The following is a 56574-nucleotide window of genomic DNA, read 5'->3' as shown; positions in this document are numbered from 1 at the left end:
AGACGCGATCGTCGCCAACACCCGCCAGTTCGTGAACCGGCTGCCGGCCAACAACGTGCTGCTGACCGGCGCGCGTGGCACCGGCAAGTCGTCGCTGATCAAGGCTTGCCTGAATGCGTTCGTGAACGACGGGCTGCGCCTGGTGGAAGTAGACAAGGATGATCTGGGCGATCTCGGAGACATCGTCGAGCAGCTTGCGCAGCGCCCCGAGCGCTTCGCGATTTTCTGCGACGACTTGTCGTTCGAGGACGGCGAATCCGGCTACAAGTCGCTCAAGTCGGCGTTGGACGGCTCGGTGGCCGCGCAGTCAGACAACGTGCTGATCTACGCGACGTCGAACCGTCGGCATCTGCTACCCGAGTACATGAAGGACAACGAGACCTACCAGCACACTTCCGATGGCGAAATCCATCCGGGTGAGGTGGTGGAGGAGAAGATCTCGCTGTCCGAGCGCTTTGGCTTGTGGCTGTCGTTCTACCCGCCGAAGCAGGACGAGTACCTGGCCATCGTTGGTCACTGGCTCGGACACTTTGGCTGCACGCCCGCCGATATCGAGGCCGCGCGCGGCGATGCGCTGGTCTGGGCCCTCGAGCGCGGTTCGCGCTCCGGGCGCGTGGCGTGGCAGTTCGCGCGCGACTGGGGCGGCAAGCATGGCAAGCCGTTCGTGGCCGACCCCGCGACTGATTCAGGCAGCAAGGCATGAGCGGTCAGGCGGACACGGTGAAGACCGCCGACGGGCAGACGCGCAAGGTCACGGAAGTGGCGGTTGGCGTGATGATCCAGGCGGACGGCAAGTTTCTGCTGGCGCAGCGTCCGGCGGGCAAGCCGTACGAGGGCTACTGGGAATTTCCGGGCGGCAAGCTCGAGCCCGGCGAATCGGTTGAGGCGGCACTGGCGCGCGAACTGCACGAAGAACTCGGCCTCGACATCGTGAGAAGCGAACACTGGCACACGCTGGAGCATGATTACCCTCATGCCTATGTGCGCCTGTATTTCCGCAAGATCACGGAATGGCGTGGCGATCCGGTCGGGCGGGAGGGCCAGGCATTCTCCTGGCAGACAGCGCCCGTGTCGGTGGGGCCGCTCCTGCCGGCGACGATCCCAGTCGTCGACTGGCTGGCGGAAGAATCCCGCGCAAGCTGAAATCGATGCCCGGCTCTTGCCGGGCAATTTTTTTCGACCACTCACAGGAGGCTCAATGCAACGTGTCGATCGTATCGATGACGCTGTTTCTCTGCCCGAACTGACGCTGCGGGGCATCATCCTCGGCGCCCTGATCACGGTGGTGTTCACCGCCTCCAATATCTACCTCGGCCTCAAGGTCGGCCTGACGTTTTCCTCGGCGATCCCTGCTGCCGTGATCTCGATGGCCGTGCTGCGACTGTTTCCGGGCGCGAACATCCTCGAGAACAACATGGTGCAGACGCAGGCGTCCGCTGCTGGCACGCTGTCGTCGATCATCTTCATCCTGCCGGGTCTGGTCATGCTGGGACACTGGCAGGGGTTCCCGTTCTGGCAGACGCTGGCGATCTGCGCAGCGGGTGGCATGCTCGGGGTGATCTTTAGCATCCCGCTGCGCCACGCGATGGTGGTGCACAGCGATCTGCCGTATCCGGAAGGGGTGGCCGCCGCCGAGATCCTGCGAGTGGGGAGCGCGAGCCAGGATAAGGGCAACGGAAAACAGGAGACCGGGCTTGGTGACCTCGTTGCAGGTGGCGTTGCTGCGGGCCTGTTCAGCATTGCCGCAGGTGGCTTCCGGGTTCTGGCAGAAGGGGCCAATGCCTGGCTGGCCGTTGGCGCATCCGTGGTGCGCCTCTCGATGGGTTTCTCACTCGCGCTGGTGGGCGCCGGCTATCTGGTCGGCATCGTCGGCGGGTTGGCTATGTTGCTGGGCCTGTTCCTGACCTGGGGCATCGCGGTGCCGTGGCTGACTGCTATCACACCGATGCCGGCGGGGGCCACGCTGTCCAGCTTCGGTACCGCAGTGTGGAGCACGCAAGCGCGCTTCATCGGCGCGGGCACGATCGGTATCGCGGCGATCTGGACGCTCGGCACGCTGTTCAAGCCGATGGTGGAAGGCGTACGTGCATCGATGGGTGCCCTCCGTGCCGGCGCGCCGGGAGAGGGTGGCGCGGTGCCGCGCACGCAACGCGACTTGCCGATGGCCTGGATCGGCGTCCTCACGCTGGTCCTGCTGGTGGTGCTGGCAGTGACGTTTGGATACTTCCTGGCCCCGGCACCGCTCGATACCGGTGCCACCTGGCGTCTGGTTGGCTGTGCCGTGCTGTTCGCCTTCGTGTTCGGCTTCCTGGTGGCTGCCGCATGTGGCTATATGGCTGGTCTGGTGGGGTCGTCAGCCAGCCCGATCTCGGGCATCGGCATCATCGCTGTGATCCTGGTGTCGCTGCTGATTCTTGGCATCGGCACGCTGGACGGCCTGCTCGACACGTCCGAGGGCGGCAAATACGCGATTGCGCTGGCGATCTTCACGACCTCGGCCGTCGTGGCGGTGGCCTCGATCTCGAATGACAACCTGCAGGATCTCAAGACTGGCTGGCTGGTTGGCGCCACGCCGTGGCGCCAACAGGTGGCGCTGCTGATCGGCTGCGCGGTGGGTGCTGCCGTGATTCCGCCGGTGCTCGAACTGCTCTATCACGCGTACGGCTTTGCCGGCGCCTTGCCTCGGGCCGACATGGACCCGAATTCGGCGCTGGCTGCGCCGCAGGCCACGTTGATGACCGCGATCGCTACGGGCATCTTCACGCACAAGCTCAACTGGACAATGATCCTGATTGGCGTGGCGCTGGGTGTTGTGCTGATCGCGATTGACGAAGTGCTGCGCCATCGCGGTGGCGTGGCGCGGCTGCCCGTACTGGCAGTGGGCATCGGCATCTACCTGCCGCCGACGATCAGTTCAGCGCTGGTGGTGGGCGCGGTGTTGTCGTGGTGGTTGCTGCGCACGGAGCGCAAGCGCGCCGAGGCGCGTGGCGACGATGTGCCCACGGTGCTGGCCCATGCTGAGCGGCGCGGGACGCTGCTTGCTTCGGGCCTGATCGTGGGTGAAAGCCTGGTCGGCGTTGCGCTGGCCGCGGTGATCGGCCTCTCGGGCAAGGAGGCGCCGCTGGCACTGGTGGGCGAGGGGTTTGGCACTACGGCGCAGTGGCTGGGACTGGCCGTGTTCGTGCTGGTCTGCGTGGGATTCTGCCGTCGGGTGCTGGCTGCACGTTAGCCCGGCCGGCCGTAGCGCTCGGCAATATCGCGGCTATCGCAGGTTCCCCTCTTTCGCCTGGCGTGAGAGGGGAGCAGCGATCCGATCAGTCTTCGGCGTCTTCCGGCAGGTCCGGCGACGGTGTCTCGCCCGGCTTGCCACCGAACACATACTTCTCGGACGCCCAGGCGCCCAGGTCGATCTGCTTGCAGCGTTCCGAGCAGAACGGACGGAACTTGTTATCCGGCACCCAGGCAACTTCCTTGCCGCAGGTGGGGCATTTGACGACGGCTGGCATCGGAGACTTCAGAAATTACAGAGCTTCAGCAGGAAGGGGATATCGGCATCCACCGATCGGGGCCGCATGTCGCCATCCTGCTGCGTGAACCGTACCCAGAGCATGTACTTGTTGGCGCTCATCTCGGGGATGAAGGCCAGCAGCGATTCGTCCAGGTACACCTGCATGAGCTGGTAGCTGCGGCCAGACAGCATCTGCTGATAGCTGCCACCGGTCGCAATGACTTTGCCGCTCTGGCCGGACTCGCGCAGCAGGCGCAGCACGATGCCAGCGCCCATGCGCAGCGAGGCTAGTGGGCGTGCCCATTTGAGGATGTCGGCGCGGCGATCATCGGCGTCGCGATGCTGCCAGGCGTAGTACGCCGGCAGATCGAACTCGCAAGTGCCACCGGGGATGATCGCGCGGCTGCGGATGCTGGTCAGCCATTCATTGTCGGCCAGCAACTGGCCGGCCTTGCCGACGGTCTGGCTGAGCGCTGCAATGCCTTGCTCGATTTCGGTGATCACCGCGACCAGCGCATCCTGATCAATCTGCGGATTGGAGCGCAGCGGCGCCAGGGCCTGGCGCTGGCGCTCGAGTTCCTTGATCAGGTCGGTCTTGAGGTCGGCACGTCCCGCCACGTCGATGATCTCGAAAATCGTGGTGATGGCGACGTGATGCTGAAGCGGATGTTCCTGCCCGAGGAAATAATCCAGCCGATCGAACAGGTCCTCCAGGCGCAGGAGTGTCCTGATGCGTTCGTTGAAAGGATATTCGTACAGGATCAAGTCGGTGTCCGTGCTGCGCGCCGGTTGGCGGTTGTTTCAGTCGGGAAGGCGCTCTGGCGCTGTCCGTGCCGCTTTCGCCCATGCAAAGACAACTCGCGCCTGGGTGGAGTTCCTGGCCGGAACTCGTCACACCGCGCATATTTGCCGGCATGTTTCAGCGCATTCTATGCGAGTCAGGGCCCGAGGACAAATCGAATCTGCCCCTATCGGGCATGGGGGATGTCACGGATGCGCCGCGTTTTCGGATGTGTTTCCAGATGTATCCGAAAGCGAGCGATATAGCGCATCGAGCTTCGCGACTTGCGCGTTCAGCGCTTCGGGTGGCCCGTCGTTGTCGATCAGGTCGTCGGCCACGGCCATGCGTTCGGCGCGTGTGGCCTGTCGTCGCATGATCGCCAGTACCTGATCGCGCGTGAATCCATTGCGGGCCATCACACGGGCGATCTGGGTTTCCTCCTGGCAGTCGACCACAAGCACGCGGCCGACTCGCGCGCGCCAGGTACTCGATTCGACGAGCAGCGGTACCACGTAGATCAGATACGGGTTGTGGCCCGCTTCGCGGATGGCGGTGGCCCGCGCTTCGGTGACCTGGCGAATCAGCGGATGGGTGATGCCCTCGAGGCGGGTCTTGGCCGATGGGTCGGAGAAGACAAGTGCCCGCATCGCGTCGCGATCCATCGCACCATCCTGGCGCAGGCATCCGGGGCCGAATGCCGCGACGAGCGGTGCGATGGCTGGGCCGCCCGGCGCGGTGATCTCGTGGGCGATGAGGTCGGTATCGATCAACGCGGCGCCGCGCGCGGCGAACATGTCCGCAACGCGGGTCTTGCCGGAGCCGATGCCGCCGGTCAGTCCGATTTCCAGCATGGAGCAGGGTGTCAGTCAGTCGTGAATGTCGCCAACGATACCAGCTTTGCGTGCAGCCGCCGGTTGTCGGCTAGTGTCCGGCCACCAGCGTCAGCGGTAATACGTCTGCGCCAAAGAACAGCACGATCAGCCCGGCACCGACGATGTACGGGCCAAACGGGAAGGTCGTGTCACTACTCTTGCGGCGGAAGACCAGCATCGCGCCGCCAAGCACGGCACCGACCACCGACGACATCAGGATCAGCGCGGGCAGTGCCTGCCAGCCGAACCATGCGCCAAGCGCCGCCATCAACTTGAAATCGCCGTGGCCCATGCCCTCGCGGCCCCGCACGAGCTTGTAGAGCCAGTAGACGCTCCACAGCAGCAGGTAGCCCGCCGCAGCGCCGATGACGGCATCCGCCAGCGGCGCGAACAAGCCCTGCAGGTTCAGCAGCAGGCCCAGCCATAGCAGCGGCAGCGTGATCTGGTCTGGCAGAAGCTGGGTGTCGGCATCGATCATGAACAACGCGACCAGCGACCAGGTCATCACGATCGCGGCCAGCGCCTGCGCCGTCGGACCGAAGTGCCACATCGCCAGGGCGCTGAGCGCCGCCGTGATCAGCTCGACGAGCGGATAGCGGATGCCGATCGGCGTCTTGCAGGCCTTGCAGCGGCCACGCAGGAACAGGTAGCTGATGACGGGGATGTTCTCCCAGGGGGCGATCTGGTGGCCGCACTTCGGGCACGCGGATCGCGGCACCATCAGGTTATAGCGCTCGGGGTGCGGCAACGGTTCGCCACGGATTTCCGCGATGTAGTTGGCCTCGTCGTACTCCATCATCTTCGGCAGACGATGGATCACCACGTTGAGGAAACTGCCGACCATCAGGCCAACCACCCCTGCCGCGACAATAAGGAAAGCTGGCGGCAACGCCGCCAGCGATGACAGGACAGCTTGCATGCGTTACATCACCCGGCGTTACACCACTTGGCCCAGCTTGAAGATCGGCAGATACATGGCGACGACCATGCCGCCGATCAGCACGCCAAGCACCACGATGATCAGCGGCTCGATCAGGCTCGAGATGGCGGCCACGGCGTCGTCGACCTCGCGCTCGTAGAATTCGGCAACCTTGAGCAACATGCTGTCCAGCGCGCCCGATTCCTCACCGATCTGGGTCATCTGCAGCACCATGTTGTCGAACACGTGGGTGGCCTGCATGGCGTTGGTCAGGCTGGTACCGATACGCACAGACTGCTCGATTTCGCGCGTGGCGTCGTAGTAGATCCAGTTGCCGGCGGCGCCTGCCACCGATTCCATCGATTCCACCAGCGGCGTGCCTGCCGCAAACATCGTGGCCAGCGTGCGCGTCCAGCGCGCGACCACCGCCTTGCGGAACAGGCTGCCGAAAATCGGCAGCTTGAGCAGAACCTTGTCGTGCCAGCGCTGCACCTTCTCCGATTTCTTGCGGGCGCGGAAATAGCCGATGATCGAGAAGACTGGCGCGCCGATGACGAGATACCAGTACTGCACGAAAAAGTCGGAGATGTTGATCACGACCATCGTGGGCGCTGGCAGCGAGGCGCCAAAGCTCGAGAACACGCCCTTGAAGGCCGGGATCACGAACAGCATCAGGATCACCGTCACGGCAAAGGCCACGGTCAGCACGGCGATCGGGTAGATCATCGCGGACTTGATCTGGCCCTTCAGCGCGATGCTTTTCTCCATATAGAGAGACAGCCGCTCGAGCAGCGCATCGAGAATACCGCCTTGTTCGCCAGCGTCAATCAGGTTGCAGTAGAGCGTATCGAAGTACTGCGGATGCCGGCGGAACGCCGTGGCCATGCTGCTACCCGATTCAATGTCCGAGCGGATGACAGTGAGCAGCTGGGTGAAGTTCGGGTTGGCGTGGCCGCGCGCGATGATGTCGATCGACTGCAGCAGCGGCACACCCGCCTTGAGCATGGTCGAGAGCTGGCGCGTGAAGTAGGCGATGTCCTTCTCGGTAATCTTCTTGCCGCGCGCGCCCTTGCGCTTCTTCATCTTGACGACGGTCAGCCCCTGCTTGCGCAGCGAGGCGGTGACCTCGGACTGGCTCTCGGCGCGTTGTTCGCCCTTGAACGACTTGCCTTTTCGGTCCTTGGCTTCCCACTCGAAGATGTACTGCGTGGGTGCCTTCCGCCCTGATTTTGCCCGAGACGGCGCTGCCGTCCGAGCGCCCGCCGCTGGTGCGCGCGTCGCCATGATTTGACCCCTGAGACTTGTTCTTTGTTTTACGTGTTCGTGGTCGCCAGCACTTCTTCGAGTGACGTGACGCCCTGTTTGACCTTGAGCAGGCCAGCTTCCCGCAACGATAGCACGCCTTCCTTGCGCGCCTGTTCAGCAATCTGCAATGCCGTGCCGTGCGACAGGATGATCTGTTGAATGGTTTCGGTAATCGGCATGACCTGGTAGATACCGCATCGCCCCTTGTAGCCACTACCGCTGCATCGGTCGCAGCCCACCGGGTGATAGGGCTTCCATGTGCCGTCGAGGTCTGACTCCTGGAAGCCTGCATCGATCAGCACCTGCGGTGCCAGGTCGCCCTCGCGCTTGCAGGTGCAAAGCCGGCGCGCCAGGCGCTGCGCGGTGATCAGCAGGACCGACGAGGCGATGTTGAACGGTGCCACGCCCATATTCATCAGGCGTGTCAGCGTGGTCGGCGCGTCGTTCGTGTGCAGCGTGGACAGCACCAGGTGACCGGTCTGCGCGGCCTTGATGGAGATGTCGGCCGTCTCGAGGTCACGAATTTCGCCGACCATGATCACGTCGGGATCCTGGCGCAGGAACGATTTCAGCGCGGCGGCGAAGGTCAGGCCGGCCTTGTCGTTCACGTTGACCTGGTTGATGCCGGGCAACTGGATTTCGGCCGGATCCTCGGCGGTCGAGATATTGATGTCGCCCTGGTTCAGCATGTTCAGGAACGTATAGAGCGACACAGTCTTGCCGCTGCCGGTCGGGCCAGTCACCAGCACCATCCCGTACGGCCGCTTGATCACTTCCTGCAGCAGTGCCTTCTGCTGCGGCTCATAGCCGAGTTGGTCGATGTCGAGCTTGTCGCTCGACGAATCGAGAATCCGCATCACGATCTTTTCGCCGAACAACGTGGGCAGCGTGGAGACGCGGAAGTCGATCGCCTTGTCGACGGTCTCCTTGCCGTCCTTGTCTTTCGGCATGGAGATCAGTAGCTTCATCCGGCCGTCCTGCGGCACACGCTTTTCCGAGATGTCCAGGCGCGATAGCACCTTGATACGCGTGGCGATCTTGTCGCGGATATCGAGCGGTGGCCGCGCGACTTCCTGCAGCACGCCGTCCACGCGGAAGCGAATGCGGTAGAAGAACTCGAATGGTTCGAAGTGAAGGTCCGACGCGCCGCGATGGAAGGCTTCCGTCAGCAGCTTCTGCAGGAAGCGCACTACCGGCGCGTCGTCGATGTCGTTGGCGCCGGGGACCTTGCGCGCGCTCGCGGCGGCCACCGGGTCATACTCGATCATCTTCTGCGCCGTGGGCGTCGGCAGGGCGTTCTTGAGCGTGCCAAGTGCCTCGCCGGCAGATCGGACATGCTTCATCAGCTTGTCGTGTTCGACGACGACTGTTTCCACTGGCAGGCTGAACTTCTGGCGGATCACGTCGACGCCGGCCTGGTTGGCCGGATCGGACATCGCCACGATCAGGCGGTTTTCCCGACGGCCCAGCGGCAGGAGCCGGTGCGCATGGAACTCGCGGTTGCCCGAGAGTGCCGACGGCACGCGGCTGAGGTTGTATTCGGAGAGGTCGAGCAGCGGGAGCTGGTACTTGTCGGCGGCGAACACGGCGACGTCATGGGCGGACATCGTGCCGCTGCCAATGATCTCGTCGATCAGCTGCGTCTTCTTTTCCCGGGCCGATTGCTCCAACTGGGCAAGCAGAGCCGGCGCGATCCGCCGGCTCTGGGCAAGCGCGAGGCCTAGTGTCATGGCGAAATACTGTGCAAGGTGCGCGCGTTCGGGCTGGTGAACGGCGGCGCGGTTGACTGCGGCGGGATCGGCGGGGGCATGTGTCCCGGACCGGGGCAGTTTGCCGCTGGGGTCACTTTTTGTAAAGCTCGGTTGCGCGCGCGTTGGCGTTTGTACGACAGCGGCGCAACCCTACTTGCGCAGGGCGGGGGAATCGACGCGAAAAAGGGTGCAGTGGAGGGTGCTGTGGCCGGGGTAGACCACAAAGCAAAAAGCCGGATCCACATGCGAGGATCCGGCTTTTTTGAAATCTGGTCGGGGTGAGAGGATTCGAACCTCCGGCCTCTACGTCCCGAACGTAGCGCTCTACCAGGCTAAGCTACACCCCGATTTCTGGTTTGCCGCAGCAACTTGCGTTGTCAGCAGCAAAGAACAAAAGTTTAGCAGCGTTTCTTTCGGATGGGAAGAGGGGGCGAGAAGATTTGCGCCGCCCTCAGCTTTGCCGTTGCAGCGAGAACGCGCACAGGTCGATCAGCGTCTGCTTGAGCGGCGAGTCCGGGAACTGCATGGCGGCCTTTTCCGCGGCCTCTGCTTCACGCTGGGCGGCTGCGAACGTCACATCGAGCGCGCCGCTGGCGTGGATTGCCGAGAACACGGCATCGAAATGCTCGGTGCCGCCTTGCACGATGGCGTCGCGCGCCAGTTCGCGCTGCTGGGCTGTGCCATGTTCGAGCAGGTGCAGCAGCGGCAGCGTCGGCTTGCCTTCGCGCAGGTCGTCGCCCGCGTTCTTGCCCATCTGCTCGGCGCTGGCCGTGTAGTCGAGCATGTCGTCGATCAGCTGGAACGCGGTGCCAATCCGGCGGCCGTACTCCGCTGCCGCTTCTTCCATCTCCGCGTCAGCGCCGGCGAGCACCGCGCCCAGTTGGGCCGATGCCTCGAACAGCTTGGCGGTCTTGTAGCGGATGACCTGCAGGTAGCGCTCCACCGTGACTTCGGGGTCGTGCATGTTCAGCAGTTGCAGCACTTCGCCTTCGGCGATCACGTTGGTGGCGTTGGAGAGGATCTCCATGATGCGCATGCTGCCGGCTTCCACCATCATCTGGAAGGCGCGCGAATAGAGGAAGTCGCCCACCAGGACGCTGGCGGCGTTGCCGAACACCGCATTGGCGGTATCGCGGCCCCGGCGCAGTTCCGACTCGTCGACCACGTCGTCATGCAGGAGCGTGGCGGTGTGGATGAACTCGACCACCGCGGCCAGTTCGTGGTGGCGATGGCCTTCGTAGTCGAACGCGCGTGCGGAAAGCAGCAGGATGACGGGGCGCAGACGTTTGCCGCCCGCCCCGATGATGTACTCGCCGATCTGTTCGATCAGCGGCACCTCCGACGACAGGCGCCGGCGGATGACTGCGTCAACGGCGCGCATGTCGGCAGCGACCGGGGCAAGCAGGGCAGTAGCGGAAGACTGGGACAAGATGAATCACCGTTGCGCAAAACCCGAGGATTATATGCGATGCGGGTGTGCGTTTGGCTGTTGTGGGTAGCAAGCTGGAAGGGATTGTCAGGACGGGATGTTGCCGTGGCGCAATTTTCTGCGTGGTCACGCTTCTATAATCCGGCCATGAACAAGTCACGCGAATCCCGTCGTCCCGTCCGTCGCACCGCCTGGTGGGTGGCTTTTGCGGCATTGGCCGGGTACCTGCTGGCCGACCTGACCTGATCGTCCGGACGCTGGAAGTGCCGCGATCGTCTCAGGTGACGCGCTGGCAGGCTATCTCATTGTTTTCTTTGCAGTTTTCTCGCGGCTGATTTATAATCACCGGTTCTTTCGGTCGCGTTTGTCACGCGCACCGTCTGCGGCGCACGAAACGGCGCCGGTTCCGGGGCTCCCGGAGCAGCATTCAACGTTTCAACTCAACATCGAGAGGTTCGACAATGTACGCGGTCGTAAAAACCGGCGGCAAGCAATACAAGGTTGCTGCTGGCGAAAAACTGAAAGTAGAACAGATACCGGCTGACATTGGCGCAGAAATCACGCTGGACCAGGTGCTCGCAGTGGGCGCTGGCGACCAAATCAAATTTGGTACGCCGCTGGTGAGCGGGGCTTCCGTCAAGGCTACCGTTATCGCCCAGGGTCGTCACGACAAGGTGAAGATCTTCAAGATGCGCCGTCGCAAGCACTACCAGAAGCGTCAGGGCCATCGTCAGAATTACACCGAACTGCGCATCGAAGCCATCGTTGCCTGAGCATCAGCTCGGACACAGGCTTAATCGCAATAGGTCAACAGGAGTAAAGACATGGCACAGAAAAAAGGCGGCGGTTCTACGCGGAACGGCCGTGATTCGGAATCGAAGCGTCTGGGCGTGAAGGTGTTCGGTGGCCAGGCCATCAACGCCGGCGGCATCATCGTTCGTCAACGCGGCACGCGCGTGCACGCTGGCGAGAACGTGGGTATCGGCAAGGACCACACCCTGTTCGCGCTGGTGGACGGCCACGTGCAGTTCGCCGTCAAGGGCGCTGCCAAGAAGCAGCAAGTCAGCGTCGTTCCGGCGGCCTGATACAGCCTTTGCAGCACGAAGGCCCCGCAGTGACTGCGGGGCTTTTTTGTTTTCTGCCAAGATAAAATGGCGCTGACCCGTCGAGGGCCGGCGGCGACAAGCCCGAACCACCACGGAAAACCAACATGAAGTTCATTGACGAAGCCCGTATCGAAGCGATCGCCGGCAATGGCGGCAACGGAAGCGCTTCGTTTCGGCGCGAGAAATTTGTGCCCTTCGGTGGCCCCGATGGCGGTGACGGCGGCCGTGGCGGCAGCGTGTTCGCACAGGCCGACCGCAACATCAATACGCTGATCGACTTTCGCTACGCCAAGAAGCACGTGGCGCGGAACGGCGAAAACGGCCGGGGCTCGGATTGCTACGGCGCGGCGGGTGAAGATGTCACGTTGCGGATGCCGGTGGGCACGCTGATCTCCGACATGGACACCGGCGAAGTCATTGCCGACCTGACCGAGCACGGCCAGCTGGTCTGTCTGGCCGAAGGCGGCATGGGCGGCTGGGGCAACCTCCACTTCAAGTCGAGTACCAACCGCGCGCCGCGCCAGCAGGTCGACGGCAAGCCGGGCGAGCGCCGCATGCTCAAGCTCGAACTGAAGGTGCTGGCGGACGTCGGTCTGCTCGGCATGCCCAACGCGGGCAAGTCGACGTTTATCTCGCACGTGTCGAATGCACGTCCGAAGGTGGCCGACTATCCGTTCACGACGCTCCATCCGAACCTCGGCGTGGTCCGTGTGGACCATGAGCAGTCGTTCGTCGTGGCGGACATTCCGGGCCTGATCGAAGGCGCCGCCGAAGGCGCCGGTCTCGGACATCAGTTCCTGCGCCACCTGCAACGTACCGGGCTGCTGCTGCATATCGTCGACATCGCACCGTTCGACGAGAATGTCGATCCCGTTGCCGAGGCCAAGGCCATCGTCAACGAACTGAAGAAATACGACGAGACGCTGTACGACAAGCCGCGCTGGCTGGTGCTGAACAAGCTCGACGTGGTTCCGGAAGAGGAACGTGCCGCGCGCGTGAAGGATTTCGTCAAGCGCTACAAGTGGAAGGGGCCGGTGTTCCATATCTCGGCCCTGACCGGCGAGGGCTGCCGCGAGCTGGTCTACGCGATCAAGGACCATTTCGCCGCGCTCAAGGCAGAGGAAGCTGCCGCGCTGGCCGAGCCCGATATCCGCCTCGACGACCGCCTGCATAACGTCGATCGAGACGACAGCAAAGCGTAACGCACTACAACAAGGCACCACGGAGACAGGACCCGCCATGCAATCGGTCATCGCCCAGGCAAAACGCATTGTCGTCAAAGTAGGTTCGAGTCTGGTTACCAACGACGGCAAGGGGCTCGACCACGATGCCATCGCGCGCTGGGCAGCTCAGATCGCCAAGCTGCGTGGCACGGGCAAGGAAGTCGTGCTGGTTAGCTCAGGCGCGATTGCCGAAGGGATGCAGCGACTGGGCTGGGCGCGCCGGCCGAAGGAAATCCACGAACTGCAGGCCGCTGCCGCGGTGGGCCAGATGGGCTTGGCGCAGGTCTACGAAAGCCAGTTCGGCCGATATGGCATCCGCACCGCGCAGGTGCTGCTGACGCACGCTGACCTGGCCGATCGCGAGCGCTATCTGAATGCCCGTTCCACGCTGCTGACGCTGCTGTCCCTCGGCGTGGTGCCGATCATCAACGAGAACGACACGGTCGTCACCGACGAAATCAAGTTCGGCGACAACGATACGCTCGGCGCGCTGGTGACGAATTTGATCGAAGGCGACGCATTGGTGATCTTGACCGACCAGCGTGGGCTCTACACCGCTGATCCGCGCAAGGACCCGAATGCCGAGTTCGTCCATGAAGCGCTGGCTGGCACGCCCGAACTCGAGGCCATGGCCGGTGGCGCGGGCTCGTCTATTGGCCGAGGCGGCATGCTGACCAAGATCCTGGCGGCCAAGCGGGCGGCGAAGTCTGGTGCTCATACGACGATCGCCTCGGGTCGCGAGGCCGATGTGCTGGGCAGGCTGGCTGCCGGCGAGGCCATCGGCACGCAACTGCTGGCGCCGACCGGTCGTCTGACGGCGCGCAAGCAGTGGATGGCGGATCACCTGCAGTTGCGCGGCCGCGTGATCATCGACGCGGGCGCTGTAGAGAAGCTCACCAGCGGTGGCAAGTCGCTGCTGCCGATTGGCGTAGTGGAAGTGCAGGGCGAGTTCGCCCGTGGCGAGGTCATTGCGTGCGCCAGCCCGGAGGGGAAGGAAGTGGCGCGCGGCATCACCAACTATTCGAGCGCCGAAGCCCGTCTGATCGCACGCAAGCCGTCATCGGAGATCGAGTCGGTGCTGGGCCATCTGAACGAGCCCGAGTTGATCCATCGCGACAACCTTGTGCTGGTCTGAGCGTGAAACAGTTACCCACGAACCCATGAAAAACGGCGGGGCCCGCAAAGGCCCCGCCGTTTTTTTATGCTCGGACTACCGTTCAGCGGCTGGGCGCGTACGCCTTCAGGTCGCGGATCAGCTTGTCCGCCTTGCCCGCCACGGTGCGACCTTCGCAGAAGTAGTCCGTCGCCAGCGTGGCAGAGTAGGCATTGCGCACACCCGTTTCCATGCGGCGCCACATGTCGCGGTCCTCTCCCCGGTTGGGCACCCACTCGGTGGCGCCCTTGGGCAAGGTGGCGTAGAGCCTGCGCTCGAACGCATCGCAACGGATGCCTTCGTAGGTCACGTTGCGCCCGCCACCACTGCTCGTGATAACAACCGTGAATCGGACCACGTTGTCGTCGCCCACGGAGATCGACTTGGGGTCTACCGCGAAGCGGAATGAACTGCCGCCGTTCACCGAGAACGGGATCAGATCTTCGTCACGCGGCAGAGCGGGCAGCGTGGTCGCCCCTTCCTTGAATGGCTTGTCCGCGAACGGGTTGAGCCAGGAACTGGCCGGTTGGCCGTCGCCAGTCGGGGTGTCGGCCGCCTGTTCCTCGTCCTTGGGCAGGCCCTTGTCGGTGGTCTTGCAGGCCGACAGCGCCAGGCAGACTGCTGTCAGCAACAGGCCGGCGCGAATGTGCCGGCCGCTGAAACTAATCATCGGAACTCCGTTGAGTGGATGCCGGACTGGCCGGCGAAACGGGCGCGGTCGCGAGATCGCTATGTGCCGCTTCCTGCACGGTCGCCTGAATGGTAACCGATGCCGTGACCGAGACGCTCACCTCGGTTACGGTGGTCTCCTCAAGCGGCACGGGCCTCGGTGGCCGTCCCTGGTCGCCATGCCGGCCAGGGCCTCCGTGGTGGCCATGGTTACCATGGTTGCCGTAGGGGCTCAGCGGCACGCGTCCACGGTTCAGGAAGCGCGATAGCTCGGTCAGCGCCATCTGGTAGACGTCGCGCTTGAACTCGATGACGGCATCCAGCGGCACCCAATAATGGCTCCAACGCCAGGCGTCGAACTCAGGATGATCGGTCGCGCGCAGGTGGATGTCGCAATCGCGGCAGACCATGCGCAGCAGGAACCAGATCTGTTTCTGGCCCCTGTAGTGGCCGCGGATCTCGCGGCGGATGAACTTGTCCGGCACCTCATAACGCAACCAGTCACGCGTGCGACCGACGATCCTGACATGCTCCGGAAGCAGGCCGACCTCTTCGTGCAGTTCGCGGAACATGGCCTGTTCCGGCGTTTCGCCGTACTTGATGCCACCTTGCGGAAACTGCCAGGAGTGTTCGCCGATTCGCTTGCCCCAGAATACCTCGTTGCGTGCGTTGATGAGGATGATGCCGACGTTCGGGCGAAAGCCTTCACGATCGAGCATGACTGCACCTCGAATCCTTTAGAATTACGACGATTATAAAGGATGCGCGCGGGTCGGCCTGATGGCGGGAGTGCTGGTTTTCCCCGACCGGAAGGGCAGTTTCCGGCGCGTCCGGCCCAATGGATGCCGCATCGCGGCGCGGTCGGGATGCCTGATGGCGCCCGGCCTTACGAGAAAGCAACGGATGAAAGCCTCGCAATTCTTCATTTCCACCCTCAAGGAAGCCCCCGCCGACGCGGAAATCGTGTCGCATAAACTGATGATGCGGGCCGGCATGATCAAGAAGCTCGGCGCCGGCATCTATAACTACATGCCGGTGGGCCTGCGTGTGATCCGCAAGGTCGAGAACATTGTTCGCGAGGAAATGAACCGTGCTGGCGCCGTGGAGCTGTCGATGCCGGTGATCCAGCCTGCCGAACTCTGGCAGGAGACTGGCCGCTGGGACAAGATGGGGCCCGAGCTGTTGCGTCTGAAGGATCGGCACGAGCGCGATTTCGCGGTGCAGCCCACTTCCGAGGAAGTGGTCACGGACATCGCCCGGACCGAAATCCGCAGCTACAAGCAACTACCGGTCAACTTCTACCAGATCCAGACCAAGTTCCGCGACGAGCGCCGTCCGCGCTTCGGCATCATGCGTGGCCGCGAGTTCACGATGAAGGACGCCTATTCGTTCGACCGTGACATCGACGGCCTGAAGGCGTCGTACCAGAACATGTACGACGCGTATGTGCGCATCTTCCAGCGCTTTGGCCTGGAATTCCGCGCCGTGGCGGCCGACAACGGCGCCATCGGCGGTTCGGGCTCGCACGAGTTCCACGTGATCGCCGATACCGGCGAGGACGCCATCGTTTACTGTCCGACGTCCGACTACGCCGCCAATATGGAAGCGGCCGAGGCGCTGCCGCTGCTGGCAACGCGTGCCGCGCCGGCCGAGGAATTGAAGAAAACTTCGACGCCCGAGAAGGCCAAGTGCGAGCACGTCGCCGAATTCCTGGGCATCCCGCTGGAACGCACGGTCAAGTCGATCGTGCTGGCCACCGACAGCGACGCCGGGGCCCAGATCTGGCTGCTGCTGATCCGTGGCGATCACGAACTGAACGAGGTGAAGGCGTCGAAGGTGCCGGGCCTGGCTGACTTCCGCTTTGCGACTGAGACCGAAATCGTCGATACCTTCGGCTCGCCCCCGGGCTACCTCGGTCCGATCGGTCCGAAGAAGCCGGTCAAGGTGGTGGCGGATCGTACCGTCGCCAACATGAGCGACTTCTGCTGTGGTGCCAACGATCGCGACTACCACTACACCGGTGTGAACTGGGGCCGCGACCTGCCGGAACCGGCTGTGGCGGACCTTCGCAACGTGGTGGCCGGCGACGCCTCGCCGGACGGCAAGGGCACGCTTGACATCTGCCGTGGCATCGAAGTGGGCCACGTGTTCATGCTCGGCACGCGCTATTCGGAGTCGATGAACGCCACGTTCCTGGACGAGAACGGCAAGACGCAGCCGATGCAGATGGGTTGCTACGGCATCGGCGTGACGCGGATTCTGGGCGCCGCCATCGAGCAGAACTATGACGAGCGAGGCATCATCTGGCCGGCGGCGATCGCCCCGTTCGCGGTGGTGGTGTGCCCGGTTGGCTACGATCGCAACGAGGCCGTCAAGGCCGAGGCCGATCGCATCCACGCCGAGCTGCTGGCTGCGGGCGTCGACGTGATTCTGGACGACCGTGGCGAGCGCCCGGGCGTGATGTTTGCCGACTGGGAACTGATTGGCGTGCCGCACCGTGTGGTGGTGGGTGACCGTGGCCTCAAGGAAGGCAAAGTCGAGTACCAGGGCCGCCGTGACGCCCAGGCCACCCCGGTGGCGGTGGCGGATGTGGTTGCGCACGTGCGCGGCCAGCTGGCTGCCTGATCCGCATCCTCGATCATGCGCATCCCCGACCTGCCGACGCGCAACCGCTGGTCCGCCTGGGCTGGCGGTTTGCTGTGCGCGACGCTGATTGCGAACGCCCATGCCGGCGCGCAGAAGGAGGAGGCGCTTGCCGACTCCGTGCGCGGGGCATTGGCGGCCGCGATCGCCGACAACAGGCCGGTGCGTCCGGCCTTCGCGTCCGGGTCGGAGCGCCTTGGCTACCTGAAATGGCTCGGCGAGATGTCGCGCCGGCTGGAAGCCCGGATTCCCGAGCCGCAGGTACGCGTCGAGCTGATCGAAACCGTCTACTACGAATCCAAGCGCGCCGGCCTGGAGCCGTCGCTAGTGCTTGGGCTCGTGCAGGTGGAAAGCAACTTCCGCAAATATGCGATCAGTTCGGCCGATGCGCGCGGACTGATGCAGGTGATGCCGTTCTGGGTGCGCAGCATCGGTGATGGCGACACGCGCAAGCTGTTCCATCTGCAGAGCAACCTGCGCTATGGCTGCACGATCCTGCGTCATTATCTCGATCGCGAGAACGGTGACCTGTTCCTGGCGCTGGGTCGCTACAACGGCAGCCGCGGGCGCCCCGAGTATCCAAACGCGGTGCTGGCGGCATGGAAGCGCTGGCAGTATTCCGAGGCGACCGTGACCATCGCGGGGGATCCGGATCCCGCCGCGGTCACCCCGGCACCCGTGCGACGCGCGGTGCCGCCGGAGTCGCCCGCCCGCAATCCGTTCTCGCCGCAACGTCTTGCCAATCCGTCATGAAGTCATGAAGCGCGATTCCCGCGCGGGGTACTGTGCGTCTTCGCCCGAGTTGGAGCACTGGCTGACACGCCATATCGCGCAAGGCTTCGATGCCGAGTCGCTGGTGCTGTCGATGCTGCGCTCCGGCTACGACGCCGCGTTCGCACGCCATGCTGTCAGCGCTGCAATAGGGCATCCTCCGGCCGTTGCCAGTGCGGCAGCGCCCGCGCCCGTAGCGAAGGCCGCTGCAACGCCAACGGTCACCGGTGGCAATGCCTTCCGCCACAAGGATCGCGAGATGCCGATCCTGTTCAGGCTGGACTCGCCGCGCATCCTGTTGCTGCAGAACCTGCTCGATGACGCCGAATGCGATGCCGTCGTGGCGCTGGCGCGCGACCGCCTGCAGCGCTCTCCCGTGGTCAATCCGGACACTGGCGACGAGAACCTGATCGATGCGCGTACCAGCATGGGCGCGATGTTCCAGGTTGGCGAACATGCGCTGCTGCAACGCATCGAGGCGCGTATCGCGGCCGTGACCGGCTGGCCCGTCGAGCACGGCGAAGGCTTTCAGGTCCTCAACTACAAGCCCGGCGGCGAGTATCAGCCGCATTTCGATTTCTTCAATCCCAAGCGTCCCGGCGAAGCGCGCCAGTTGCGCGTGGGCGGGCAGCGCGTTGCCACGATGGTGATCTACCTGAACAGTCCGGCCTCTGGTGGTGCCACGGCATTCCCGCGCATCGGCCTCGAGGTGGCGCCGGTGAAGGGCAATGCGGTCCTGTTCAGCTACGGCCTGCCCGATGGCGCGCTCGACGAGCGCACCTTGCACGCGGGATTGCCGGTGGAGGCGGGCGAAAAATGGATCGCTACTAAATGGCTGCGCGAGCATCCATACCGCAGCAGGGGCTGAACTTGCATTCGTGCGGTAGCTGAATTACCCGCCTTTGCGTGCTCATGATTTTCCTATAATTCGTAGAATTGCCAGATATATCTGATCGATGATTATTGATCTGGCTTCATGTTTTAAATAAATCACTCTCATAAAATCGCAAGACCCGCTTTGGGTGACAACCATGTGGTAACTATTTTGGATTTATTTCGATAAATCAAAAAATGGTTCGCCTAATGGCGTGATCGCCTATGGTATGGGTTTGTCAATCATATTGTTGCGAAAGGTCGATTTATGAGGGTGATATTACCATTGGTCGCATTGATGCTGTCATCGGCGGTTAATGCCGTGGTTATTGATGAAGATACTTTCAAGCGAAATGGCGGCGATATGAGAAATGTCGGCGCATCCATTCGAACCGCTAACGAAAAACTACAGAAGCACAGTACTGCAAAGCCCTGGCTGTCCGTTGGGCAACTCAATGGATGCACGGCAACCTGGCTCGGCAACAAGAATGGTTGGGCCCATATCCTGACAGCCGCACATTGTGTTCCCTATTCGGCAACGGAAACGCCAGTACGATTAACGTTCAGCGCCTGGGATGGCAGCGTTATGGCCTCCGGACTGGGGATCGTCTATGTGCCCAAGGAGCGTGTCAATGTTCCTGCCAACATGGGCGGGGCTTCGACGGATGTCGCCATCGTAAGGCTGCCGCTGGTCAATCCGCTGAAAGACAAGGCGGGGATTCCGGTAGAAAGGCCGATTCTAAACGACAGGGAGGACGAGAAAGGCAAGGCTGTCATGTTTGTCGGCTATGGAGTCTGGGGTGTAGGGCTGAACCAAGGCTATGGGCCGGAAAGCGGCACCAGGAGACTGTACGGCCGCAGCAAGATCACTTCGATCTTCGAGAGTGACTACGGCATCGGCGCAAGCTATAAACCGCTTGGTCCTTCAGCCAACTGGGCCCGTGTCGCGGCTGGTGATAGCGGTTCGGCATGGTGGCAGATCAAGGATACGAAGCCCGTGATCGTTGCCACCACTAATGGCGGTCACGCGAGAGCCTCGACAGGCGCCCGCATCTCAAAATATGCCAACTGGATTCGCTCGATTTACCCGGACGCCCGCTTTCTCTCGGAGAGCCGTCCGCAGGGCTGCATCATCAGCCTGAGGAACGGTGCAAAGTACTGCCTCGAGGCTGGGCAAAAATCGGACTACAGTCTGCCCGCCTGGATTTACGCGCACGATGTCTATGTGCAGGCGGATAGTGGAGTGTCGGTCGTGCTGTCTGACTGGGATAACCTTTCCTATCACCGGCTGGCGGAGTTTGTCGGTACGGTGGAAAACGACAAACTGCGTGGCGTCAAGGCCAACAACGGAGAGACGCTGGATTTCTCAAAGCCACGATCGATGGAAGTCAAGCACAGCACCCGCCCTCTGGGCTGCATCGTCAGTCTGGTCTCGGTCGACAAATACTGTCTTCCGGCAGGCGAGCGCTCCGCGTATTCGCTGCCCGCCTGGATCTATGCGCACGATGTTGTTGTCCAGGCGGACGCTGGCATCGGCGTCATGCTGTCTGACTGGGATAACCTGTCCTATAACCGATTGGCAGTTTTCAGTGACGTCGTTGAGAATGAAAATATGAAGAGGGTGCAAGCTTACGACGGACAGACACTGGACTTTTCAAAGCCGCGTTCAATGCGGGTGGTCCAGCAATAATAATTAGGCTGACGGCTGCCCCGTATAGCCGGTTCGTCAACTGTCATGGTGACGAGGTCGGTCAGTACCGGTCCTTTCTTGGCAAAGTGTGCCGGTACTGTATTGATGAGTCTGCCTAGACTGGGTGTACTCGGCAATTCCTGATGTACATCCATGACTTTTCCAGCCTTTCTTCCCAATGTGGCTGCCGGCTCCGGCGTGCTGCTGGCCTTCTGCGCATTTGCGCTGGTCTCGTCCATCACCCCCGGCCCCAACAATACGATGGTGCTCGCGTCCGGCGTCAACTTTGGCATTGCGCGCACCGTGCCGCACCTGCTCGGCATCAGCATCGGCTTCTCGGTCATGGTGGCGCTGGTCGGCCTGGGGCTGGGTTCGATTTTCACGGCCTGGCCGTGGATGTGGGACCTGCTGCGCGTGGTGGCCACGGCCTATCTGGTGTGGCTGGCGTGGAAGCTGGCGACGGCTGGCGGCGTGCAGGACCGTGAGGTGGCTCGGCCGATGAGCTTCCTGCGCGCGGCCGCATTCCAGTGGGTGAATCCGAAGGCGTGGGTGATGGCAGTGGGGGCGTGCAGCACCTATGTGCTCGACGCCAACATCTGGGTCAATGCCATGGCAATGGCTTGCCTGTTTGCGGTGATCAACCTGCCCAGCGTGGCCACGTGGGCGGTGTTCGGTGCCGCGCTGCGCAGCCTGCTGGCACGGCCGCGCGTGTTGCGCGTGTTCAATGTGACGATGGCCCTGATGCTGCTGGCCTCGCTGCTGCCAATTCTCGGCGCCCACCCACACGGGTAGTCACCAACAAAACGATTCTATTCTGGCGTCGTAGCGCGGCCCTGGTCAGTCCACTTGTACTGTCTGCGTCTGCGGCCGCGCCCTTGCAGGGCGCGCATATGCTCGCAGGCTCATGCCGTTCCGCAGGCGGCTCGAACACGAGCCGAAACCCCTGCTTCACCCTAGACAGAACCGCTTCACTTTACTTTGTCGGCGGCTAGCAATCGCCGAGGCACGCCCTAAGAATCAAACCAACGCGCGGATCGCGCCCAGGTTACGCCAGTAGCCCTTCACGTCCATGCCGCAACCAAAGACGTAGCGGTCGGGTACCTGGAAGCCACAGAAGTCCGGGTGCATCGGCTTGATCTTGGTCAGCGTCTTTTCGCACAGTACGGCAGCGTGGCATTCCTTGGCGCCCATGTCCATGATGCGCTGGCGGATGGCAGCCATCGTCTCGCCTTCGTCGAGGATGTCGTCGAGCACCAGCACCACGCGGCCTTTGACCGATTCGCGCGGCGCCACGCGCCATTGCATCTCGCCGCCAACCGTCTTGTTGTTGTAGCGCGAGAGGTGGATGTAGTCGAACTCCAGCGGGAACTGCAGCTTGGGCAGCAACATGCCGGTGAAGACGACGGCGCCGCCCATCACGGACAGCACCAGCGGAAACGCGTCGCCCATCTTTTCCGTGATGTCGTGGGCCATGCGGTCCAGCGAGTTCTGGACTTCCTCGGCGCTGACGATTTCCTCGGAGTCGAGCCAGAGTTCGCGGGCCTGTTCAGCGGTCATCATGATCGTTGTCCTGTTCTTGTCTTGCTTGTCTTGCCTGTCTTGCGGGGGGCAGGTGGATGGTGTCTTGCCGCAGGTCAGCGGTTGAACAGGCCCTTCATGCCACCCTTCATCGCGCCCATCTGGCGCATCATCTTCATCATGCCGCCGCCCTTGAGCTTCTTCATCATGCCCTGCATCTGGTCGAACTGATTGAGCAGGCGGTTCACTTCCTGCACCGGCACGCCGGCGCCAGCGGCGATGCGGCGCTTGCGGCTAGCCTTGATCAGATCGGGTTTGGCGCGCTCGGCCGGCGTCATGCTGTTGATGATGCCCTCCATGCGGCGCACCTGCTTTTCTGCCTGGTCCATGTTCGCGCCTTGCGCCTGCGCGGCGAACTGGGCCGGCAGCTTGTCGACCAGGCTGCCCAGGCCGCCCATCTTCTTCATCTGGCCGATCTGCGCCTTGAAGTCCTCGAGGTCGAAGCCCCCGGTCTTCTTGATCTTCTTGGCCAGCTTCTCGGCGGCTTCCATGTCCACGCCGCGCTGGGCTTCCTCTACCAGTGCGAGGATGTCGCCCATGCCCAGAATCCGCTGAGCCATGCGGTCGGCATAGAACGGCTCCAGGCCATCGAGCTTTTCGCCCACGCCGACGAACTTGATCGGACGCCCGGTGATGTGACGCACGGACAACGCCGCGCCACCGCGCGCGTCACCGTCAAGCTTGGTCAGAACCACGCCCGTCAGCGGCAGCGCGTCATTGAACGCCTTGGCCGTGTTGACCGCATCCTGGCCGAGCATCGCATCGACCACGAACAGGGTTTCGGCGGGCTTCAGTTCGGCGTGCAGCGCGGCGATCTCTTGCATCATCGCCTCGTCGATACCCAGTCGGCCAGCCGTATCGACGATCAGCACATCGTGATAGTGCTTGCGCGCCCAGTCGAGCGCGGCACGCGCGATCTCCACCGGCTTCTGGTCGGGCTGGGACGGGAAAAAGTCGACGCCAACCTGCTCGGACACAGTCTTGAGCTGGGCGATAGCGGCGGGGCGGTACACGTCACAAGAGACCGTCAGGACCTTCTTTTTCTTGTTTTCCTTCAGCCACTTGGCCAGCTTGCCCGAAGTGGTGGTCTTGCCGGCGCCTTGCAGGCCGGCCATCAGGATGACCGCCGGCGGCTGGACGTTCAGGTTCAGTTCGTTGGACTTCTGGTCGGCAACGGCTTCATCGCCGCCGATGACCGCCGTCAGCTCGCGCTGCACCACGCCCACCAGGGCCTGGCCCGGTGTCAGGCTGGTGACGACGTCCTCGCCAAGGGCCTTTTCCTTGACGCGGGCAATGAATTCGCGCACGACCGGCAGTGCCACGTCGGCTTCGAGCATGGCAAGGCGCACTTCGCGCAGCATCTCGGCGGTATTGGCCTCGGTCAGTCGGGCCTCGCCGCGCATGGTCTTGACGACCCGCGCCAGGCGTTGAGTGAGGTTATCCAGCATGGCAGGAAGAGGGAGGAAAGTCGGCTTGAGTGCGGGGCGCAGGTGGTGCCGTGGCAGCATTGTGGCGGGAATCCACCAGCGAATCCACCGGCATTGGCACTAAGGTAAACTGCGCAAATGGCCATTGTACTGTATGCCTTGACGGCACTTCTCTACTGCGGCCTGGCCTTTCATGGCTGGGCGACCCGCAACCCGCGACTGGCGGCTGCCGGCGGGGCCACACCTGGCCATCCGGGGCGTCCCGGCGCGGCGGCCACCGCAGTGCTGATGCCGCCCGCTGCCGGCGGGCGCGCCGAGGGCCAGCCGGCCTGGTGGCACGGGCTGGTGATGGTGGCCCTGGTCAGTCACGGTGTGCTGCTCCATGAAACGATTTTTCCGGCGGATCGCATGGTGTTCGGGTTCGCCTTCGCGCTGTCGTCGATGCTCTGGCTTGGTGTGGGCATCTACTGGATCGAGAGCTTCTTCTTCTCGCTGGCCGGCCTGGGCCTGGTCGTTTTCCCGGTGGCAATGCTGGCCAGCCTGATGCCGCTGGCGTTCCCGGGCACGCTGATCCTGGGGTACGCGGCGCGTCCGCTGTTCAAGCTCCATTTCGTGATCGCCAACGTGGCGTATGGCCTGTTCACGCTGGCGGCGTTCCATGCGTTCCTGATGCTGATGGCTGAGCGACGCTTGCACGGCTTCAATCGCCCGGCCGGGACGGAGTCGGCATCGAGCCAGTGGCTCGGACGCTGGCTGGACCTGCTGCCGCCGCTCCTGACGCTGGAAAAGCTGCTGTTCAGGCTGATCGCCGCGGGCTTCGTGCTGCTGACGCTAACGATCGCGTCCGGTTTCCTGTTCTCCGAGCAACTGTTCGCGCGCGCGTTCCGGATCGATCACAAGACCGTCTTCGCGGTCATCTCCTGGCTGATGTTTGGCGGCATCCTGGTTGGACGCCATTTCCGGGGCTGGCGCGGCCGCACCGCGCTACGCTGGGTGATCGCGTCGTTCGGGATCCTGCTTCTCGCCTATGTGGGCAGCCGCTTCGTCATGGAAGTGGTGCTGCACCGTATCACCTGATCCCTTCGCCCCGACATGGCAAGAATCTTCCTACTGCTGGCCATCGTGCTGGGCATCTTGTGGTGGCTGCGCGATCGCGCCGGCACGCGGCAGACCGCCGAGAAACAGGAGCCGCCGCCGCGCCGCACGGGCGCTGGCGACGAAAACATCGAACCGATGGTCCAGTGCGCGCACTGCGGCGTGCATCTGCCGCGCGGCGATGCCATCGCATGGCACGGCCTGCATTACTGCCGCCGTAGCCATTTGCCAGACATGCCCGGCGAGGGCGATCACGGCACGCGTTCATGACGGCGCCGGCGTCGGCCTGGTCCCATCTGAACGGCTGGCGCGTGCTGGTCAAGCTCTGGCGTCAGTCGGAGCCACCTGAATTCCACTGGCGGCTGCAGCGGTACTTCTGCTGGACGCGGCTTGCCGTCGCTGTGTTGCTGGTCGGCTATGCCTGGCTGCCGCTCGAACGCGCCGCCGCCGGCGCCGACGTCTTCAACGTGGCGACGAACGCGCGCTTGGCCTCGGCCATGCCGGTCGTGCTGCCTTATCTGGCCATCGCCCTCGTCACGCTGTTCGGTACGTTGTGGCGCAACCACTTTCACGTGCGCGTGCGCGTGCAGGTGCTGGTCGATCTGGTCTTGCTGGCCTCCATCTACGCGGCGCTCGGTCACTTCGGCAGCCAGGGCGAAGGGCTGGCGATGATTTTCCTGCTGCCCGTGATCGAGGCGGGCGCGCTGACCAGCCTGACGTTTGCGCTGTTTGCCGCTTCGGTGTCGGCGCTGCTCGTGATGGGCCCGCCGCTCCTGCAAACATTGATCACGCGCCAGGTCGATGTGAACCTGCTCGGTTCCGGCCTGTTCGGGCTTGTGTTCATGATCGCGGCGCTCGTGATGTACATGCTTGCCAATCGCCAGATCGCCCAGGAGCAACTGGCGCTGGCGCGCGAACAGGAACTGCGCCTGCAGCAACTCGTGAACCGGCTGATGGTCAATGACATGCAGGACGGCGTGATGCTGGTCCGTGCCAATGGCGTCGTTGTGGCGGCAAATCCCGCCGCGCTCGTGCTGCTTGGCGTGCAGCAAAACGAGCGGATTCGCGAAGGGCAGGTTCGTGTTGGCGAGCGCGAGAACGTGTTGTTCGACCTGCGTCGAATGCCGCGTCTGCAACCGCTGCTGGAGATGCTGCGCGACTGGATCCGCATGAAGGACGACGTCCCGCGCATCTTGCAATTGCTGCCGCTGCCATCGCGCCCGTCCTCCTCGGCGCGCAACTCGATGCACACACGGCTGCGCCTTCGCTTCGTGCTGCCCGGCCTGGCGGGGCTGCGTTCGACGCTGGCGGGTGCACTGACCTCGCCATCGGGCCTCGACACAACCAGCTGGAACGATATGTCGCCCGAGGGCGCCGCGCGCCTGCGGCTGGCCATCGCCCAGAACGAGGCCATGGCCTGGAGCCCGGCGGACGAGGCGCTGCTGCGTAGCGAGATGCGTGACACGGTGCTGGTGCACATCGAAAGCTGGGAGCGTATTGCCGAGCAGGTCCAGCAGGAAAAACTTGCCGCGATGGGTCGACTGGTCGCCAGCGTCGCGCACCAGATCCGCAATCCGCTCGCGGCGATCAGCCAGGCCAACGAACTGCTGGCCGACTCAGGCGGTGGCGAGGGCAACATCGATGCCCGCCTGCTGCGCATCATCAGCGATAACGTGCGACGGCTCGATCAGGTGATTTCCGATGTGCTGCAACTGTCGCGCCGCCCGCGCACCGGGCATAGCGCTGTCGATTTGGCCAAGGCGCTGCCCGAAGTCGTGGACCGGTGGCGGCTGGAAATGCGTTCGCGAGCCGGCGCCCGCGCCGAGGTGAACGCCAATGCGATCCGCATCACCGTCGATCTGAAGGGGCCGGTGATCTTCGACATGTCGCAATTGCAGCAGGTGCTCGGCAACCTGCTCGACAACGCATGGCGCTATTGCAGCCGGCTGCCGGGCGCGATCCGCCTGCTGGCGCATACGCTCGACCAGCACCATGCCGAACTGATTGTCTGGAACGATGGCGCGGAAGTCACGCGCGAGCAGCAGCGCAGCCTGTTCGAGCCGTTCTTCACCAGTAATCCGCAAGGTACCGGGCTGGGGCTGTTCATGGCGCGCGAGCTGTGCGGCGCGAACGACGCCCAGGTGCGCTACGGCGCGATCGTGCTAGAGGATCTGCTCGACCGCACCGGCATGCTCGTCGGGGCTCGCGATACACTTCCCGGCAAGGCATTCGTGTTGACGCTGCGCAACGAAGTGCCCGACGTCGCGAATGCCCAGCCATTTCAACCATCGGCCAAGCTCTGATATCCATGCCTCCCAGATTGTCCGCACCCGATCCGATTCTCGTCATCGACGACGAGGCCGACCTGCGCGAGCTGCTGGATATCTCGCTGCGACGCATGGGGCATGACGTGGTGATGGCCGGTTCGCTGGCCGAGGCCCGCCTGCGTCTGGCCGAGCGGCGCTACAGCCTGGTGCTGACCGACATGCGGCTCGGCGATGGCCTCGGCATCGAGATCGTGCGCCAGTTGTCGGCGTCGCCCGAGCGCACCCCGGTGGCCGTGATCACGGCGTATGGCAGCGCGGACAACGCGGTGGATGCGCTCAAGGCCGGCGCGTTCGACTACATCGCCAAGCCGGTATCTCTCGAGCAACTCCGCACGCTGATTCTCAACGCACTGGGCCGTCACCAGCGCGGTGCGAACGGTAACGACACATCCGATCAGGCCGATGCGGGGGACGCGTCCGACGCGACCGATGGGGCCAGTCTGGGCGATCGCGCGGCCGGGCTGCTACCGGGGGTCTCGCCGGCAATTCACGAGGTACGGCGCTCGCTGCCGCGCCTGGCGCGCAGCATGGCACCGGTGGTGATCAGCGGCGAATCCGGCAGCGGCAAGGAACGGGCGGCGCGAGCGATTCACGCGATCAGCGCGCGCTCGGCGCATCCATTTGTGGCCGTGAACTGCGGCGCGATCCCTGAGACGCTGATGGAGGCCGAGTTCTTCGGTCACGTCAAAGGCGCCTTTACTGGGGCCGACGCCGAGCGCGGCGGGTTCTTCCAGGCCGCCAATGGCGGCACGCTGCTGCTCGATGAGGTCGCGGACTTGCCGCTGGCGATGCAGGTGAAGCTGCTGCGCGCGTTGCAGGAACGCCGCGTGCGCAAGATCGGCGCTAGCAAGGAAGACAGCGTGGATGTGCGCGTCATGTGCGCCAGCCACAAGGATCTGGCGGCGATGGTCGCCGCCGGAGCATTCCGGCAGGACTTGTACTACCGCCTCAACGTGCTTGAACTCCGGATGCCCACGATGCGCGAGCGCGCCGAGGACATCCCGGTGCTTGCCCGCGCGATTCTCGAGCATCTGGCCGTGCGCTACGGCGATGCGCATCCCAAGCGGCTGTCGCGCGCGGCGCTGGAATGGCTCTGCGCGTACGAATTTCCGGGGAACGTGCGCGAGCTCGAGAACCTGCTCGAGCGTGCCTACGCGTTCGCTGAGAGCGAGGAGATCGAGGTGGCCGACCTGGGGCCGCTCGACACCGGCATCGAGCGTGCCGCGCTGATGCAGACGGCCATGGCGGCGCCGCCGTTGACTGCCGTGCCGCCGGCAGCCATGTATCACCGGTGGGGTAACGCCGGAGCCTGGGGCGTGCCCGCTCCGGCGACACCCGTGGCGGTGATGCCAGAACCGGCGCCCGTGCCGGCCCCGATTCCCGTGGCAGGGCCGGTCGCCGTGCCTGCCCCCGATGCTGGCGCGCCGGCTGCCACCACGTTCCCAATTAATCTTCCCGCGCACCTGGAGGCGATGGAGCGCGAGCTGATCCTGCGCGCCTTGCGGCAGACCGGCTTCAACCGGACCGCCGCGGCGCCGCTGCTGGGTTTGAACTTCCGCCAGTTGCGGTATCGGATCGAACAGCTCGGTATCTGCGAGGAGGATGGGCGCAGCGGCCGGGACGATAGCGAATCGCTGGCCGAAGGGGAGGGGCGCGATGTCTGACGCCGCAGGCCGGGTCCGCGACTGGCGGCCCAACGCCGACGGCTGGGTCCCCGCAGCCCGCCACGTGCCGTCCCCGAACTTCGACGCCCGCCCCGAAGGCATGGCGGTCGATGTGGTGGTACTGCACAACATCAGCCTGCCGCCGGGGCAGTTCGGCTCCGACGATATCGAGGCGTTCTTCCAGAATCGGCTCGATGCCACGCGCCATCCGTTTTTCGAGACGATTCGCGATGTCCGGGTATCGGCCCACTTCCTGATCCGTCGCGATGGCGAGCCGGTTCAGTTTGTCGCCTGCACACAACGTGCGTGGCACGCCGGCCAGTCCGACTATTGCGGACGCCAACGCTGCAACGACTTCTCGATCGGCATCGAGATCGAGGGCACCGACGACCAGCCGTTCACGCCAGCTCAGTACGAGACGGTCGCCGCGCTGGTGAGTGCCCTGCGGGCCGCCTATCCGATCCAGGGCGTCGCTGGCCACAGCGACATTGCTCCGGGACGCAAGACCGACCCAGGCCCCTACTTCGACTGGAGCCGCTTTGCGAAACAGGCCGCGCTGCCGCTGGCGATGATGCCGTACCGGCAGGCAAGGTAGGTTTTCCAGGGGTGTCAAATAGGGTGCGCCGGGCCCCGAATCGTCACGACGGCTGCCACATTCTGGGACACCTATCGCCGACCTGTTCCCATAGAAATATTTTCAAAATCTTGTGCGCCACCGAACGGCTCGCCGCGAACCCTTGAGGCAGCGGGCTTTGCGGGATTGTGGCGCTGCCGCACCGCCGGCCCGGCAATGTGAAAGCTGATTGTCAAGACTGGTCATTCAGTCTCGTTTCACTATACTTAGCCCAGATTTTCGATGTGACCACTACATCTAGTGGTTTTTCCGGGGAGCCGACCCAAGAGTGAAGCCTCGCTGCAGCAGCTTGCGGTGTGTGCGTCACAAAATTCAACCGGGTCGGGCTGTAAAAGAGTCCCTAGCAGAATGAACGCCTGTGCAGTTTGGTTCTCGCCTGGCATGGCCAGTGTCGAGTGTCTTCTGGAGCGCATTTTGCTAGGGACTTTGTCATCTTCAGCAGAAGTCTTCAATACAAGGGTTAAAACAGGAGTTACCTCATGCAAACGGCCCAAAACGAACAACAAACCACTGGCGTGACTGGCGTTGCTGGCGCAGCAGCCGGCATTGCGCAGCAGAGCCCCGTCGCTGCAGGCGTTACCTATCAGGACTACAAGCTGATCCGCCGTAACGGCGCCGTGGTGTCGTTCGAGCCGAACAAGATTGCCGTGGCCATGACCAAGGCATTCCTGGCCGTCAACGGCGGCCAGGGCGCGGGATCCGCGCGCGTGCGCGAGATCGTCGAGCAACTGACCCAGAATGTGGTGCGCGCGCTGGTGCGCAGCCGTCCGAACGGCGGCACGTTCCATATCGAAGACGTGCAGGATCACGTGGAACTGGCGCTGATGCGCTCGGGCGAACATGAGGTGGCCCGCGCCTACGTGCTGTACCGCGAAAAGCGCACGCAGGAACGTGCCCAGGCCAACGCGCAGGCGGTGGCCCGCGTGCAGGAAGCCGGCGTGTCGTTCAACGTGACCGATAACGGTGTGACGTACCAGCTGGACTTGGTGGCGCTGCACGCGCTGATCGACAACGCCTGCAGCGGCCTCGGCAAGGCCGTCAGCGCAGAGCCGATCCTGAAGGAAACGCTCAAGAACCTGTACGACGGCGTGCCGATGACGCAGGTCTACGACTCCGCCATCCTGGCCGCGCGCACGCTGATCGAGAAGGACCCGGCCTACAGCCAGGTGACCGCCCGTATCCTGCTGCACACGATCCGCAAGGAAATCCTGGGCGCCGAAGTGACCCAGACCGAGATGGCGACGAAGTACGCCGAGTACTTCCCGAAGTTCATCGCCCGCGGTATCGAAGCCGAACTGCTCGACGAAAAGCTGGCCACGTACGACCTGGCCCGCCTGGGCGCCGCGCTGGACGCCTCGCGCGACTTCCAGTTCAACTACCTGGGCCTGCAGACGCTGTACGACCGCTACTTCCTGCACGTGGACGAAGTGCGCATCGAAATGCCGCAGGCGTTCTTCATGCGCGTGGCCATGGGCCTGGCGCTGGAAGAGAAGGACCGTGAAGCGCGCGCGATCGAGTTCTACCAGCTGCTGTCGTCGTTCGACTTCATGTCGTCGACCCCGACGCTGTTCAACTCGGGCACGCGCCGCTCGCAGCTGTCGTCGTGCTACCTGACCACGGTCTCGGACGACCTGGAGGGCATCTACGAGGCGCTCAAGGAAAACGCGCTGCTGTCGAAGTTCGCTGGCGGACTGGGCAACGACTGGACCAACGTGCGCGCGCTGGGCTCGCACATCAAGGGCACCAACGGCAAGTCGCAGGGCGTGGTGCCGTTCCTGAAGGTGGTCAACGACACGGCCGTGGCCGTGAACCAGGGCGGCAAGCGCAAGGGCGCGGTCTGCGCGTACCTGGAAACGTGGCACCTGGACATCGAGGAATTCCTCGAACTGCGCAAGAACACCGGCGATGACCGCCGCCGCACGCACGACATGAACACGGCCAACTGGATTCCGGACCTGTTCATGAAGCGTGTGATGGAAAATGGCGAATGGACGCTGTTCTCGCCGGCCAGCTGCCCGGACCTGCATGACAAGGTCGGCAAGGCATTCGAGCAGGCCTACCTGGGCTACGAAGCCAAGGCCGCCAACGGCGAACTGAAGCTGTTCAAGAAAGTGCCGGCCATGCAGCTGTGGCGCAAGATGCTGGGCATGCTGTTCGAAACCGGCCATCCGTGGATCACGTTCAAGGACCCGTGCAACATCCGCAGCCCGCAGCAGCACGTGGGTGTGGTGCATAGCTCGAACCTGTGCACGGAAATCACGCTGAACACGAACGAGAGCGAAATCGCCGTGTGCAACCTGGGTTCCGTGAACCTGGTGGCCCACCTGATGCAACAGGCCGATGGCACGTACGTGCTGGATCACGCCAAGCTGCAGAAGACGATCCGCACCGCGATGCGCATGCTCGACAACGTGATCGACATCAACTACTACGCGGTGGAGAAGGCGCGCAACTCGAACCTGCGCCACCGTCCGGTGGGCATGGGCATCATGGGCTTCCAGGACTGCCTGCACGTGCTGCGCACGCCGTACGCCAGCGACGCCGCGGTGAAGTTCGCCGATACGTCGATGGAAGCCGTGTGCTACTACGCCTACCAGGCGTCGACCGAGCTGGCCGAAGAGCGTGGCCGTTACAGCACCTACGAGGGTTCGCTGTGGGATCGTGGCATCCTGCCGCAGGATTCGCTGAAGCTGCTGGCCGAAGAACGTGGCGGCTACCTGGACGTCGACCTGTCGTCGACGATGGACTGGGACAGCCTGCGCGGTCGCATCAAGCAGCACGGCATGCGCAACTCGAACTGCATCGCGATCGCCCCGACCGCGACCATTTCGAACATCATCGGCGTGTCCGCCTGCATCGAGCCGACGTTCCAGAACCTGTACGTGAAGTCGAACCTCTCGGGCGAGTTCACGGTAGTGAACGACTACCTCGTGCGCGACCTGAAGGAACGCGGCCTGTGGGATGAAGTGATGGTCGCCGACCTGAAGTACTTCGACGGCTCGCTGGCCCGCATCGACCGCATTCCGCAGGACCTGCGGGACATTTACGCCACGGCGTTCGAAGTGGAACCGACCTGGCTCGTGGAAGCCGCCAGCCGCCGTCAGAAGTGGATCGACCAGGCCCAATCGCTGAACATCTACATGGCCGGCGCTTCGGGCAAGAAGCTGGACGACACCTACAAGCTGGCCTGGCTGCGTGGTCTGAAGACCACGTACTACCTGCGCACGATGGCTGCCACGCACGTGGAGAAGTCCACCGTGCAGCGCGGTTCGCTGAACGCGGTGTCGTCGGGCGCCGACGGCCAGTCGGGCATCGATGCTGCCGCGTCGGCTGCACCGGCGATGCCGGAGGCCGAGGGCGCGGTCTGCACGATGCGTCCGGGCGATCCTGGCTTCGAAGAGTGCGAAGCCTGCCAGTAAGCAACACCTGAAAGTACCCTCGGTCTGCTCCCCTCTCCCGCTGTGCGGGGGAGGGGCCGGGGGAGAGGGCCAGGCACATCGATAGCCGATGCGCCTAAGCTGACCACAGCCGCCCCTGATCGAATCATCGGAGAAACAACATGCTGAGCTGGGACGACGACGTTCAAGCCACACCGCAGGCCGCGCCGCAGCCTGCCCTGCAACCCGCTGCCGTCGCCACGTCGGTCGACCAGCAAGGCGTGCTGCCGCCGGCAGCCACCGAGCCGGGCATCCTCGGCAACAACCCCAACGCCGCCGCCGCGCAAAGCACGCGCCGCGTGAACGCCGCCGACAAGCGCGTGATCAACGGCGCCACGGACGTGAACCAGCTCGTGCCGTTCAAGTACAAGTGGGCATGGGAAAAGTATCTGGCCGGTTGCGCGAACCACTGGATGCCGCAGGAAATCAACATGTCGCGCGACATCGCCCTGTGGAAGGACCCGAACGGCCTGACCGAGGACGAGCGCCGCATCATCAAGCGCAACCTGGGCTTCTTCGTGACGGCCGATTCGCTGGCCGCCAACAATATCGTGCTGGGCACGTACCGCCAGATCACGGCGCCGGAATGCCGCCAGTACCTGTTACGCCAGGCCTTCGAAGAGGCCATCCACACGCACGCGTACCAGTACATCGTGGAATCGCTCGGTCTGAACGAAGCCGAGATCTTCAACGCGTACCATGAAGTGCAGTCGATCCGCGACAAGGACGAGTTCCTGATCCCGTTCATCGACACGCTGACCGACCCGTCGTTCAAGACCGGCACGCCGGAGAACGACCAGAAGCTGCTGAAGTCGCTGATCGTGTTCGCCTGCATTATGGAAGGCCTGTTCTTCTACGTGGGCTTCACGCAGATCCTGGCGATGGGCCGCCAGAACAAGATGACCGGCGCTGCCGAGCAGTACCAGTACATCCTGCGCGACGAATCCCTGCACTGCAATTTCGGCATCGACCTGATCAACCAGATCAAGCTCGAGAACCCGCACCTGTGGACGGCCGAGTTCAAGGCCGAGATCACCGAGCTGTTCAAGAAGGCCGTGGACCTGGAATACCGCTACGCCGAGGACACCATGCCGCGCGGCGTGCTGGGCCTGAACGCACCGATGTTCAAGGGCTACCTGCGCTTCATCTGCAACCGCCGTTGCCAGCAGATCGGCCTGGACCAGCTCTTCCCGAACGAGGAAAACCCGTTCCCGTGGATGAGCGAAATGATCGACCTGAAGAAAGAGCGTAACTTCTTCGAGACGCGCGTCATCGAGTACCAGACGGGCGGCGCGCTGTCGTGGGATTGAGGGGTCGGCTGCCGCGTTGAGAAGACGGCAGCCAGAATGGGTAGTGTGCGGACATCGGGCGGAGCCTGATGTCCGTTTTTGTTTCTTGGCGGCTTATTCCGCCGTCGCTCCGGACCGTTTCACCACCGTCGCCCATTTCCGGATCTCGCTATCCACGAACTTGCCGGTCTCCGCCGGCGTCATCGGCATTGGCTCCGAGCCCCGGTCGGTGATGAACTTGTGCAGTTCGGGCGATTGCAGCGCCTTGACGGTCTCCGCATTCAGCTGCGAGACGACGGCCGGGGGCGTGCCAGCCGGCGCCATCATCACGGCCCAGCCCAGCGCCTCGAAGCCCGGCACGCCCTGTTCGCGTACGGTTGGCACCGATGGGAGCTGCGGCACGCGTTGCGTCGTGGTCACGGCCAGCGGCAGGGCCTTGTGGCTCTGGATCAGCGGCATGGCGGCCGTTACCGAATCGACCATCAGCGGAATCTGATTGCCGAGAAAATCCGCCTGCGCCGGGCCGCTGCCCTTGTACGGAATGTGCACGACGAAGATGCCGGTCTGTGCCTTGAGCATTTCGGCCGACAGGTGCTGCGTGCCGCCGATGCCCGCGCTCGCGTAGCTGTACTTGCCCGGCGCCGCCTTGGCCTTTGTGATCAGGTCGCGCAGCGAGGTGAAACCCGACTGTGGCGTGGCCAGGAACACCAGTGGCACCGAGAACACGCCCGATATCGGCGCGAAATCCTGGCGCGGGTCGTAGTTGACCTTCTTGTAGAGCGTCTGATTGATCGCCATCGCGCTGCCCGCCATCACGAGCGTATAGCCATCGGCCGGTGCCTTCGCGGCGACCTCCATGCCGATGTTGCCACCGGCGCCTGCCCGGTTCTCGACAATGACGGACTGGCCCAGTTGCTTGCCCAGTTTCTCGGCAAGCGCGCGGGCGAAGATATCGGTGGCCTGTCCGGGCGGGAACGGCACGATCAGCTTGATGGGGCGGTCAGGCCAGGCGGCGTGGGCGGTGGTGGCGGCTGCGAGCAGCAGCGCGGCCAGGGACAGGCGCGACGGCTTCAATGGAGTCTCCTCGTTGTTTTCGGGGGATTTTACGCGCATCTCCTTTCAGAATCGGCTCAGAGACTTCGGACTTCGGGCTCCCTAGGATCCGTGATGGGTCCACCAAGGAGAGCCATCGATGAAAGCCGTAGTCCAGCACCAATTCGGCGAAACGCCGTGTTTCACCACCTTTGACGACCCCTATCCGAGCGATGGGGAAACCCTGGTCCAGGTCAGGGCCGCAGTGATCTGCCCGGCCGATCTCGCTATCGCCAAGGGGCTGCATCCCCGCTTGCCGACGCAGTTGCCGTTCATCTGTGGGCGCGATGGCGTCGGGCGGCTCGCCGACGGGCAGCGTGTCTACTTCCGGGCCAGTCGGGCGCCGTATGGCGCGATGGCCGAATACGCGCCGGCCGAGTGGGTGGCGCCGCTGCCGGACGATGTTGGTTGGGCGGCGGCTGCGGCGCTGGTCGGGCCTGCGCTGGCCGCATGGTTGCCGCTGGCGACGCGGGCCGATGTCGAGCCTGGCGAAACCGTGCTGGTGCTTGGCGCGTCGGGCATCGCGGGCCGCCTGGCGGTGCAGGCGGCGCGTCTGCAAGGGGCGGGGCGCGTCATCGCCGCCGGTCATCTGCCCGAGCAGTTGTCCACACTCGGTGCCGATGCGCTGATCGACCTCGCACTGCCGCCGAGCATCCTGCAGTACACGTTCGCCTCGTTTGCGGAGCAGGGGATCGACGTGGTGATCGATTTCGTCTGGGGCGAGGCGCTAGAACTGCTGCTGGCCGCGTTGGTGCAGTGCGACGGGATGCCGATGTCGATGTTCGACCGTGGCGTGCGCATCGTCACGACGGCGAACCGAGGGGCCGGCAGCATGATGCTGCCGCCTGCGGCGCTGCGCGACTCGCGCGTGCAGCTCATGGGCTGCGGCCCGGCCAACCATCCGCCGCTCGGCTACATGAAGACGCTGGTCGACGACATCCTTGCCTGCGCCAGTGATAGCGACCTCGGCACGGAATTCGAACTGGCGCAGATGTCCGCGGTCGCGGACGTTTGGCGGCGCGCTGGCGAGCAGGCTACGCGCGTCGTGCTGACACTCGATTGAACTCGCCGGCGCGATGGCGAACGTGGGATCAGGCCGCCTTGCGGACGTCGATGGGGGCTTCGGTGCCTTCGGCCTTGCGCTCGCCGCCCAGGGCGTCGGTCAGGTCGGTAAGCAGGCTCGCCAGTTCGCCCGCCATCAGCGCGAAGTCGGCATCGAAGCGCTCGTCCTCGTCATGCAGCGTGCCGTCGGCCTGTTCCTTGATGACATCGAGCGGATTCACGCGTTTGATGACCAGCGCTTCGGTCAGCACGAATGACACGCGGTCGTTCCACGTCATGGCCAGGCGCGTGCAACGCTTGCCGGCGGCGATATGGCGGCGCAGGTCCTCGGGGTCCAGCGGGTGGCGGACGTAGCGGACCGTGGCCTTGCTTTCGCCGCTCGACTGGAGCTCGATTTCCTGGTCGACTGTGAAGCCGGCCGGGGCGGTTTCGGTGGCCAGCCATTCGGTCATGGCGGTCACGGGCGACTGGTTCACGTGCAGGTTGGCCACGGGCAGCGGATCAATTGCCTTGAACAGCATCCCACGCACTTCGTCGGCCTTGGCCGTTCCGGCCGCGTCGATCGCCAGCCAGCCATTGGCCGGGTCGATCCAGACGCGCGTGTCGCGGCGAATGCTGAAGGCGCGCGGGAGCAGTTCTTCCGTGATCTGCTCCTTCAGTTCCTTGAGTTGCTTGCGGCCCGGCTTGAAGCCCTGTTGCTCCTCGAGTTCGGCGGCGCGGGCCTTGGTGACCTGGTTGACCACGGTTGCCGGCAGCAGCTTCTTTTCGGTGCGCAGCACCAGCAGCATCTGGCGATTGACGCAATGAACGAGCTGACCGTTGTCGCGGGGCGATGCCCAGCCTTGCGTCTGCATCTCCAGGCTGGTGCCGGGGTAGAACGCGTGCTTGGCCAGGCAAGCTTCAACGTCGTCAGCGGTGAGTGTCCACGGGGCGGAGAAACGATGAACCTGGAGATTCTTGAACCACATGAGAATTCGGCCTCGCGTACGAAAAAGGGGAGGGACGCATTCTAACGGGTCAATCGGGGTCGGATGCGCATACCGATGCAGGTTCGGCGAAGAGAAATGGAACGCGGGGGGAGGAGCGAGAGCGACGCGGGCAGTCAACACCCGCAGCCCTCGCCGAGGGCAGCCACACGAGCCTGCCGCGATGTGACCGGGGGGGGCCGCAAGGACGGGCCCCCCCGGTCAAGACTTCAAATCAATACTTCGCAATGTGTCAAATTGCGTCAGATCGAGAGCTTCGAGATCTTGGTGCCTTCCAGGCTCAGGCCAGCCATCAGGCCCGCATTGGTCATCGCGAAACCGATGATCGGCTGCTGTGCCGTATTGGTATCGATCTGACCGTTGGCGCCAATCGTCGCCAGGGCCACCGTGGCATCCGCGCCCACTTGCCAGCCACTGCTATGCACGAACTTGTCGTACGCCTCCTGGGTCATGAACATCAGGACGAACGCTTTCGATTGCGCGCCGGCCTGAAAGCCGAACGAACCAGAGATCGCCCGATAGTATCCTCGGTCGGCACCGCCCGCCCGCAGGACGCCGTCGCCGTATTCACCCCCAACGATGAAACCAGCTGACAGTAGCTTGGGGAAGATCAGGATGCCCTTGGCCTTGGCACCCAGTTCCTGTGCGGACTTGGTTGTCGCGTAGAGGCGATTGAGCGTATCCGTTGCGCCAACGTTGATTTCACGACGCTTGGATGCACTGTCACCGGAGTCGGTGGGACCAGTGACGCTGCAGCCTGCCAGCGCACCCAGACCGGTAAGACCGACAAGCCCCGCACTGCCGGCGGACAGGAAGGTTCGACGTTTCATGCTTTCCTCCAAGGGTTGAAGTGTTTTAACCGCCTCTAAAGCATAGGCGTGCGATGCACTTCCGCAAATGCGATTTTGTCTGACAATACGTGACTTGCTATCTGACATGAGGCAAGACCGTCCCGTTTTATTGCAATTTCTTGCAAATCTGTGGAATGGCTTCTGAAACTCAAATCATCCGCCCTGGTCTTTGGAGCATGCACCAGACAATCGCCCCCTTTTCTTCAGACGCCGGCATTGCCGCCTCTCAATATTCCGAATGGACGCCATTGCGGAGGCTCGCCGTGACGACGCTGCCGATGGTCGCTTTGCTGGCCGCCTGCTCGTCCTCGCAGCCGCCGGCCGAGTCGGCAACCCAGGCCGCCGCGCAGGAGTCTGTACAGGTCGCGCCGGCATGGCAGGCCGAACGCGTGAAATATATGGAATGCGTACAGGTCAAGGTCGACGACGGTGTTTCGAGCAAGGCCGTGCCGGCTGACGTGGCTGGCGGTGCGCTTAGTGCCTGTCAGGACCAACTGAAGGTCATGCACGACGCGTTCCAGTCATATCTGATGGCTGGCATGAGTTCGGCCCACGGCCGTAGCAGCGCCAAACAGGCTGCCGATCGGGTGACCACGGATACGCGTGAGAAGGCACGTGTCTATCTCACGCGCTACGTCGAGGTAGAGCGCTACAAGGCAGGGCAGCGCTAAATCGGGGCGCCGGTGAATAGCCGGCGCCAGTTCCGTCTCGTCCTGGGCCCGCGTTCAGAGCATCGCCAGCGGCTGCACGTGGCGCGGGGGCGGAAACAGTTCGTCCAGCGCGGCAAGCTGTTCCGCGCTCAGCGTCAGGTCCAGCGCGCCGACGTTCTCGCGCAGACGCTCGCGGTTGCCAGTCTTTGGGATGGCGATAATGTCGTCGCGGCTGAGCAGCCACGCCAGCGCAACCTGCGCCGGAGACTTTCCAATCGATTGCGCAAAACGCTTCAGGCCCGGGCTGCGCAGCAATCGCGCCTGCTCGATCGGGGAATAGGCCATGACGGGAACCTCCCGCTCGCGCAGCCAGGGCAGCAGGTCGAATTCGATGCCACGGCGGCTCAGGTTATAGAGCAACTGATTCACGGCCACTTCATCGCCACCCGGCACATCCCATAGTTCTTCCATGTCGGAGAGGTCGAGATTGCTGACGCCGAAATGGCGGACCTTGCCGGCTTGCCGCAACGCCAGAAACGCCTCGATCGTTTCCTCGAACGGCACGTCGCCGCGCCAGTGGAGCAGGTAGAGATCAATATGGTCGGTACCCAGGCGTTTCAGGCTGCGCTCGCACGCGGCCGCCGCGCCCTTGCGACTGGCATTGTGCGGATACACCTTGCTGACCAGGAACGTCTGGTCGCGACGCCCCCGGATCGCCTCGCCGACCAGTGACTCCGACAAGCCTTCGCCATACATCTCGGCGGTGTCGATCAGCCGCAGTCCAAGATCCAGACCCAGCTGCAACGTGGCGATTTCGTCGGCACGTGTCTGGCGATGATCGCCAATGTTCCAGGTACCCATGCCCAGCGCGGGCACGCGTTCGCCGCCGGGCAGTGTGACTTGTTTCATGCAATGACTCCGGTGTGAGGGGCCGATGACGGCTTGCAGCCCTTCACACTAGTGAACATTGGCACGGAGTACAAGCCAGCGGCCCGCACGACACTGCTGACTGAAATGCGCGAATCAACCGTGTTGGTGGCGGAACTCCTGCGACTTGCCGCCGTATCCGTAGGCGGCCGCCCGCGCGTCGATCACATGGATGTAGGACAGGGGATTGACGTCGCCGATCACCTCGGACAAGGCCCCGAATATCGCTGCGAGATACTGCGCCTTTTCGGCCTTGGTGTTCGTCTCGTCGGTCACGCTGATGTCGAGCTGGAACGCGTTGCGGCCCTCGGCATACTCCGACAGCGGTTTGCCAGCAATGAACCACTGTTCGCGCGGAATGTACGTAACCGTGGTGGCGATCACGCTGGCTTCCTTTCGCAGGACCCGCTGGGTCAGTTCGCCGACCGCGGCGACCGCGCGGCGGGTGAGTTCCGTATCGGGATGGCCGGAAATCTGCAGGGCGATGTGGGGCATGACAGGCTCCTTGATTGCGTTGGTTTTCACGGTGCGGTGGATGTTTATCCGCTGCGGTGATGCCATCGTAGGCGCTTCTGTAATATCGGGAAAGCGGGAATATGCGATAGTATCCATCGGATATACCGAATCATTGGGGCCTGCCATGCGTGGATTCGAGACCGATCAACTGAGAACCTTCGTGGCCGTGGCGGACAGCGGTAGCTTGTCCGCCGCGGCACCCCGGCTGTTCCTGTCGCAGTCGTCCGTCAGCGAGCAATTGCGCAAGCTTGAGGAGCGTGCCGGCGTCCCCCTCCTGACTCGAGGGAAGAAGGGGGCCGCAGTGACGCCGGCCGGCGCGCGGCTGCTCGAGTACGCGCGGCGCATCCTGTCGCTGAACGAACTGGCGATGCAGGAATTGCGCGGACAGTCGCTCGATGGCGAGCTACGTCTGGCGGTGACGGACTACTTTCGCCCCGGCGAGATTGCCGGCATGTTGCGCCGGCTGCGTGACCGCTATCCGTACCTGAAGCTGCACGTGACGGTCATGAAGAGCGCGGCCATCGAGGCTGCCGCCGAGATGGACGAGTTCGATATCGGCTTGAGTATGCGGTTGATACGTTCGGGGGGCGATGCTGCACCGCACGAGAGGCGCAAGTCCGGTGTCGTACTGCGGCGGGAGGCGCTGGCGTGGGTCGCGGCACCGGAGATCGCCGAGTCGCCGCAGGCCACGCTGCCGCTCGTGCTGTTACCGGATACCTGTTCGATGCACCAGTTCGTGGTGCAGTTGCTCAAACGGCGGCGGCGCGCGTTCGATATTGGCCATTCGGCATCCGGGGTGGCCGGGCTGCATCTGGCTCTGGCGGCGGGCCTTGGCGTGTCATGTCTGAACGCCTCGGCCATCGGGCCGGGTGTCGCGCCGCTGGATGCCGCCGCCACGGCGGGCTGGAAATTGCCACCGCTGCCTTCGGCCGAGTTCTATCTGCTGGGGGCCCGGCGCGGGGAGAGCGAGTTCATTGGCCAGGCGCGTCAGGCGCTGGCCGAGCAGTTCGGCTAGGCGAGGAAGACCAGGCCGGGATCAGGTATCGCTCCACTGGCGCAGGAGGTTGTGATAGCAGCCCACTAGCGTGCGGCGCGCGCGTTCGTCAGCGTTGGTCTGATTCAGCGTCTGGATGGCGTTGTCCATGTCGAACAACAGCGCGCGTTGGCCATCGTCGCGAATCAGGCTCTGAATCCAGAAGAAGCAGCCAACCCGCACACCGCGCGTGATCGGCTTGACCTGGTGCAGGCTTGTGGACGGGTAGACCACCATGTCGCCGGCCGCGAGCTTGACCGAGTGCACGCCGTAGGTGTCTTCGATCTGCAGTTCGCCGCCGTCGTAGCTGGCCGGGTCGGACAGGAACAGCGTGGCGGAAACATCGGTACGCAGCTTGCGACCGTTGTGCGGGTGCAGGCGAACGCCACCATCGACATGCAGGCCGAACGTCATGCCCTCACTGTAGCGATTGAACATCGGCGGATAGACGATATTCGGCAGCACCGCGCTGATGAACAGCGGATTGCGCTCGAGCGCGCTCAGTACAAGATGCTGGCACTGCGCCGCCGCCTCGGAGCGTTCGTCGATCTGCTGGTTGAACTTCACCGGCGCGCCCGAGTATCCGGCGGTGACTCGGCCGTCCACCCAGGCGTCGCCCGCGTGATCGAGCTGCTCCCGCAGCATGGCCAGTTGCTCGGCGTTGAGAACCTGCGGAATGCGGACGAGCATCGTATCTATATAGATAGTGAGCGAAAATCGGAGCCGCCCGGCGCTGCGGCCCCGGCGGCACTTACATGCGGTATGTGAACGACAGCATCGCGGTGCGGCCCGTACCCGGCACCGAACGCCCGCCGTCGGACTGAATCAGTGCATCGTAATACTTCTTGTCGAAGATGTTGAACAGATTCAGGCGCACATCGTACTTCGGCTGATGGTAGGCGATCATGCCGTCCCAGCGCACGTAGCCGCCCACCTGTACGGTGTTGGTGTTGTTGGCATAGCGCTGCGACATATAAAACGCCCCGCCGCCGATTTCCCAGTTCGGCAGGATCGCGTAGCTGGTCCAGGCTGTGGCCGTGTGCTTGGGCGTATTGAGCGGCACCTTGCCTTGCGTGCCGGCGGCGACGCCGTTCTCGATCACGCCATCGAGGTATGTGTAGCCGGCGAACACCTGCCACTTCTGGGTAATGCGGCCGGTCATGCCCAGGCGGAAGCCGTCTACCTGGATCTTGCCCGTCAGCGCGTAAGTGGTGGCGTCGATCTGGCTACGCGCGTTGTCCTTGGTGATGCGGAAAATCGCCGAGTTGACTTGAAGGTCGCCATTGCGCAGATCCCACTTGCCACCCAGTTCGTACGATTTGTTCTTCTCCGGGTCCAGCGATTGCTGGCCCACCGTGCCGACCAGTTGCTCGAGCGACGGGTTGAACGACGTGCCATACGACACGTAGTACGACTGCTGCTCCGTCGGCTGCCAGATGCCGCCCAGACGCACGCTCGTGAAGTTGACGGTCTGGTTGGCATACGGCAGCACGGTGCTGCCGCTGGTGTTGGAGGAGTTGATCGAGTTGCTGATGCTGGCGATATATCGGTCGTAGCGCAGGCCGGCAACAGCCTTCCACTGCTTGCTGAACTCGATCGAATCGTTGGCGTAGACGGCGACCGTGTTGGCTGACCCGCCTTGCAGGTTGCCGACGCTCGAGGCGACGTTCGACGGTGAGTCCTGGTAGACCGGATCGACCACTGGCGTGCAGGCGACGTAGCCCGTGGTGGCCCCGTTCGCATTTAGCGGCGTGCTGCCGCAGCTGCCGTTCCGGTAGTAGTTCTGGTTGTTGTAACCATCATGACCAAGCTCCAGGCCCGTCAGCAGCGTGTGCTTGACCGGACCGGTGTTGAAGTCAGCGGTCAGTTCGGTCTGGTTGAAGATCGAGTAATCGCGGATGTTGCGGTCATGGCTCTGTTGGCGCACATAGAGCTGCGACAGTGGCAGATTGGTCGTGGTCAGCGCCGTGAACTTGCCGGAGGCATCGATCGAGCCCACGGCATTGGGCGCCGTCTCTCGCGCATCGGTGGATACGTAGTTGAATGAGGTCTGGTTGCGCAAGCGCAGGTTCGGCGAGAACTTGTGCGTGACGCCGGCCGAAAGTGAGGCGATGTCCTGGCGCGTGCGGTCGTTGTTGAAGCCGTAGTACGTGTTGCGATTGACGTTGACCGGGTGACCGTTGATGGCCGGGAAACCATAGTCGGGCATGTCCTCGTTGTGCTGGAGCAGGGCGGACAGCGTGATCTCGGTGGACGTGCCGATGCCAAAGCGCCAGGACGGCGCGATGCCGAAGTCCTGCACCGTCATTTCGTCGCGCGTGCTCGGCTTGCCGTCCTGCGCCATCGCGGAGATGCGGAAGGCGGAGGTATCGCCGGTTGGCGTGTTCACGTCGGCGGTGGCGCGCACCAGGCCGTTCGTGGTGACGGAGCCGGTTACCTCCGTGGCGGCTTTCATCTGCGGCTTCTTGGTGACCTGGTTCACCACGCCGCCGGTGGAGCCACGGCCGAACAGCATCGACGACGGGCCCATGATGACTTCGACCTGATCCAGCGCGAATGTGTCGCGGTAGTACTGGCCACGGTCGCGGAAGCCGTCGAGGTACATGTCGGTACGCGCCGAGAACCCGTTCAGGTTGATGTTGGTACCGATCTGGCCGCCCTCGGCGCCGCCGATCGTGATGCCGGGCACGTTGCGCAGTGCATCGGCCAGCGAGGTGGCACCTTGCGAATCCATTACCGCGCGATTCACGATCGTCACGGACTGGGGGACGTCACGCAATTCAGCAGGCAGCTTCGAGAGCTGGCTGCCTGCCGGGCTGAAATCGTCGCGAATGGCCGAGCCCTGGACCGTGATCTCGCGCAGCGTTGCAGGCGCGGTTTCCGACGCGCTGGCCGGCGCAGGAGCGGGCGTGGCGGGCGCTTGCTGGGCCAGGGCGGCAGGGGCGGCAGGAACGGCAAAAAGGGCTACGAGGGCGGTGGCCAGGGGCGTGCGGCGAGTCATTGTCCAGTCCATGTGTGCGGGCGTGGCGCAATATAAATGCGAACGATTCGCGTTGCAATTTGCGTTGTTACCTGTTCACAGACAATGTTATGTGCTCTCGAATGACTTAATAAAAATACAAACAACTACGAAAGGGGCCGTGTGGATGGCGTTTTGGGCGTTACGTATGCTGATTAATGCGCTTTTGTAACGGCGGTGATGCAAAACAAACGGCCCGCTCAAGGCGGGCCGTATGCATACATTTGGTCACCCTGGCAGGTGACCGCGTCCGGATTTTTTAATCGGCGCTCATATTCGCGTTTTTCGCGATCCGACCCAGGCGTTCGCGCTCGGATTTGATAAACGCGACGAAGCTCTCCACCGAGCCGCCTGCGGGCTCGATACCGTTCTGGATCAGGCGCTCGCGAATATCGGGGCTCTGCATGCCCGCGCTCAGTTCCGCGTTGAGCTTCTTGATGATGGCCGGGTCTGTGCCCTTCGGTGCGAAGATGCCGGCCCAATGCCCGATGCGAACTTCGGGCAGACCCTGTTCCGCAGTGGTCGCGATGTTCGGTGCAGCGGGCATACGCTTGTCCCACGTCGCGCCCAGCGCCTTCAGCTTGCCCGCCTTGATCTGCGGCAGCACCACGATCGACGCTTCGGACGTTGCCACGACCTGATTGCCGATCACAGCCGTGATGCTCTCCGAACCGCTCTTGTACGGCACCACGGTCAGCACCGCGCCTTTTTCCTTGAGCATTTCCTCGACGAAGTGCGGCGTGCTGCCGCTGCCGGCGGTAGCGAACGGCACGCCACCCTGCTTCTTCGAATACTCGATCAGTTCCTTGACGTTGTTCACCGGCACCGACGGCGAAGCGACGATCACCGACGGGCTCACCGCGATCAGGCCGACGGGAACGAGATCGTCCGGTGCGTACGGCATCTTCGAGCGGATCAGGCCGTTGGTCACGGTGCCTACCGCGCCGACCAGGAACGTGTAGCCATCGGGCTTGCTCTTTGCCACGTAGTCGGCGCCAACGATGCCGCCCGCACCCGGGCGATTCTCGATGACGACCGGCTGTCCGATGCGCTTGCTGACGGCTTCGGCGCCGGCACGTGCCACGAGGTCGTTGGCACCGCCTGCCGTGAACGGCACGACGAACTTGATGACGTGATTCGGCCAGGCATCCGCGGCGTGCGCGGTTGCGGCGATGAGGGAAGTGGTGGCGAGTGCGAGGGCCATGACGCGGCCGCGTGGGGAGAAGCGCATGCTCAAAGTCTCCGGATGTCGTTGTGAAGGCAAACGATCTTACCGAAGGAAGCTGTCACATGCCTGTACACCAGGTGATGTGTGCGAAGCGTGCTCAGGGGAGCCGCCTCACCGTTCGCGCAGGCGTCAGTGAGGCAGTGAATTGCTGACGAATCGCCGCTTACTGCGCGCGCACCCAGGTCTGGGTCCGGCCGATCAGACTAATGCCGATGAAGCCGCGCACGTTGAGCTTCTTGCCGTCTTCGGCCAGCGACATCTTGCACTTGTACAGCTTGCCGCTTTCGGGATCCAGAATCTCGCCGCCGGTCCACTCGTTGTCGGCCGTCTTGCGCAGACCGGTCAGCAGCGTCATGCCGATGATCGGCTGATCCTTGCGCGAGTCGGTGCACTTGTCGCACACCGTGGGCGGGCCTTCATGCGGCACGAGACTCTTCGTGAGCTTGCCGCTGTAGACGCCGTCCTTCTCGCTGATCTCGATCACGCCACGCGGCTTGCCGGTGGCGTCGTCAATCGTCTGCCAGGTGCCGGTCGGCGTGGCTTGCGCCATTGCCGCTGCGCTGGCAGCAAAAGCAGCGGCGAACACGGCGGCACGCAGCAGGGTACGAGGGGCGGTCATGCGCATGGTGGTGGTCTCCAGTTCAGAGTTCAATGTTCGGTGTTGCAAAGTTGGTTCGCTCGATCGGGTAACGGCGGGCGCGACGCCAATCTACTGTCGGATGCCGCGCGCCGCAATCTCCAACATCCGTTTGCGTACGCACCGGCGCGCAATGTAGCGCTTGCTGCAATCGCCCGCCCGGCGCGGCCTGGCGCGGATTCTGTCGTGCAACAACGCCAGCATGAGCGGCGGTTCCGAGATTTTCCTCTAGCCATCGTCCAGCTGCAGCGATGTCGCCACAGTGCTTCGGAAATTGGCCACGCCTGCATCGCATTCGTCTCAGTAGGAACCCGGATGCGGCGCATCGCTCGAATGCAGCTGCATTGTCTGACGACGCAGCGGGTCGACGTGGCGAACATCGTGCTCGGTTGCACGACTGATGCGTTTGCGTCGTGCCTCCTCCAACCATCACGAACCACATCGCCAGTCGCGATGTGGCGACGCGCACGGAGCGTTTCGACGTGGCGAGGAACTTCGACAGCATCGAAATCGAGCGTGCGACTTCGCAACGACGACACAAACCGTTGCTTTGACGCATCACTCTTTCGTCGCTCACGCGCAACTCTCTGAAGCTTGCACGCCGATGCTGGGCATCGCGCGCGCATGGTTCGACGGTGGCGCAAGTCGGAGCGTGTTCGCATGCGTTGCCACTCGCGGGAACGCGACGCGGCAGCGCTGCGCGGAACGCTGTCGCACAAGTATCCGCAGTGCATGGAACGACATCGATGGAGGACCGGAAAGCCAATGCTCATGCGGCTTTCCGGCTTGCGGGCGTGAACGCGCCACCGCACTTCACACGGCATCGCAAGCGTGTCTGAGCAGGTATGTGCGATGCCTTCGCGGGTGTGCGATCACGCGTCATCGACACGATCCGCCGCGCATCGACTCATCGTGCGAAGACCCGATGAAGGAACTCTGGAGCGTGTGTGAAAGTCGAGATCAACATGTGTGTCGATGGTGTCGTCATCGAGACGTGCGCGCCGAGTAGATCGATTCGTAATTGCGCGCAAGTTTTTTTGCACTTTTTTCTTAACATCATCGAACAAACGAATTATGATTCGCCTTGACAAGAGTCTCACTTCATTGCATCGACCGAGTAGCGCGCACGAAGGCAAGCAAGAACGCGAGCGAGAAGGAACGATGAAGCGAAGCTTCGATGCAGTGATGGCGGGTAGCCGAGGAGCACCAGAACTTTGACGCAGACTGAGCCGAAATGGCTTTTTAAAACGCGTGCGGTCTCCAGTTGCCCAGTGACGGTATGGGCGAGTTACCCCCGAATGATTGCCGTCCGCAGTGCGCGAGGCCATGCCCGCACTGTGGACCTGCTGACCGATATCTCCTCTTTCCAGGCTGCGCGCCGACATGACGGGCGGTGCGGGCAGATCGAATTTTCCAGGGCGCGGCTTAGCCCGGGAATCCGCTTGAGCGCTGGGTTTGCAGCTCGCTCGCGGATGCCTGGCCGCCGCGGGCACACCGCCATGAGCGCGCAAGTTCGCGCCGGACGCGGCTGTCTCCCTGCCACCGAATTCATTAGCGTGCGGTCGATGTTGCGTCGTGCGCCGATGAATCGCTCGCTCGATTGGGGCACGTGCAAAACACGCCTCGGGTCGGTCGGGTCGCCAATTTAGGTCATTCGATATTTCACGTTAGTGAAGGAGTTATCCATGGCAACTGCTGCAAAGAAAAAGCCGGCGGCTAAGAAGGCCGCCAAGCCGGCCGCCAAGAAGGCTGCTGTGAAGAAGGTCGCCGCCAAGAAGGCTGCTCCGGCCGCCAAGAAGGCTGCTGCCAAGAAGGTCGCAACCAAGAAGGTAGCCGCCAAGAAGGTAGCGACCAAGAAGGTAGCGACCAAGAAGGTAGCCGCCAAGAAGGCAGCACCGGCCAAGAAGGCTGCAGTGAAGAAGGTTGCTGCCAAGAAGGTCGCAACCAAGAAGGTAGCCGCCAAGAAGGCAGCACCGGCCAAGAAGGCTGCAGTGAAGAAGGTTGCTGCCAAGAAGCCGGCCGCCAAGAAGGTCGTCGCCAAGAAGGCAGCACCGGCCAAGAAGGCCGCAGCCAAGAAGGTAGCCGCCAAGAAGGCTGCTGCAAAGAAGCCGGCTGCCAAGAAGCCTGCTGCCAAGAAGGCTGCTGCGAAGAAGCCTGCTGCCAAGAAGGCTGCTGCGAAGCCTGCCGCTGCTCCTGCTGTTGCCCCCGCGGCCGCAGCCAAGACCGCGCTGAACCCGGCTGCAGCCTGGCCGTTCCCGACGGGCAACCGTCCGTAATCGCCTCGCACTCGTGCGAGCGATCACAACCGGGAATCGCCAGGGCACGCATCGCGTGCCGCACTGACCGGATACGGCGTATCCGGTCCGCAAGACGGCAGTCTTGCCAACCCGCCGATGGCATCCGTGCCCGGCGGGTTTTTTATTTCTGGGTGGACGTGCGAGAGCGGCGCCAGTCGGTCTGGATGACGATCAGGAGTAGCCAGGTCAGGGGCTCGCGCAAAAGCAAAACGCCGCGGCCTGACGGCACGCGGCGTTCGATTGCTGGGGTCGGGTCGACCAGCGCGTGACTTAGTGCGTAACGCGCGTCACGCCGCCCGAGGAGAGCAGCCGCACACGGTCGCCAGGGCGGAAGATCTCGTCCGCATCCTGCGTGATGGCGCGCATCTCGCCATTCTCCAGGCGTACGGTGATCTCCAGGCCGCGACGCTGCGCGATCTTGTTCTCGGCGGCGCTACCGGCCATGCCGCCCAGGATTGCGCCGAGCAGGCCTGCTGCGATGGCGCCATTGCCGCCGCCGATCGTGCTGCCGGCGGCAACACCACCGAGCGCGCCACCGGCAAGCGTGCCGGCGCCCGTGGCCTCGCCCTGGATCATGACGTCACGCACGCCTTCCACCACGCCGAAGCGCACGGTCTGCTCGCGCTGGGCCTGGCCACCCGTGTAGACGCTATTGGAGTTTGACTGGGTGGAACACCCGGCAAGCAGCGTCGCCGCTGCCAACACGGCGACGCCGCCGATACGTAGGATCTTGTTCATGACTTCTTCCCGTGAAAGATTCCGCGTTGCGTTGCTGTGCCGGGGGTGACGCACCCGGCACCAGATCAAGCGTAACGGTAACCAAAGACGGACTGGAAGCGGCTGCCGATTTCGTCGCAGGACATCCAGTGGTTCTGGGGACCCTGCTGGGCGATCTTGAGAGAGCCCATCAGCGAAGCGAGGCGGCCGGTGGTTTCCCAATCCATCCCGTTCTCGATGCCGTGGAGCAGGCCACCCCTGAACGCATCGCCGCATCCGGTGGGGTCGACCACACGTTCGGCGGGCACGGCGGGAATGGCGTACTGCTTGCCGTCGGCAAAGACGCTGGCGCCGCGCTCGCCGTGCGTCACGATGAACGCGCGGACCTTGGCGGCTACCTCTGCGCTGGTCCATGCGGTGCGTGACAGCAGGACCTGCGCTTCGTAGTCATTGACCGTCACGTAGCTGGCAAGTTCAATGAACTGCCGCAGGTCCTCGCCGTTGAACAGCGGCATGGCCTGACCCAGGTCGAAGATGAAGGGGATGCCCTCGGCGGCGAACTGCTGGGCATGGTGAAGCATGCCTTCACGGCTGTCCGGCGCGACGATGCCGACTGCCGGGCGGTTGCCCGTGGCCAGCGCGTCCTGCACCCGGTTCAGTTGCGACTGACCCATGGCGCCAGGGTGGAAGGCCGTGATCTGGTTGTTGTCCAGATCGGTCGTGATCATCGCCTGCGCGGTGAATGTCTCGGGCAGCACGCGGATATGGTCGGTGCGGATCTCGAGGTTGCGCAGGTACTGCAGATACGGTTCGGCGTCCTGGCCCACCGTGGCCATCACGATCGGGTCGCCGCCCAGCATTTTGAGCGTGTAGGCGATATTGCCCGCGCAGCCGCCAAACTCGCGGCGCATACCCGGCACCAGGAACGAGACGTTCAGCATGTGGATCTGGTCCGGCAGGATGTGTTCGCGGAAACGTCCGTCGAACGTCATGATGGTGTCGTATGCGACGGAGCCGCAGATCAGGCTGGACATTCTCTCTCCAAGGGCCCTGGCAAGGGCTGTAACAGATACGTTAATGAATTCCGCCCGTGCATGACGGGCGGAATGTTGAACTACTGTGCCGAATCAAACAAATTACTTCAATGCGGCGAGTGCGGCGTCGTAGTTCGGTTCCTGCTTGATTTCGGACACCAGTTCGCTGTACTTGACCGTGTCGTTCTCGTCCACCACGACCACGGCGCGAGCGCACACGCCGGCCAGCGGGCCGGTCTTGATGTCCACGCCGTAGGCGTTCTTGAACTCGGCGCCACGCATCGTCGACAGCGTCACCACGTTGGCCAGGCCTTCGGTGGTGCAGAAGCGGCCCATCGCGAACGGCAGGTCGGCCGAGATCGTCAGCACGACGGTGTTGTTCAGGTTGCCGGCGGCCTCGTTGAACTTGCGGGCAGATGCCTGGCACACGGGCGTATCGAGGCTCGGCACGATGTTCAGCACCTTGCGCTTGCCTGCGAAGTCGGCCAGCGAGACATCCTTCAGATCCTTGCCGACGAGCGAGAATGCGGGCGCCTTGTCGCCGCTATGAGGAAACTTGCCGCCAACTTCAATGGCGTTACCGCCGAGGGTCACATTGCTCATGGTCTCTCCTGTCTGGAATGGAATACGGCCAGCCGGTCCGATGCGCGCATCGACGGCATGGCAGGGGGGCGTTGGAACTCAGGGGTAGAAGATCAGCACGCGGTAGTTCGCTGCCGCCTGCTGCGTCCGGAATCGTACCCGAACCGGCAGTTCGCTGCCTGCGCGCAGGCCCGTGGTGGCAAAAGCGCGCTGGTCCGGCTGCAGGTAGTCAGCCGGCAGCAGCACGCGCCGCAGCAGCAACTGGTCCTGCAGGTCCGTCATCACGAGTTCGATGGCGGGCAGTGCCGTGGTGGCGCGGCCCTGGTTGCGCATGGTGACCGCGAGCAGATAAACGTCGTCGGACTCGTCCTGCTTTTGCAGTTGCGACGTGTCGATGCGCAGCGCCTCGAGATCGCGCCACGGCGGGACGCTGCAGCCGAATGGCTCACACGCGGCTTCCAGCACCGGGCGCAGTACCGGAATGTTTCCCGCGAGCTGGCTGCGTCCAAGGTAGGCGCCCTGGATGAGCACGCCGAGGCCGAGCACGACGACCGCCACGCGGGTCCAGAGACGTCGGCTACCCGGCAGCTTGCGTTTGGTGGTGGTAGCACTCGCCTGCTCGCGTTCGCGGGTGTGGCGAAGGAAATCGGGGGCGAAGCCGGGGCCGGTTACCGGTCCGGAATCGTCGCGCTGCCAGTGACGCGTGGTCGTCTCGCGGGCTACGGCATCGATCGTGCCGTCCCGCGATGTTGGTCCATGAGCGTTGCTGTCGGCGGCGTCCCTTGTCCAGGCTTCCGTTTCGGCGTCAGTCGGGTCTGCCGCGCGCAGATACTCGCTTGCACTGCGTACCGGTTCGGTGTGCGGGTGCGGGTGGGCTTCCGGCTGCGCGGCGTCGTCGGCGCTATCGCTGTCTGTGCTGTGCTCGCTACTGGTCGCGGCCGTCTGTGCCTCGCGCTGGGGGGGCGTTGGCCACATCGCCTTGGCGCTGTAGGCACCGGCTGGTGGCATTTCGCCCGGCGTCTTCGGCGCGAACGCTGCGGCCGGGTCGAGCGATGAGTGACGCGGCAATGCATCGTCATCGAACACGCCATGGTCCAGGGCAGGCCACGGCTCCGATGCTACTTGCGGTGGCGTGTCGACGTCGGTGGAGTCGGCGTCAGGCAGTGTTTCCTGACTCGCTTCGACCGGTGGCGTTTGTGTGGCGGCTTCAGTGTCTTTCGCCTCGTCGCCAGCTTCGGCAGCGGCGGGCGCGGCGCTTTCGCGCGTTTCGTCGGCCGCTTCCGGTTCGTTGGCCTCGACGGCCTCCGCGGGGGCCTCTTCCGTGGCCGTATCAGCCACTTGTCGATCGGCGCTAGTTTCCGGTTCTGCCACCGCCTCCGCTTTTACCTCGACTGCTTCTTCCCGCTCGGGCTCCGACATCATCGTCGTGGGCGAGTCGAGCGCGGGCACGTCGTAGCCTGGGTCGAAGCCCGGGTCGAACGGCGCTTCGTCCTCGCGCGCCTGGGCGACGGCCTGGGTCTGCTCCGCGTGAGCGAGCGCCGCAGCCAGCGTGACCGACGGTGCCGCAGCCGCAGGTGCCGGCGTGGGCGTGGAAGCGGGGGAGGATGTGGACGCACCAGCCGGCGCAGACGCCGCTGGCACCTCGATCAGGTGCTCGCGGGCGTCGAAGACAGTGTCGCACTGGCCGCAGCGGACCAGCCCCTGGCGCAGCCGCAACTGGTCCGCCACAAGCCGGAACGCGGTGCGGCAGGCCGGGCAGCGCGTGACGAGCTTGGCGGCGGCCATGATGGAAAATCAGGAACGGTCGGCGGGCGCGGCGGGGCGCGTGCCGTGCAGGCACACCCAGCCTTCCTCGCTGCGCCAGACCGACATGGGGATCCAGGGCGCGTAGGCGGCGGCCACTTCCTCGGCCTGCCGTTCGAGCACGCCAGACAGGATCAGGCGGCCGCCCGGCCGCACACGCGCGCTGAGCATCGCCGCCATCAGCTTGAGCGGATTCGACAAGATGTTGGCCACCACGAGGTCGTAGGTGGCCTCGGAGACCGACTCCGGCAGCGCGAAGCTGGCCTCCACGCGGTTGCGTTCAGCGTTGTAGCGCGACGCATCCACTGCGTTGGGGTCGATGTCGATCCCAACGGTGTCACCGGCGCCGAGCTTCTTCGCGACAATGGCCAGGATGCCCGAGCCACAGCCATAGTCGAGCACGGTTTCGCCGGCACGCACGTTGGCTTCCAGCCACTGCATGCACAGGCGCGTGGTCGGATGGCTGCCGGTGCCGAATGCCAGGCCCGGGTCGAGCTCCAGAATCACGGCGTCGGGGTCCGGCGCGTCGTGCCACGAAGGCACCACCCAGATCTTTTCACCGATGCGGATCGGTTCGAATTGCGACTGGGTCAGACGCACCCAGTCCTGGTCTTCCACGCCGCGCAGTGCGTACGGCGGCACCGGGTCGACCTTGAGCGCGTTAGCGGCCGCGGTCACCACGAGCGCGGGATCGGTCTCTTCATCGAAGAGCGCCACCACGCGCGAACGGTTCCACGCGAGCCGCGTCGGCTCCAGCCCGGGCTCTCCGAAGAGCGGCTGTTCGTCGGGCGTATCGGCATCGGCATCTTCCACCGATACCGACAGCGCGCCGAGGTCGAACAATGCGTCGGACCAGGCTTCCGCCTGCTCCTGCGCAATTTCGATCACACATTCCTGGAAAGCCACGGGATTCCTCTGTTACTGCTTTGCCGGCCGATTGGCCACGTTTCAGGCCTTTTCGCCCTGGACGTTGGCCTTTTGGGCCAGACGGTGTTCGAGATAGTGAATGCTGGTGCCGCCTTCCACGAAGTTGGCGTCGAGCATCAGGTCGCGGTGCAGCGGCACGTTGGTCAGGATGCCGTCCACCACCATTTCCGACAGCGCGATGCGCATGCGGGCGATGGCCTGGTCACGCGTCGCGCCATACGTGATGATCTTGCCGATCATCGAATCGTAGTTGGGCGGCACGAAGTAGCCGTCGTACGCATGGGAGTCTACGCGCACGCCGGGGCCACCGGGCATGTGCCAGGCGGTGATGCGGCCCGGCGACGGCGTGAACTTGAACGGGTCCTCGGCGTTGATCCGGCACTCGATCGCGTGGCCGCGCAGTTCCACGTCCTTCTGGCGGAGGCGCAGCTTCTCGCCGAAGGCGATGCGGATCTGCTCCTGCACGATGTCGATGCCCGTGATCATCTCGGTGACCGGGTGCTCGACCTGCACACGCGTGTTCATCTCGATGAAGTAGAACTCGTTGTTCTCGTACAGGAACTCGAACGTGCCGGCGCCACGGTAGCCGATCTTCTTGCAGGCCTCGGCGCAACGGTCGCCGATGCGCTCGATCAGGCGGCGCGGAATGTGCGGTGCCGGCGCTTCCTCGATCACCTTCTGGTGGCGGCGCTGCATCGAGCAGTCGCGTTCGCCCAGCCAGATGGCCTGCCGATGCTGGTCGGCCAGGATCTGGATTTCCACATGGCGCGGGTTCTCGAGGAACTTCTCCATGTAGACCTCGGGATTGCCGAAGGCGCGGCCGGCTTCCTCGCGCGTCATGTTGACGGCGTTGAGCAGGGCGGCTTCGGTGTGCACCACGCGCATGCCGCGGCCACCGCCGCCGCCAGCGGCCTTGATGATCACGGGGTAGCCCACGCGACGGGCCGTTGCCAGGATTTCCTTCGGGTCGTCGGGCAGTGCGCCATCGGAGCCGGGCACGCACGGCACGCCGGACTTGATCATGGCCTGCTTGGCCGACACCTTGTCACCCATCAGGCGGATGTTTTCGGAGGTCGGGCCGATGAACACGAAGCCGGATTTCTCCACGCGCTCGGCGAAGTCCGCGTTCTCGGACAGGAAGCCATAGCCCGGGTGGATCGCCTGGGCGTCGGTCACTTCGGCGGCCGAGATGATGGCCGGCATGTTCAGGTATGACAGCGGCGACGGGGCCGGGCCGATACAGACGGCTTCATCGGCCAGCTTGACGTACTTGGCGTCCTTGTCGGCTTCCGAGTACACCACCACGGTCTTGATGCCCAGCTCGCGGCAGGCGCGCTGGATGCGAAGGGCGATTTCACCGCGGTTCGCGATCAGAATTTTATCAAACATGGTCTCTCTCTGCGAGAACAGGGGCGGGCCCGGCGCACCGGCTTTCGGCGCGTCGGGCTGACGCATGCGGCAGGGCCATCGGGCCAGGCCGCGTCAGCGCCGGACGGGCCGGAATCAGCCGATCACGAACAGCGGCTGGCCGTATTCGACGGCCTGACCGTTTTCGACCAGGATTTCCTTGATCACGCCGGCCTTGTCGCACTCGATCTCGTTGAGCAGCTTCATGGCTTCGATGATGCAGACGGTCTGGCCTTCCTTGACGGTGTCGCCCACGTTGACGAACGGCGCGGCGCCCGGCGACGGCGCGCGGTAGAACGTGCCGACCATCGGCGAGGTCACCACGTGACCAGCCGGGACTTGCGGTGCTTCCGCAGCGGCGGCGGCCGGCGCGCCGGCAACGTTCACGGCCGGGGCGGCGGGCAGTTGCTGGTACTGGGGCATGGCCATCGGAGCGGCCATGACCTGCGGAGGTTGCTTGACGATACGTACCTTGCCTTCGCCCTCGGTCACTTCGAGTTCCGAAATGCCGGATTCGGCCACCAGGTCGATCAGCGTCTTCAGCTTGCGCAGGTCCATCTTCTTATCCTCCAGAATCGGGTTGTCCGGTCACGCTCCTGCTCGGAGGCGACGGCGGCGGTGAATCGTTGATTGGCTTGCCATGCGCGAGAGGCACGGCGGCAGCCCCTTGTTATCTCGTTCTTGCTTGAGGCGGTTTCAGAATGATTCTGGCATCGTTGCGGGTACCTGTACTTACTGCCTGCGGCCCCGCGCCTGGCCAGAACCGCTTCGCTTCATTCTGAAACAGCCTCCCGGGTGCGGCTTGATCTTTGCGGCGTTAGCCAGATGATGCGGTCTGTTCCTGTGCAAGCGCGTAATCCAGCGCCAGCAGATAACCCTGCCAGCCCAGGCCGCATATCACCCCGATCGCCTGATCAGAGAAATAGGAGTGATGACGGAACGGCTCGCGGCGATGCACATTGGACAGATGCACCTCGACGAAGGGAATGGCCACGCCAGCGAGCGCATCGCGCATGGCCACACTCGTATGGGTATAGGCCGCCGGATTGATGATGATGAAGTCCACCCCCTCGCCACGCGCTGCCTGAATGCGGTCCACGAGGGCTCCCTCGTGATTCGACTGGAACGTATCCAACTCGATGCCCGCTTCGGCCGCGCGCTTGGCCAGCGCTTCGTTGATATCGTCCAGCGTCGTGTGTCCGTACGTCTGCGGCTCGCGCGTCCCGAGCAAATTGAGGTTCGGACCATGCAGAACCAGCACCTTGCGGTAACGGACGGGGCGGCTGACGGCAGGAGTAGAAGACACGGCGGCTCGACCAGATCAACGAAATTGCGCGGAGATTACCGTAGCTTAGAGGGATTTGTCTAGCGTGGGATACAAGGCGAAATGTCGATCCGGGGTCATATCACAGCCGTCGAGTGCCTTTTGAGTCGCAAACCGCTGTCGGCTGAGGGTTTGTCCGCACGTTCGAGGCCAATTGATGAACGTTCGGCTTCAGATCGATGAAATTCGGTTGGTTTGGCCTTGCGCGGGATCAAGCCCCAGGCAGTACCGCGCGGAGCTCGTCGGCATGCACGCGGCCCATCTTGCGGTACTTCACAGTGCCGTCAGGCGTGATGACGACCGTGAACGGCAACCCGCCCTGGGTGTTGCCAAAGGTC

53 protein-coding genes and 1 tRNA gene (2 of these 54 running past the window's edge) are annotated in these 56574 nt (G+C 63.7%); 24 read left to right on the top strand and 30 right to left on the bottom strand.

The window, feature by feature from the left end; all coding sequences use genetic code 11:
• The 3 genes in view from WD006_RS21300 to WD006_RS21290 are tightly spaced (at most 55 nt apart) and all read left to right on the top strand, a layout consistent with a single transcriptional unit that may run on beyond the window.
• On the top strand, positions 1–703 hold the 3' portion of the coding sequence (locus WD006_RS21300; protein ID WP_008650326.1) for an ATP-binding protein. The gene continues 209 nt to the left of window position 1, outside the view; the window shows 703 of its 912 coding nt (coding positions 210–912); its start codon lies beyond the left edge, outside the window; the stop codon is at positions 701–703.
• Positions 700–1143, top strand: coding sequence for an NUDIX domain-containing protein (locus WD006_RS21295; RefSeq protein ID WP_011517610.1), 444 nt, complete (start codon positions 700–702; stop codon positions 1141–1143). The genes WD006_RS21300 and WD006_RS21295 overlap by 4 nt, the downstream gene beginning before the upstream one ends.
• Positions 1144–1198: 55 nt before the next feature.
• Positions 1199–3229, top strand: a complete 2031-nt coding sequence (locus WD006_RS21290; RefSeq protein ID WP_011517609.1) for an OPT family oligopeptide transporter — start codon at positions 1199–1201, stop codon at positions 3227–3229.
• Positions 3230–3314: 85 nt separating this feature from the next.
• On the opposite strand, the gene WD006_RS21285 is transcribed toward WD006_RS21290, so the two are convergent.
• From WD006_RS21285 to ispB, 8 genes are all read right to left on the bottom strand, one after another.
• Positions 3315–3506 (bottom strand): DNA gyrase inhibitor YacG, encoded by a 192-nt coding sequence (locus WD006_RS21285; RefSeq protein WP_011517608.1) that lies wholly within the window; start codon positions 3504–3506, stop codon positions 3315–3317.
• Between the two features lie 8 nt (positions 3507–3514).
• Entirely contained in the window at positions 3515–4273 is a 759-nt protein-coding gene (gene zapD / locus WD006_RS21280) for a cell division protein ZapD (protein WP_008650332.1), read from the bottom strand.
• A gap of 222 nt (positions 4274–4495) precedes the next feature.
• A complete protein-coding gene (gene coaE / locus WD006_RS21275; RefSeq protein WP_011517607.1) occupies positions 4496–5140 on the bottom strand; it encodes a dephospho-CoA kinase in 645 nt (214 codons plus the stop codon).
• A gap of 70 nt (positions 5141–5210) precedes the next feature.
• Entirely contained in the window at positions 5211–6080 is an 870-nt protein-coding gene (locus WD006_RS21270) for a prepilin peptidase (protein WP_011517606.1), read from the bottom strand.
• Between the two features lie 18 nt (positions 6081–6098).
• Positions 6099–7364 (bottom strand): type II secretion system F family protein, encoded by a 1266-nt coding sequence (locus tag WD006_RS21265; RefSeq protein WP_011517605.1) that lies wholly within the window; start codon positions 7362–7364, stop codon positions 6099–6101.
• A gap of 29 nt (positions 7365–7393) precedes the next feature.
• Positions 7394–9115: a type IV-A pilus assembly ATPase PilB gene (pilB, locus tag WD006_RS21260; RefSeq protein WP_011517604.1), complete on the bottom strand. Its 1722-nt coding sequence runs from the start codon at positions 9113–9115 to the stop codon at positions 7394–7396.
• A 291-nt stretch (positions 9116–9406) separates the two neighbouring features.
• Positions 9407–9483: transfer RNA gene (locus WD006_RS21255), tRNA-Pro, on the bottom strand.
• A 104-nt stretch (positions 9484–9587) separates the two neighbouring features.
• The gene (ispB, locus tag WD006_RS21250) at positions 9588–10517 is read right to left on the bottom strand and encodes an octaprenyl diphosphate synthase (protein WP_049799754.1); all 930 of its coding nucleotides are present in this window, start codon (positions 10515–10517) and stop codon (positions 9588–9590) included.
• 153 nt (positions 10518–10670) lie between these two features.
• Here ispB and WD006_RS21245 point away from each other — a divergent pair, with 153 nt between their 5' ends.
• The 5 genes from WD006_RS21245 to proB all read left to right on the top strand — a co-directional run bounded on the left by WD006_RS21245 (position 10671) and on the right by proB (position 14029).
• Entirely contained in the window at positions 10671–10811 is a 141-nt protein-coding gene (locus WD006_RS21245) for a hypothetical protein (protein WP_155877846.1), read from the top strand.
• A 215-nt stretch (positions 10812–11026) separates the two neighbouring features.
• Positions 11027–11338, top strand: coding sequence for a 50S ribosomal protein L21 (gene rplU / locus WD006_RS21240; RefSeq protein WP_008647259.1), 312 nt, complete (start codon positions 11027–11029; stop codon positions 11336–11338).
• A 51-nt stretch (positions 11339–11389) separates the two neighbouring features.
• Complete coding sequence (gene rpmA, locus WD006_RS21235; protein ID WP_008647258.1) at positions 11390–11650, top strand: 50S ribosomal protein L27; 261 nt, start codon at positions 11390–11392, stop codon at positions 11648–11650.
• Between the two features lie 125 nt (positions 11651–11775).
• Positions 11776–12873: a GTPase ObgE gene (gene obgE / locus WD006_RS21230; protein ID WP_425648276.1), complete on the top strand. Its 1098-nt coding sequence runs from the start codon at positions 11776–11778 to the stop codon at positions 12871–12873.
• Between the two features lie 37 nt (positions 12874–12910).
• Positions 12911–14029, top strand: coding sequence for a glutamate 5-kinase (gene proB / locus WD006_RS21225; RefSeq protein WP_008647250.1), 1119 nt, complete (start codon positions 12911–12913; stop codon positions 14027–14029).
• An 82-nt stretch (positions 14030–14111) separates the two neighbouring features.
• Here proB and WD006_RS21220 read toward each other — a convergent pair whose 3' ends face one another.
• Positions 14112–14717: a CNP1-like family protein gene (locus tag WD006_RS21220; protein ID WP_011517602.1), complete on the bottom strand. Its 606-nt coding sequence runs from the start codon at positions 14715–14717 to the stop codon at positions 14112–14114.
• Entirely contained in the window at positions 14710–15435 is a 726-nt protein-coding gene (locus WD006_RS21215) for an RNA pyrophosphohydrolase (protein ID WP_011517601.1), read from the bottom strand. The genes WD006_RS21220 and WD006_RS21215 overlap by 8 nt, the downstream gene beginning before the upstream one ends.
• Before the next feature lie 184 nt (positions 15436–15619).
• Between WD006_RS21215 and WD006_RS21210 the strand changes: the two genes are divergently transcribed.
• The 5 genes from WD006_RS21210 (at position 15620) to WD006_RS21190 (ending at position 21485) form a co-directional block, all read left to right on the top strand.
• The gene (locus WD006_RS21210) at positions 15620–17341 is read left to right on the top strand and encodes a proline--tRNA ligase (protein WP_029307156.1); all 1722 of its coding nucleotides are present in this window, start codon (positions 15620–15622) and stop codon (positions 17339–17341) included.
• Between the two features lie 15 nt (positions 17342–17356).
• Entirely contained in the window at positions 17357–18112 is a 756-nt protein-coding gene (locus tag WD006_RS21205) for a lytic transglycosylase domain-containing protein (RefSeq protein WP_011517599.1), read from the top strand.
• Between the two features lie 4 nt (positions 18113–18116).
• Positions 18117–18998 (top strand): 2OG-Fe(II) oxygenase, encoded by an 882-nt coding sequence (locus WD006_RS21200; RefSeq protein WP_011517598.1) that lies wholly within the window; start codon positions 18117–18119, stop codon positions 18996–18998.
• A 291-nt stretch (positions 18999–19289) separates the two neighbouring features.
• Positions 19290–20693 (top strand): trypsin-like serine protease, encoded by a 1404-nt coding sequence (locus WD006_RS21195; RefSeq protein ID WP_231138463.1) that lies wholly within the window; start codon positions 19290–19292, stop codon positions 20691–20693.
• Between the two features lie 153 nt (positions 20694–20846).
• A complete protein-coding gene (locus WD006_RS21190) occupies positions 20847–21485 on the top strand; it encodes a LysE family translocator (RefSeq protein WP_011517596.1) in 639 nt (212 codons plus the stop codon).
• Positions 21486–21710: 225 nt separating this feature from the next.
• On the opposite strand, the gene WD006_RS21185 is transcribed toward WD006_RS21190, so the two are convergent.
• Positions 21711–22253 carry a hypoxanthine-guanine phosphoribosyltransferase gene (locus tag WD006_RS21185; RefSeq protein ID WP_011517595.1) on the bottom strand — a complete coding sequence of 181 codons (543 nt, stop codon included), beginning with the start codon at positions 22251–22253 and terminating at the stop codon, positions 21711–21713.
• Positions 22254–22327: 74 nt separating this feature from the next.
• A complete protein-coding gene (gene ffh / locus WD006_RS21180) occupies positions 22328–23719 on the bottom strand; it encodes a signal recognition particle protein (RefSeq protein ID WP_011517594.1) in 1392 nt (463 codons plus the stop codon).
• Positions 23720–23836: 117 nt separating this feature from the next.
• On the opposite strand from ffh, the gene WD006_RS21175 reads away from it, so the two are divergent.
• The 7 genes from WD006_RS21175 to WD006_RS21145 all read left to right on the top strand — a co-directional run bounded on the left by WD006_RS21175 (position 23837) and on the right by WD006_RS21145 (position 34165).
• Complete coding sequence (locus WD006_RS21175) at positions 23837–24775, top strand: cytochrome C assembly family protein (protein WP_011517593.1); 939 nt, start codon at positions 23837–23839, stop codon at positions 24773–24775.
• Between the two features lie 15 nt (positions 24776–24790).
• Positions 24791–25063 carry a PP0621 family protein gene (locus WD006_RS21170; RefSeq protein ID WP_011517592.1) on the top strand — a complete coding sequence of 91 codons (273 nt, stop codon included), beginning with the start codon at positions 24791–24793 and terminating at the stop codon, positions 25061–25063.
• Positions 25060–27096 (top strand): histidine kinase dimerization/phospho-acceptor domain-containing protein, encoded by a 2037-nt coding sequence (locus tag WD006_RS21165; RefSeq protein ID WP_011517591.1) that lies wholly within the window; start codon positions 25060–25062, stop codon positions 27094–27096. Before WD006_RS21170 ends, WD006_RS21165 begins: the two co-directional genes overlap by 4 nt.
• A 5-nt stretch (positions 27097–27101) precedes the next feature.
• The gene (locus WD006_RS21160; protein WP_011517590.1) at positions 27102–28784 is read left to right on the top strand and encodes a sigma-54-dependent transcriptional regulator; all 1683 of its coding nucleotides are present in this window, start codon (positions 27102–27104) and stop codon (positions 28782–28784) included.
• Positions 28777–29379, top strand: a complete 603-nt coding sequence (ampD, locus tag WD006_RS21155; RefSeq protein WP_011517589.1) for a 1,6-anhydro-N-acetylmuramyl-L-alanine amidase AmpD — start codon at positions 28777–28779, stop codon at positions 29377–29379. Before WD006_RS21160 ends, ampD begins: the two co-directional genes overlap by 8 nt.
• Before the next feature lie 518 nt (positions 29380–29897).
• On the top strand, positions 29898–32837 hold the full coding sequence (locus WD006_RS21150) for a ribonucleoside-diphosphate reductase subunit alpha (protein ID WP_011517588.1): 2940 nt from the start codon (positions 29898–29900) through the stop codon (positions 32835–32837).
• A 140-nt stretch (positions 32838–32977) separates the two neighbouring features.
• Positions 32978–34165, top strand: a complete 1188-nt coding sequence (locus WD006_RS21145) for a ribonucleotide-diphosphate reductase subunit beta (protein WP_011517587.1) — start codon at positions 32978–32980, stop codon at positions 34163–34165.
• Between the two features lie 93 nt (positions 34166–34258).
• Here WD006_RS21145 and WD006_RS21140 read toward each other — a convergent pair whose 3' ends face one another.
• Positions 34259–35257 (bottom strand): tripartite tricarboxylate transporter substrate binding protein, encoded by a 999-nt coding sequence (locus WD006_RS21140; RefSeq protein WP_011517586.1) that lies wholly within the window; start codon positions 35255–35257, stop codon positions 34259–34261.
• Between the two features lie 79 nt (positions 35258–35336).
• Between WD006_RS21140 and WD006_RS21135 the strand changes: the two genes are divergently transcribed.
• A complete protein-coding gene (locus tag WD006_RS21135) occupies positions 35337–36299 on the top strand; it encodes a quinone oxidoreductase family protein (protein WP_011517585.1) in 963 nt (320 codons plus the stop codon).
• A gap of 28 nt (positions 36300–36327) precedes the next feature.
• Here WD006_RS21135 and WD006_RS21130 read toward each other — a convergent pair whose 3' ends face one another.
• Positions 36328–37266, bottom strand: coding sequence for a recombination-associated protein RdgC (locus tag WD006_RS21130; protein ID WP_011517584.1), 939 nt, complete (start codon positions 37264–37266; stop codon positions 36328–36330).
• Positions 37267–37526: 260 nt separating this feature from the next.
• Positions 37527–38114, bottom strand: a complete 588-nt coding sequence (locus tag WD006_RS21125; protein ID WP_017512470.1) for a BPSL1445 family SYLF domain-containing lipoprotein — start codon at positions 38112–38114, stop codon at positions 37527–37529.
• A gap of 284 nt (positions 38115–38398) precedes the next feature.
• On the opposite strand from WD006_RS21125, the gene WD006_RS21120 reads away from it, so the two are divergent.
• Positions 38399–38806, top strand: coding sequence for a hypothetical protein (locus tag WD006_RS21120; protein ID WP_322790410.1), 408 nt, complete (start codon positions 38399–38401; stop codon positions 38804–38806).
• Between the two features lie 54 nt (positions 38807–38860).
• Here WD006_RS21120 and WD006_RS21115 read toward each other — a convergent pair whose 3' ends face one another.
• Positions 38861–39694, bottom strand: a complete 834-nt coding sequence (locus tag WD006_RS21115; protein WP_011517581.1) for an aldo/keto reductase — start codon at positions 39692–39694, stop codon at positions 38861–38863.
• A 114-nt stretch (positions 39695–39808) separates the two neighbouring features.
• Positions 39809–40207: a tautomerase family protein gene (locus WD006_RS21110; protein ID WP_008645891.1), complete on the bottom strand. Its 399-nt coding sequence runs from the start codon at positions 40205–40207 to the stop codon at positions 39809–39811.
• A gap of 145 nt (positions 40208–40352) precedes the next feature.
• On the opposite strand from WD006_RS21110, the gene WD006_RS21105 reads away from it, so the two are divergent.
• The gene (locus WD006_RS21105) at positions 40353–41243 is read left to right on the top strand and encodes a LysR family transcriptional regulator (RefSeq protein ID WP_029307159.1); all 891 of its coding nucleotides are present in this window, start codon (positions 40353–40355) and stop codon (positions 41241–41243) included.
• Between the two features lie 21 nt (positions 41244–41264).
• Here the strand turns inward: WD006_RS21105 and WD006_RS21100 are convergent, their stop codons facing one another.
• The 4 genes from WD006_RS21100 to WD006_RS21085 all read right to left on the bottom strand — a co-directional run bounded on the left by WD006_RS21100 (position 41265) and on the right by WD006_RS21085 (position 46133).
• Positions 41265–41951 carry a Fe2+-dependent dioxygenase gene (locus tag WD006_RS21100; RefSeq protein WP_011517579.1) on the bottom strand — a complete coding sequence of 229 codons (687 nt, stop codon included), beginning with the start codon at positions 41949–41951 and terminating at the stop codon, positions 41265–41267.
• Between the two features lie 61 nt (positions 41952–42012).
• Positions 42013–44262, bottom strand: a complete 2250-nt coding sequence (locus WD006_RS21095) for a TonB-dependent receptor (protein ID WP_029307160.1) — start codon at positions 44260–44262, stop codon at positions 42013–42015.
• A 277-nt stretch (positions 44263–44539) separates the two neighbouring features.
• Complete coding sequence (locus WD006_RS21090; RefSeq protein WP_011517577.1) at positions 44540–45511, bottom strand: Bug family tripartite tricarboxylate transporter substrate binding protein; 972 nt, start codon at positions 45509–45511, stop codon at positions 44540–44542.
• A gap of 160 nt (positions 45512–45671) precedes the next feature.
• A complete protein-coding gene (locus tag WD006_RS21085) occupies positions 45672–46133 on the bottom strand; it encodes a DUF2147 domain-containing protein (protein ID WP_008645905.1) in 462 nt (153 codons plus the stop codon).
• 1697 nt (positions 46134–47830) lie between these two features.
• Here WD006_RS21085 and WD006_RS21080 point away from each other — a divergent pair.
• A complete protein-coding gene (locus WD006_RS21080; RefSeq protein ID WP_425648274.1) occupies positions 47831–48421 on the top strand; it encodes a histone H1-like DNA-binding protein in 591 nt (196 codons plus the stop codon).
• Between the two features lie 291 nt (positions 48422–48712).
• On the opposite strand, the gene WD006_RS21075 is transcribed toward WD006_RS21080, so the two are convergent.
• The 9 genes from WD006_RS21075 to WD006_RS21035 all read right to left on the bottom strand — a co-directional run.
• The gene (locus WD006_RS21075) at positions 48713–49180 is read right to left on the bottom strand and encodes a membrane protein (protein ID WP_011517570.1); all 468 of its coding nucleotides are present in this window, start codon (positions 49178–49180) and stop codon (positions 48713–48715) included.
• A 65-nt stretch (positions 49181–49245) separates the two neighbouring features.
• Positions 49246–50193 (bottom strand): carbohydrate kinase family protein, encoded by a 948-nt coding sequence (locus WD006_RS21070; protein WP_011517569.1) that lies wholly within the window; start codon positions 50191–50193, stop codon positions 49246–49248.
• A gap of 102 nt (positions 50194–50295) precedes the next feature.
• Positions 50296–50796, bottom strand: coding sequence for a thiol peroxidase (gene tpx, locus WD006_RS21065; RefSeq protein ID WP_011517568.1), 501 nt, complete (start codon positions 50794–50796; stop codon positions 50296–50298).
• 78 nt (positions 50797–50874) lie between these two features.
• Positions 50875–52560, bottom strand: a complete 1686-nt coding sequence (locus tag WD006_RS21060) for a DUF3426 domain-containing protein (RefSeq protein ID WP_011517567.1) — start codon at positions 52558–52560, stop codon at positions 50875–50877.
• 9 nt (positions 52561–52569) lie between these two features.
• Entirely contained in the window at positions 52570–53484 is a 915-nt protein-coding gene (gene prmA / locus WD006_RS21055; RefSeq protein WP_011517566.1) for a 50S ribosomal protein L11 methyltransferase, read from the bottom strand.
• Positions 53485–53526: 42 nt separating this feature from the next.
• Positions 53527–54894, bottom strand: coding sequence for an acetyl-CoA carboxylase biotin carboxylase subunit (gene accC, locus WD006_RS21050; protein WP_008645579.1), 1368 nt, complete (start codon positions 54892–54894; stop codon positions 53527–53529).
• A 114-nt stretch (positions 54895–55008) separates the two neighbouring features.
• A complete protein-coding gene (accB, locus tag WD006_RS21045) occupies positions 55009–55470 on the bottom strand; it encodes an acetyl-CoA carboxylase biotin carboxyl carrier protein (RefSeq protein WP_011517564.1) in 462 nt (153 codons plus the stop codon).
• 259 nt (positions 55471–55729) lie between these two features.
• On the bottom strand, positions 55730–56218 hold the full coding sequence (gene aroQ / locus WD006_RS21040) for a type II 3-dehydroquinate dehydratase (protein WP_011517563.1): 489 nt from the start codon (positions 56216–56218) through the stop codon (positions 55730–55732).
• Between the two features lie 229 nt (positions 56219–56447).
• Positions 56448–56574 carry the end of a TlpA family protein disulfide reductase gene (locus tag WD006_RS21035; RefSeq protein WP_008645582.1) on the bottom strand. The gene runs 416 nt beyond the window's last position, so only the last 127 of its 543 coding nucleotides appear in the window; its start codon lies off the right edge, out of view; its stop codon occupies positions 56448–56450.

This window comes from Cupriavidus sp. Met-2, assembly GCF_049843575.1.
Classification (GTDB): domain Bacteria; phylum Pseudomonadota; class Gammaproteobacteria; order Burkholderiales; family Burkholderiaceae; genus Cupriavidus; species Cupriavidus metallidurans.
The sequence above is the reverse complement of the archived record's forward strand: the minus strand, read 5'-3'. Positions and strand labels throughout refer to the sequence as shown.

Bases quoted from the DNA above. Each gene is read 5' to 3' on its own strand.
- WD006_RS21265 (WP_011517605.1), bottom strand. From the start codon at position 7,364: ATGGCGACGCGCGCACCAGCGGCGGGCGCTCGGACGGCAGCGCCGTCT.
- pilB (WP_011517604.1), bottom strand. From the start codon at position 9,115: ATGACACTAGGCCTCGCGCTTGCCCAGAGCCGGCGGATCGCGCCGGCT.
- obgE (WP_425648276.1), top strand. From the start codon at position 11,776: ATGAAGTTCATTGACGAAGCCCGTATCGAAGCGATCGCCGGCAATGGC.
- WD006_RS21160 (WP_011517590.1), top strand. From the start codon at position 27,102: ATGCCTCCCAGATTGTCCGCACCCGATCCGATTCTCGTCATCGACGAC.
- WD006_RS21165 (WP_011517591.1), top strand. From the start codon at position 25,060: ATGACGGCGCCGGCGTCGGCCTGGTCCCATCTGAACGGCTGGCGCGTG.
- WD006_RS21110 (WP_008645891.1), bottom strand. From the start codon at position 40,207: ATGCCCCACATCGCCCTGCAGATTTCCGGCCATCCCGATACGGAACTC.
- WD006_RS21125 (WP_017512470.1), bottom strand. From the start codon at position 38,114: ATGAAACGTCGAACCTTCCTGTCCGCCGGCAGTGCGGGGCTTGTCGGT.
- WD006_RS21220 (WP_011517602.1), bottom strand. From the start codon at position 14,717: ATGATTAGTTTCAGCGGCCGGCACATTCGCGCCGGCCTGTTGCTGACA.
- WD006_RS21070 (WP_011517569.1), bottom strand. From the start codon at position 50,193: ATGTCCAGCCTGATCTGCGGCTCCGTCGCATACGACACCATCATGACG.
- WD006_RS21145 (WP_011517587.1), top strand. From the start codon at position 32,978: ATGCTGAGCTGGGACGACGACGTTCAAGCCACACCGCAGGCCGCGCCG.
- WD006_RS21205 (WP_011517599.1), top strand. From the start codon at position 17,357: ATGCGCATCCCCGACCTGCCGACGCGCAACCGCTGGTCCGCCTGGGCT.
- WD006_RS21130 (WP_011517584.1), bottom strand. From the start codon at position 37,266: ATGTGGTTCAAGAATCTCCAGGTTCATCGTTTCTCCGCCCCGTGGACA.
- WD006_RS21215 (WP_011517601.1), bottom strand. From the start codon at position 15,435: ATGCTCGATCGTGAAGGCTTTCGCCCGAACGTCGGCATCATCCTCATC.
- WD006_RS21105 (WP_029307159.1), top strand. From the start codon at position 40,353: ATGCGTGGATTCGAGACCGATCAACTGAGAACCTTCGTGGCCGTGGCG.
- ispB (WP_049799754.1), bottom strand. From the start codon at position 10,517: ATGCGCGCCGTTGACGCAGTCATCCGCCGGCGCCTGTCGTCGGAGGTG.
- rpmA (WP_008647258.1), top strand. From the start codon at position 11,390: ATGGCACAGAAAAAAGGCGGCGGTTCTACGCGGAACGGCCGTGATTCG.
- WD006_RS21185 (WP_011517595.1), bottom strand. From the start codon at position 22,253: ATGATGACCGCTGAACAGGCCCGCGAACTCTGGCTCGACTCCGAGGAA.
- ffh (WP_011517594.1), bottom strand. From the start codon at position 23,719: ATGCTGGATAACCTCACTCAACGCCTGGCGCGGGTCGTCAAGACCATG.
- proB (WP_008647250.1), top strand. From the start codon at position 12,911: ATGCAATCGGTCATCGCCCAGGCAAAACGCATTGTCGTCAAAGTAGGT.
- WD006_RS21290 (WP_011517609.1), top strand. From the start codon at position 1,199: ATGCAACGTGTCGATCGTATCGATGACGCTGTTTCTCTGCCCGAACTG.
- WD006_RS21210 (WP_029307156.1), top strand. From the start codon at position 15,620: ATGAAAGCCTCGCAATTCTTCATTTCCACCCTCAAGGAAGCCCCCGCC.
- WD006_RS21270 (WP_011517606.1), bottom strand. From the start codon at position 6,080: ATGCAAGCTGTCCTGTCATCGCTGGCGGCGTTGCCGCCAGCTTTCCTT.
- accB (WP_011517564.1), bottom strand. From the start codon at position 55,470: ATGGACCTGCGCAAGCTGAAGACGCTGATCGACCTGGTGGCCGAATCC.
- WD006_RS21295 (WP_011517610.1), top strand. From the start codon at position 700: ATGAGCGGTCAGGCGGACACGGTGAAGACCGCCGACGGGCAGACGCGC.
- WD006_RS21080 (WP_425648274.1), top strand. From the start codon at position 47,831: ATGGCAACTGCTGCAAAGAAAAAGCCGGCGGCTAAGAAGGCCGCCAAG.
- WD006_RS21150 (WP_011517588.1), top strand. From the start codon at position 29,898: ATGCAAACGGCCCAAAACGAACAACAAACCACTGGCGTGACTGGCGTT.
- WD006_RS21200 (WP_011517598.1), top strand. From the start codon at position 18,117: ATGAAGCGCGATTCCCGCGCGGGGTACTGTGCGTCTTCGCCCGAGTTG.
- WD006_RS21060 (WP_011517567.1), bottom strand. From the start codon at position 52,560: ATGGCCGCCGCCAAGCTCGTCACGCGCTGCCCGGCCTGCCGCACCGCG.
- WD006_RS21285 (WP_011517608.1), bottom strand. From the start codon at position 3,506: ATGCCAGCCGTCGTCAAATGCCCCACCTGCGGCAAGGAAGTTGCCTGG.
- rplU (WP_008647259.1), top strand. From the start codon at position 11,027: ATGTACGCGGTCGTAAAAACCGGCGGCAAGCAATACAAGGTTGCTGCT.
- WD006_RS21090 (WP_011517577.1), bottom strand. From the start codon at position 45,511: ATGCGCTTCTCCCCACGCGGCCGCGTCATGGCCCTCGCACTCGCCACC.
- WD006_RS21115 (WP_011517581.1), bottom strand. From the start codon at position 39,694: ATGAAACAAGTCACACTGCCCGGCGGCGAACGCGTGCCCGCGCTGGGC.
- WD006_RS21135 (WP_011517585.1), top strand. From the start codon at position 35,337: ATGAAAGCCGTAGTCCAGCACCAATTCGGCGAAACGCCGTGTTTCACC.
- WD006_RS21190 (WP_011517596.1), top strand. From the start codon at position 20,847: ATGACTTTTCCAGCCTTTCTTCCCAATGTGGCTGCCGGCTCCGGCGTG.
- WD006_RS21100 (WP_011517579.1), bottom strand. From the start codon at position 41,951: ATGCTCGTCCGCATTCCGCAGGTTCTCAACGCCGAGCAACTGGCCATG.
- tpx (WP_011517568.1), bottom strand. From the start codon at position 50,796: ATGAGCAATGTGACCCTCGGCGGTAACGCCATTGAAGTTGGCGGCAAG.
- WD006_RS21140 (WP_011517586.1), bottom strand. From the start codon at position 35,257: ATGCGCGTAAAATCCCCCGAAAACAACGAGGAGACTCCATTGAAGCCG.
- coaE (WP_011517607.1), bottom strand. From the start codon at position 5,140: ATGCTGGAAATCGGACTGACCGGCGGCATCGGCTCCGGCAAGACCCGC.
- WD006_RS21075 (WP_011517570.1), bottom strand. From the start codon at position 49,180: ATGAACAAGATCCTACGTATCGGCGGCGTCGCCGTGTTGGCAGCGGCG.
- WD006_RS21085 (WP_008645905.1), bottom strand. From the start codon at position 46,133: ATGCGCATGACCGCCCCTCGTACCCTGCTGCGTGCCGCCGTGTTCGCC.
- WD006_RS21170 (WP_011517592.1), top strand. From the start codon at position 24,791: ATGGCAAGAATCTTCCTACTGCTGGCCATCGTGCTGGGCATCTTGTGG.
- accC (WP_008645579.1), bottom strand. From the start codon at position 54,894: ATGTTTGATAAAATTCTGATCGCGAACCGCGGTGAAATCGCCCTTCGC.
- ampD (WP_011517589.1), top strand. From the start codon at position 28,777: ATGTCTGACGCCGCAGGCCGGGTCCGCGACTGGCGGCCCAACGCCGAC.
- WD006_RS21175 (WP_011517593.1), top strand. From the start codon at position 23,837: ATGGCCATTGTACTGTATGCCTTGACGGCACTTCTCTACTGCGGCCTG.
- WD006_RS21095 (WP_029307160.1), bottom strand. From the start codon at position 44,262: ATGACTCGCCGCACGCCCCTGGCCACCGCCCTCGTAGCCCTTTTTGCC.